This window comes from Micromonospora sp. BRA006-A (assembly GCF_033433935.1).
GTDB lineage: Bacteria > Actinomycetota > Actinomycetes > Mycobacteriales > Micromonosporaceae > Micromonospora > Micromonospora aurantiaca.
In genome coordinates, this window is the sequence record NZ_JANCLW010000001.1 from 5162056 (window position 1) to 5218211 (window position 56156).

The window sequence follows — 56156 nt, forward strand, 5'->3', positions numbered from 1 at the left end:
AGAAGGCCCTCGGCACGGAAACGGTTGGCTCGACACCACCGGACCTACCGAGGGCCTTCCCTCACCTCCAACACGACACGCCGCCCAACCCCACCACTTCTCAAACGCTCACTTAACGCATCCGGTAGACGAGGGGGCCCCGCTTAACACGGTGGGCCGGGCCGGGGTGGTGAGCGCGATCAACGCGGTGCCGGCGAGCGTGAGGCCGGGCAGACGCCGGTCCGCGCCGGTCACCTCGCGGCGGGACAGCGCGGTCACGGTCCAGGTGTGCGCGGCGACGGTGAGCGCGGCCGGCAGCGCCCGGACCACCCGTCCGCCGGACGCGCCGAGCAGCACGTCCAGCCCTCGGCAGGCGGCCATCACCGCCGGGCCGGCGGCGGTGTTCTTCGCCCGCAGGTCGTACCCCCAGATCGTGGCCGCGAGCGGCAGCGCGACGGCCGCCGCGCGACGCCCCCCTGCGGCGGTGGCGACGGCGAGCCCGGCGGCGGTCAGGCCGGACGCGACGCCGAGCGCCACCGACGGGCGCACCCGGCCGGACGGGATCGGGCGTTCCGGCCGTTCGACCGCGTCCAGCCGCCGGTCCGCCCAGTCGTTGGCGGCCATCCCGGCCCAGTAGAGCAGCACCGACGCGCCGGCCAGCGCCGGTGTACGCGGGCCGAGCGCACCGGCCGCTGCCGCGCCGGACAGCACGTCCCCCGGTACGGAGAGCGCGGCGGGCGCCCGCACCAACTCGGCCAGGTCGGCCAGGCGGGTCACGGCGTCACCCGGGCGTGCAGGCCGGCGGCGAAGTCCCGCAGCACCGTCCACTGATCACCGAGCGCGTGACCGGCCGCGCCGAGCGGATCCTTGAAGAAGAACGCCAGTTCGGTCAGCGGGCCCTCGCGTCCGGCCGCGTGGGCGGCGGCGGTGAGCCGGGCCAGGTCCAGCACGAGCGGCGCGGCCAGCGCCGAGTCGCAGCCGTGCCAGGTGAACTCCATCCGCATGCCGGTGCCCAGGAAACCGGCGAACGTGACCAGATCCCAGGCGGTCTTGAAGTCGCCGAGTTCCTCGACGTACTCGATCCGGGTGTGGCCCTGCGGCAGGTAGCCGAGCGTCTCGGCGAGCACCCGCTGTTTGCTGCCCACCTTCGCGGCGTTGGCGGCCGGGTCGGCGAGCGTGGCGCCGTCGCCGCCGCCGAGCAGGTTCGTGCCGGACCAGGAGCGCACGGCGAGATGCCGCATCGCGAACATCGGCGCGAGCACCGACTTGAGCAGCGTCTCGCCGGTCTTGCCGTCGTGCCCGGCGTACGGCAGTCCGCGTTCGGCGGCCAGCGCGGCCAGGGCCGGCAGCCGGGCGCCCGTCGACGGGGTGAAGTCCACGTACGGGCAGCCGGCGGTGAACGCCGCGTACGCGTACGCGGAACTGGGCGGCAGCACGTCGGCCGGTCCGGTCAGCGCGTCGCGCAGCGTGGCCAGGTCGTTGTGGGCCGGGTGCGGGGCGGGCGCCGGCTCGGTGGCGGCGACGTTCACCACCACCACCCGGTCCAGCCCGTGCCGGGCCCGGAACCCGGTCAGGTCGCGCACCACTGCGGCGATCCGCTCCCCCTGGTCGCCCTCGGCCGGAGCGGGCCGTAGCGCCGCCTCGACAGCGGTCAGGTCCGGCGCGACGGCGTCGGCCAGCCGGGCGGGCAGCACCCCGGCGGCGGCGAGCGCCTCGGCGCGTTTGGTCAGCGGGGTGGCGACCACGTCGTGGCCGCCGAAGACGAGATCGGCGAAGCCCGGCAGGGCGGGCCCGCGCAGGTCCGGCAGCTCGGTCACGCAGCCGGTCGGCGCGGTGAGCCCGGCCCGCAGGGCCAGCCCGCCGACCACGGCGGTGGTGGCGACCGAGCCGCGCGCACCCACCAGCCACACACCCGTACGCATTCGCGCTACCTCCCCAGGTAAGGCCGGTCCGCCGGTGCGGCCGGGGAATCCCGGTCCGGCCGCACCGGAGGGCCGTGCTGGTCGTGCCGCGGACACCGGCGGCACGCTCCCCGGAGCCGGCCTCGTCCCCGCCGCGGGGCGCAACCACGGCGGGCCCTCGCCGGCCGGCGCCGGTGAGTGTCGGGCGGACCCCGAGGGGCCCGCCTCGGATCAGGCGGAAGCTTCGGCCAGGGCGGGCTCCACCTCCGTCCAGGCGGCCCGCTCGGCGGAGCGGGTCACCGCGTCGAGCACGAGCTGGACCTGAAGCGCGTCGGCGAACGACGGGGCCGGGTCGGCGCCGGTGGCGACCGCCTCGACGAAGTCGCGCGCCTGGTGGGTGAAGGAGTGCTCGTAGCCGATGATGTGGCCGGGCGGCCACCACGCACCCAGGTACGGGTGGTCCGGCTCGGTCACCAGGATCCGGCTGAAGCCCTGCTCGGCGGTGGGGCGGGTGGCGTCCAGGAACTCCAGTTCGTTGAGGCGTTCCAGGTCGAACACGACGCTGCCGCGCGAGCCGTTGATCTCGACCCGCAGGGCGTTCTTGCGGCCGGTGGCGAACCGGGTCGCCTCGTACGTGGCCAGCGCTCCCCCGTCGAGCCGGGCCACGAACACCGCCGCGTCGTCAACAGTCACCGGGCCCATGGCACTGCCGTTGCCGTCGGCCTGCGCGGCCAGGCCGCTCGACCCGGCGACGAGCGGCCGCTGACGCACGAACGTCTCGGTCAGCGCGCTGACCCCGGTGACGAGCTGACCCGTGACGTACTGGGTCAGGTCGATGATGTGCGCGCCGATGTCACCGAGCGCGCCGGAGCCCGCCCTGTCCTTCTGCAACCGCCACACCAGCGGGAACTGCGGGTCGACGATCCAGTCCTGGAGGTAGGTCGCCCGGACGTGCCGGATCTCGCCGATCCGCCCGTCGGCCACCAGCTGCCGCATCAGGGCGACAGCCGGCACCCGCCGGTAGTTGAAGCCGCACATCGCGCGTACCCCGGACTCGCGCGCCCGGGCCGCGGCCTCGGTCATCTCGCGGGCCTCGGCGACGCTGTTGGCGAGCGGCTTCTCGCACAGCACGTGCTTGCCCGCGGCGAGCGCGGCGAGTGCGATCTCGCGGTGGCTGTCCCCCGGCGTGCAGATGTCGACCACGTCGATCTCGTCGGACTCGACGAGCCGCCGCCAGTCGGTGGTGTAGCCGTCCCAGCCGAGCCGGTCGGCGGCCTCGGCCACCTTCGGCTCGTCGCGGCCGCAGACGAGCGTCATCCGCACCCGCGCCGGCAGGTCGAACACCCGGTTCACGGTGCGCCACGCCTGGGAGTGCGCGGCGCCCATGAACGCGTAGCCGACCATGCCGACCCGCAGGATGCTGTCGTGACTGGACAAGGTGGGTCTCCCCCCGTGTGTCAGAACCCGAGCTTCAGGTAGTCGCTCGCGTTCTCCTTGGTGATCGTCTCGGAGGCGAGCACGATCTCCTTCGGTACCTGGAGTTCGACCAGGTCGGACATGCCCTTGCCCTGGCCGATCAGGCGGGCCAGGGAGATGGCCGAGGAGGCCATCGACGGGCTGTAGGTGACTGTGGCCTTGAGGACGGTGTTGTCGGCGGCGATGTCCTCCATGGCCTTCTTGGAGCCGGCGCCGCCGACCATGATGAATTCCTTGCGGTTGGCCTGGTTGACCGCCGCGAGCACGCCGATGCCCTGGTCGTCGTCGTGGTTCCAGACCGCGTCGATCTTCGGCAGCGCCTGGAACAGGCCGGTGGCGGCCTGTTGCCCGGAGTCCACTGTGAACTCCGCGGGCCGCCGGTTGGCGACCTTGAACCCGTACGAGGCGAGCGTGTCGGCGAACCCCTTCGACCGTTCCTGGGTCAGCTCCAGCGACTCGATGCCGGGGATCTCGCCGATCACCGGGTTGCTCACGCCCTTGGCCTTGAGCTGCTCGGCGATGTAGGTGGCGGCGGCCACCCCCATGCCGTAGTTGTCGCCCTTGATCTGCAGCCGGTAGGCCCGCGCGTCCGGGAAGGCCCGGTCCAGGTTCACCACGGGGATGCCGGCCTTCATCGCCTCCAGGCCGAACGCGTTGAGTTCCTTGCCGTCGTGCGGCAGCAGCACGATCACGTCGGGCTTCTGCGAGATCAGCGTGGACAGCGCCGCCCGCTGGGCCGCCGCGTCCGCGCCGGCCTCGACCGACTTCAGCTCCACGTCCTGGTACGCCCCGGCCTGCGCCTTGGCGTTGTTGGTGATGGCGGCGATCCAGCCGTGGTCGGCGGCCGGGGCGGAGAAGCCGATGCTCACCTTCTTGCCCGTCTCGGTGTTGGCGCCGGAACCGGCCGCCTTGGTCTGCGCCTCGGTCGGGTTCTGCTCGTTGCTGGTGCAGCCGGCGAGCAGCACCCCGGCGGAGACGGCGGCCCCGCCGAAGAGCAGCCGGCGGCGGGACAGGTCATGGCGCGGTGTTCTCATGACGCCTCCTGGGATGAGGTGGTGGGGTGGTTTCGGGTGTGGCGGGCCGGACCACCGTCGGTACGACGGCAGCCGGGATGTGCGCGTGGGGTCAGGTGGTGGTGGCCCGGTTGCGGGCGAGGAACTGGGTGAGGCTGCCGAACTGCACCTGCTGGACCAGGACGGCGGCGACGATGATGCCGCCCTTGACCATGTTCTGGGCCTCGGCGGAGAGGTTGTTGATGGCGAACAGGTTGGTGATGGTGGAGAAGATGATCACCCCGAGCAGGGAGCCGATGATCGTTCCCCGCCCGCCGCTGAGCAGCGTGCCGCCGATGATCGCGGCGGCGATCGCGTCCAGCTCGTAGAGGTTGGCCATCGCCGCCTGCGCGGAGGTGGCCTGCGCGGTCAGCATGACCGCGGCGATGCCGCAGCACAGGCCGGACAGCGCGTAGAGGAGCACCGTGTGCCGGCGGACGTTGATGCCGGCGAGCCGGGCCGCCTCCGGGTTGCCGCCGACCGCCACCGTACGGCGGCCGAACGTGGTCCGGTTCAGCAGCACCCACCCGGCCGCCACCACCGCCACCAGGATGTAGACGAGCAGCGGGATGCCGAGCACGTTCGTGCTGGCGATGCCGTTGATGAACGTGTTGCCCGACACCTGGGTCTGCTTGTCGGAGATCTCCGCCGCCAGCCCTCGCGCGGCGACGAGCATGGCGAGCGTGGCGATGAACGGCACCAGCCGCCCGTACGAGACGAGCAGCCCGTTCACCACGCCGACGGCGAGCCCGACGGTGAGCGCGGTGAAGATCATGCCGCCCGCGCCGTAGCTCTGCGTGGCCACTGTGGTGCACCAGACCCCCGCCAGCGCCACGATCGCGCCGACCGACAGGTCGATGCCGCCGCCGATGATCACGAAGGTCATGCCGACGGTGACCACGCCGACCACCGAGGCGAGCTTGAGGATGGTGAGCGTGTTGCCCCACACCCAGTTCGGGTCGCCGTAGAGGTCGGGGCGGGTCAGGATGCCGATGACCACCAGCACGACGAGCGTGGCGAGCAGGCCGAGGTTGCGCTTGGCGCCCTCCCCGCCGTCGCCGCGCCACCAGGAGAGCCGCGCCGGCGCGTCGACCTTCGCGGTCTCCGCCCGCTCCACCGGCGGCGACTGCGCGGGCAGCGAGGTGTCAGTGGCTTCGCTCATGCCGCCGCCCCGCTTCGCGCGGCGCCGGCACGAGACTCTCCGGCGCTGTGTCGATGATTCGCTCGCTGTCGCTCGCTCATGCCGGTGCGCCTTCCATGAGGGACCCCGCCATCACGAGGTCGAGCACGGTGTTCTCGTCCAGTTCGCCGGCCGGGGCCTCCCGGACCACCCGGCCCTCCCGCATCACCAGCACCCGGTCGGCCAGGCCCAGCACCTCGGGCACCTCGCTGGAGACCAGCAGCACCCCGACGCCACGGGCGGCCAGATCGCGGATCACCTGGTACAGCTCGGCGCGGGCGCCCACGTCCACGCCCCGCGTCGGTTCGTCGAGCAGCAACAGCCGGGTGTCACCGAGCAGCCACCGCCCGACCACCACCTTCTGCTGGTTGCCGCCGGACAGCGTGCGCACCGGCCGCCGTACGTCCCGGGGCCGCAGCTCCAGCGACGCGGCGATCCGGTCCGCCTCGGCGCGTTCCCGTCCGGTGTCGGTGAAGCCGAGGCGGGCGTACCGGCTGAACGTGGCGAGCGTGACGTTGCGGTAGATCGGTTCGCCGAGCAGCAGCGCCTGACTCTTGCGCTCCTCCGGCGCCATACCCATCCCGGCCCGTACCGCCGCGCCCACGCTCCCGGGGCGCAGCGTCCGGCCGTTCACCCGGACCGTACCGGCGTACGCCCGGCGCGCGCCGAAGATGGTCTCCAGCAGCTCCGACCGGCCCGAGCCGACCAGCCCGGCGATGCCGACGATCTCTCCCGCCCGGACCCCGAGCGAGACGTCGGCGAACTCGCCGGGCCGGGTCAGCCCGTCCACCCGCAACAGCTCCGCGCCACCCCCGTGGTCGGCCGGGCGCTGCGGGAAGACGTACTCGATGGTCCGCCCGGTCATCCGGGCGACCAGGTCGCGGGTCGGTGTCTCGCGGGCCGGCAGGCTCGCCGCCGTGGTCCGGCCGTCCTTGAGTACGGTGACCCGGTCGCCGATCTCGCGGATCTCCTCCAGCCGGTGCGAGATGTAGATGACCGCGATGCCCTGCGCGGTGAGTTCCCGGATGGTCCGGAACAGGTTCGCCACCTCGTCGTGGGCCAGCACCGCGCTCGGCTCGTCCATGATGATCAGCCGGGCCTCGTGGGACAGCGCCCGGGCCATGCTGACGATCTGCTTGCCGGCGGCGGGCAGGTGCCGCACCAGCCGCCCCGGCGGGATCTCCGGGTGGCCGAGCCGGGCCAGGATCTGCCGGGTACGCCGGGCCATGTGCCCCCGCCGGACGAAGCCGAACCGGCGCGGCTCGTGGCCGAGGAACGCGTTCTCCGCCACCGACAGGTCGTCTACCAGGTCGAGTTCCTGGTAGATGGTGGCGATGCCGGCGCGCATGGCGGCCTGCGGGTTGGCGAACGACGCCGGCTCGCCCCGCCAGAGCACCTCACCGGAGTCCGGCCGGTGCACCCCGGCCAGCACCTTGATGAGCGTGGACTTGCCGGCGCCGTTCTGCCCGAGCAGGCAGTGCACCTCACCGGCCCGCACCTCCAGTTGCACGCCGTCGAGCGCGCGTACCCCCGGGAACGTCTTGACGACGTCGGTGAGGCGCAGGACCACCTCGCCCGCGACGGCGTCGGCGGGCGCCTCGACCAGTGGCTTCCCGGTCATGCTGCCTCCCCGAATGCGAGGTCACTCGCCAGCACGGCCGCGCCGGCGACGCCGGCGCGCGGGCCCAGCTCGGACAGGACGACCGGCAGGTTGCCGGTGGCCAGCGGCAGCGAACGGCGGTAGACCACGCTGCGGATCTCGGCCAGCAGGATGTGCCCGAGCTGGGCGAGGCCGCCACCGATGACGATCATCGAGGGGTTGGTGAAGCTGACCAGCCCGGCCAGTACGCTGCCGACCCGCCGGCCGCCGTCGCGGATGAGCTGGATGCAGGTGACGTCCCCCTCGATCGCCCCCTGCGCCACGTCCAGCGCGGTCACCACGCCCCGGGCGGCCAGCCGTTCGGCCAGCGCCGGCGACACCTCGGTGCGGGCCGCCACGGTCGCCTCCCGGGCCAGCGCCGCGCCGCTGAACACCGCCTCCAGGCAGCCGAGGTTGCCGCAGGAACACATCGGACCGTTCGGGTCGACCTGGATGTGGCCGATGTCCCCGGCGCAGCCGTCGGTGCCCCGGTAGACCTCGCCGTGCAGGTAGATGCCGCAGCCGATGCCGGTGCCGATCTTGATGAACAGGAAGTCGTCGACCGAGTGGGCCACGCCGCCGTGCCGCTCGCCGATCGCCATGATGTTGACGTCGTTGTCGACCACCGCCGGGCAGCCGTGCTCACGGGTGAGCAGTTCGCGGACCGGGAACCGGTCCCAGCCGGGCATGATCGGCGGGGAGACCGGCACGCCGTCGCGGAAGCTGACCGGCCCCGGTACGCCGATGCCCACCGCGTCGAGCCGCTCGTACGCGCCGTCCACCTCGGCCTTGTGCAGCAGTTCGTTCACCCGCTGGAGCGTCACCTTGGGGCCGGAGCGGATGTCGGCGGCCTCGGTGTAGGCGGCCACCGTCTCCAGCCGGCCGTTCACCACCTCCACGTCGATCGAGCTGGCGCCCAGGTCGACGGCGGCGAAGCGCAGGTGCGGGCTCAGCTCGACGAGCGTGGAACGGCGCCCGCCCCGCGAGGCGGCCAGCCCGGCCTCGGCCACGTATCCGAGGGAGACCAGCCGTTCCAGCTCGGCGAGCAGGCGCGGACGGGGCATCTGGAGGCGGTCGCCGAGTTCGGCGCGAGACACCGCGCCCTCGTCCCGGAGCAGTCGCAGAAGCCGTACGTGCAGGGGGTCGACCGTCCGCACCGGCAGTCACCTCCGCATCGGAAGTCCGTCACATCGACGACGGCGTTGTGTGTTGTGTCCGACACAGTAGGAGCCTTCCGGGCCGCATGTCCATAGCTTCAGCACGTCTGATGCAAACTTTTGTCTATACGAGCAAAAGCGAGTTCCGGATCATGAAAACGCGACGCCCCGCCCGTGTGACTTCCGGGCGGGGCGTCGCGATCTCGGGTCAGCGGGAGGGCGCGCGGCCCTTCTTGCGCAGCTTGCGGTCGTCGCGCAGCTCCACGTAGGGCTCCTCGTCGGCCGGGTGCCCCGCCGCGATCGCGCGACTGCGCTCCAACTCGGCGTCGAACTCCGCACCCAGCAGGATCGCGACGTTGCTCAGCCACAACCACACCAGGAAGATGATCACGCCGGCCACCGCGCCGTACGTCTTGTTGTACGAGCCGAAGTTGCTGACGTAGAGCGCGAACAGGCCCGACACCACCAGCCAGAGCACCACCGCGAGCACGCCGCCGGGGCTGACCCAGCGGAAGCCGCCGTGCCGGGCGTTCGGCGAGGCCCAGTAGAGGATCGCGAACATCAGGCTCACCAGCACCAGCAGCACCGGCCACTTGGCGATGTTCCACACCGTCACGGCGGTCTCGCCCAGCCCGATCGCGTTCCCGGCCTGCTCGGCCAGCCCGCCGGTGAACACCACGATCACGGCGCTGATCAGAAGCATCACGCCGATCACCGCGGTCACGCCGAGGCGTACCGGCAGCGTCTTCCAGATCGGCCGCCCCTCCGGCACGTCGTAGATGCTGTTCGAGGCGCGCATGAACGCGGCGACGTAGCCGGACGCCGACCAGAACGCCGCCACCAGACCGACGATCGCCGCGATGCTCGCCAGCCCGCCCGACTGGCCCGCCTGGTCGATGGCGCTCTCGATGATGCGGCGGATGTTCTCCTCCGGCACCGCCTGCCCGACGGTGTCCCGCACCCCCTCGGTGGCCCGGTCGCCGAGCAGGCCGAGCACCGAGATCAGCACCAGGACGCCCGGGAAGATGGAGAGCACGCCGTAGTAGGTGAGCGCGGCGGCCCAGTCGGTCAGGCTGTCGTCCTGGAACTCCCGCACGGTCCGCTTGAGGGTCGCCATCCAGCCCGTCGCCGACAGGTCGGCCGGGCTGTCCGGCCCGTCGTCCGGGCCCACCGGTCCGGCATGCTTCCGCCCGTCGGGCCGGTCGTGCCCGGCGCGGGCGTCGTCACGCATGGCGGGGGCGTCCTCACGCCCGTCGCGGGTGTCCTCGTGGACGTCGTGGGCGTCGTCGCGGGCGGCCATGGCACCTCCTCGTCGTCATGTCGTCCCGCACGACATGCCCTGACGAGGGCAGCGATAACCACCGCACCCGCAAACCAGCCACTCGCGCCCCACTGCTCGCACCCTGCCGCCGCCTCTCCCGTCGGTACCTTCACCCCGCTCGCCGCCTTTGCTCCGCAGCCATGCGCGCGGCAGACACGCTCCGTAACCATGTGCGCCGATGGGTGCAGAGCAAAGGTGGCGGGGGCAGCGCTCCCACCGGCACCCCGCCACTCCCCCGCCCGAAATCCTGGCGAGCCGCCGCTCCGCCGCGACCACCAATCGCCACCATCTCGACGACCGTCACGACGAGTGGAACGTCATGAGTGTCAAACGGGACCGGAAGCACCCATGACGGTCCACTCACCGAGGGTCGGCCGACGGCGTGCGCGGAAGCGAGAGCGCAGGGCACGGACGGCGAAGGCCGGGGCGCTGAAGTGACGCGTGATCCGCCTTTTCGCTGCCACCACCTCGGGGAAGTGGAGATGATCGTGGAAACGCGAGCCGGCGAACACGCTCTGGGGCCATTTGCCCACCGGGTGAGCGCGGCGCGCGCGAGCGCGCACGACCCGGCGCGACGGGCGCCGCTCGCGCGAGCCGGCACGGGAGACGCACCCACCTGAGTGGACACGTTGTGTGACGACAAGCATCACGGGCACGCCCATTCTTCATCGTTGTAAGCGGTATCGGGAGAGAGCCACGAGAGACGGCCTCCCATCATCGCGAAACAGTTTCAAGAAATGTGTGGCGCGAATGAGCGACGCTCCATTCCGTCACTCATTGCAATCATGATCGGCAATGTTCCCAACATGCGCGCTATTCGCGTATCGTGCCCCCTCGTGCCGCCCGTTCGCCCCTCCGACGCGACTCCCCCCAAACCCCGGCCGCCGTCCGGCGGACGACCGGGGTCCGACGTGGACGCCGAGGTGGTGTCGCTGCCGCCGGACGACGGAAGCGTCCCCGGGCCCGAGTGGGCCGACGACGGGCCGGGCGAGACGCACCACCACAGCCGAGCAGCGCACCACACCCCGGACGAGAACGAAGCCCGCGACAAGGGCGAGAACGAGACCCGCGACAAGGGCGAGAGCCCGGACCAGACCCGGGACGCCCGTGAACTGGCCGCCCGGTTCGAGGAGGAGAAACCGGGACGGGTGCTCGCCGGCCCGATCGGGGTCCTCTTCACCGGCGTCACCGTCGCGGTCGGACTGCTGACGCTCTGGCAGGTCTTCTTCCCGCTGGCTCAGGGCAGCAAGTACTACCTCATCTTCTTCCTCGCAGGCGTCCTGCCGGTGGTGTTCCTCGCGTACCCCTCGGGGGTGCGGCTGCGACGTGCCAAGGCCGACGCGGGCGACGTGGACGACGTGGACGACCGGCGCGGTCCCACGCCCGTGGACTGGCTGCTGGCCCTCGCGGCGCTCGTCGTCTGCCTCTACCCGGTGCTGCCGATCACCATCGGCGCCGGTGGCGGCGGGTACGACGCCTTCCTCGACCGGCAGGGCCTGCTGGACCCGCTGGACGTGGCGTTCGGCACCGGACTGCTGCTCCTGCTGCTGGAGGCGTGCCGGCGTACCACCGGATGGATCCTGCCCGCGGTGTGCGTGCTGTTCCTCGGGTACGGCTACTACGGCGGCCTGCTGCCGCAGTCCTGGCCGGTGGCGCACGCGGGGCTCGACTTCGGGCAGCTCGTGGACGCGTTCTACAACTCCGACAGCGGCTTCTACGGCACCCCGCTGGACGTGGCCGCCTCGTACATCGTGCTGTTCACCATCTACGGCGCGGTGCTCGACCTGTCCGGCGCGGGCCGGTTCTTCGTGGAGCTGTCCGCCGCCGCGTTCCGTCGCTCGCGGACGGCCGCCGGGCGTACCGCAGTCGCCTCGGGTTTCCTGCTCGGCACGGTCTCCGGCTCCGGCGCCGCCACCACCGTCAGCATCGGTGCGGTGACCTGGCCGATTCTGCGCCGCGCCGGCTACCCGGCCGAGCGGGCGGGCGGCATGCTCGCCGCCGCCGGTGTGGGGGCGATCCTGTCGCCGCCGACGCTGGGCGCCGCCGCGTTCATCATCGCCGAGTACCTGGGCGTGTCCTACCTCCAGGTGCTCGGCTGGGCGACGGTGCCGACGATCCTCTACTACCTGGGCATCCTGCTCTCCGTCGAGATCGACGCCCGGCGCTCTGGCGTGCGCCCGGTGGTCATCGACACCGGCTCGGCGTGGCGGCTGCTGGCCCGTTTCGGCTACCACTTCCTCTCGCTTCTCGTGATCATCGTGGTGCTGGCGCTCGGCGCGTCGGCGATGCGGGCGGTCGTCATCGCGACCGTGATCGCGGCGGCGCTGTCCTTCCTGGACCGCCGGCACCGGCTCACGCCGGCCCGGCTGGTGGCGGCGCTGCGCGACGGCGTACGCGGGGTGCTCGCGGTGAGCGCCGTCTGCGCCGCGGCCGGCATCATCACCGCCACCACCACGAAGACCGGCCTCGGGCCGCAGGCCGCCGCGCTGCTGATCGACGGCGCGCAGGCGGTCAGCTCGGAGCCGGCGGTGGTGCTGGCCCTGACCGCGGTGCTCGCCGCCGTCGCGCTCAGCCTGCTCGGCCTCGCCGTGCCGGTCACCGCCTCGTTCGTCATCGGCTGGGTGATCATCGGCCCGGCGCTGCTGAACCTGGGCGTCGAAGCGCCGGCGGCGGCCATGTTCGTCTTCTACTTCGCGGTGCTGTCCGAGGTCTCGCCGCCGACCGCGCTCGCCGCTGTCGCCGCCGCCGCGGTCACCGGCGGCCGGCTGGTGCCGACCATGTGGCAGACCCTGCGGTACGCGCTGCCGGCGTACCTGATCCCGCTGGCCTTCGTCATCACGCCGACCGGCCTCGGGCTGCTCGGCATCGGCGGGCCCGGGCGGATCGTGACGGCCGGTCTGGTGTCGGCCCTGGGCGTCGCGGTGCTGGCGGTCGCGGCCGGCGGCTGGCTACCCGGTGTGGGCCCAGCCGGCGTGCCGGAGCGGATCGTCGGCGCGATCGCCGGGCTGGTGCTGCTCTGGCTGGAACCGCTGCCCATGGCGATCGGCGCGGCACTCGCCGCGCTCGCGGTCGCGGGCGTGTACGTCCGACGTGGCGCCGCCGGACACCCCGGCCGCCCGGCGGCTGAAGAATCCGTGGACCTTGGGGAGGAGAGAGAGTGGGACGGATCGACGCGAGGATAGTGGCGGGTGTCGGGGCACTGGTCCTGGTCGCCGCCGGTGCCGCCGGCTGCGGAGGCCGTCAGGACGGCGCGGCGAAGGACGACGCCGCCCGCGAGGTCAGCTGCAAGGTCACCAAGGACACCCGGGTCGGCATCGCCACCGGAAACGCCACCGGCGTCTACTACGTGGTCGGCAACGCGCTCGCCGGTGAGCTGAGCAAGACCACCGACGGGAAGCTCACCGGGACGGCCGCCGAGACCGGCGCCTCGGTGCAGAACGTCGAGCAGCTCGTCGCCGGCCAGTACGACGTGGCGTTCTCGCTGTTCGACACCGCTGTCAACGCGGTGCAGGGCAAGGGGAGCTTCAGCGCGCCGCAGCCGGTGAAGGCGCTGGCCCGGATCTACGACAACTACACGCAGGTGGTGGTCCGCGCCGACGCGGGGATCACGTCGGTGGCCGACATGAAGGGCAAGAAGATCTCCACCGGCTCGCCGAAGTCCGGTACCGAGGTCATCGCCAACCGGCTGCTCACCGCCGCCGGGCTGGACCCGGCCAAGGACATCCAGGCGCAGCGGCTGGACCTCACCAAGACCGTCGACGGCATGAAGGACGGCAGCATCGACGGCTTCTTCTGGTCCGGCGGCGTGCCGACCGGCGGCGTCACCGACCTGTTCACCACGTCCGGCGACAAGGTGAAGTTCGTCGACATCAGCCCGCTGCTGCCGAAGATGGCCGAGCTGAACCCGGCGTACCAGGCGGGCACCATCGGCAAGGACATCTACCGGACCCCGGCCGACGTGCCCACCATCGTGGTGCCGAACGTGCTGCTGGTGCGGGACGACCTGGACGCCGACGTGGCCTGCGCGATCACCCGGACGGTCTTTGACAAGAAGGACGCCCTGGCCCAGGCGAACCCGGCGGCGAAGGGCATCGAGCTGGGCAACGCCCGCAAGACCGACCCGGTGCCGCTGCACCGTGGCGCGGAGCGGGCGCTGAGCGACCTCGGCGCGAGCTGACCTGAACGGGCCGGGCCCGGACGTGCGTCCGGGCCCGGCCCACCGACCCGACCCGGAGACCCCCGTGCCGCTGCCCCACCCGGCTCGCGTACGCCGGCATCACCGCTCCGCGGACCGCACCGGACGCCTCCGCTCGGTCCGCGTCCAACTGCTGGCCCCGATCCTGGTGGCCACCGCCGGCCTGGTCGTGCTGGGGGCGGCGCAGACCGGCGCCGCGCTCGACGCGTCCGCCGACGCCGACCGGGCACGCGTGCTGGCCGGCACCGCCACCGCGACCGTACGGCTGGTGCACGAGCTGGAACGCGAACTGGCCGAGACGGCCGCGTTGCGCCAGCGCGGCGGTACGTCCGGCCGCCCGCTCGTGGACGCGCAGCGCCGGCGGGTGGACACGGCGGTGGAGCGCTACCGCTCGGCGCAGGGTGACGCGCGCCGGGCCGCCCCGGATCTGGGCGGGGTGCTCGACGACGTGGGCGGGCGCCTGGCGCAGCTCGCACCCACCCGGGACCTGGCGCTGGCCGGTGAGCGCGGCGACCCGGCGTACGTGTCGCTCGTGGAGTCGCTGCTCGCGGTCGCGGACGCGCTGCCCAGCCAGCTCCGCGACGCCGAGCTGGCCAACCAGGCGCGGGAGGTCGCAGCGGTGGCCGCCCAGGAGCACCTGTCCGCGCTGGAGCGCGACCTGCTGCGGGCGGTGTTCGTCCGGGGTGGACTGCAGAGTGGCGAACTGGCCCGGCTGGGCCGGCTGCGGGGTGCCCGGGAACAGCGGCAGGCCGAGTTCCTGCGGATCGCCTCCGCCCCGGCGAGCAGGGCCTGGTACCGCCTGGTCGACGGCACCGACGTGACCACTGCCCGCCGGATACGTGACGCCGTGCTCGACTCCGACGGCGCGCCGGGCACGGTGAAGACCGACGGCGACGCCTGGTACGTGGCGCAGAGCGGCGCGATCCGGCGGTACAACCTGCTCGGCCGGGATCTGACCGACGGGCTGGACCGGGACGCGGCGGACCTGGCCGGGGCGGCCCGGTTGCGTGCGGTGCTGACCGCCGGCGCGACGAGCACCGTCGCACTCGGCTCGCTCGTCACCGCCGTGTTGCTGGCGGTCCGTACGAGCCGCCGGTTGCGCCGGCTGCGGGTGGCCGCGCTGACCATGGCGAACCGGGAGTTGCCGGAACGGATCACCGCGATCGCGGCGGGCGAGCGGACCCCGGCGGAGGGCCCGGCGACCCGGATGACCGACGGGATCAGACGGGGCCGGGACGAGGTGGCGCAGGTCGCCGAGGCGTTCGACACGGTGAACCGGGCCGCGTTGCGGCTGGCCGGGCAGCAGGCCGAGTTGCGGCTGGACGTGACCCGGATGGCGGAGGCCCTGGCCCGGCGCATCCGGACGCTCATCACCCGGCAGCTACGGCTGCTCGACGACTTCGAGCGCGAGGAGACCGACCCGGACGCGCTTGCCCGGCTGTTCGCGCTGGACCACCTCGCCGCCCGGTTGCGCCGCAACGGCGAGAACCTACTGGTGCTCGCCGGCGGCGAGCCCGGACGCGGGCACGAGGGCGCGTTGCTGCTGGACGACGTGGTACGGGCGGCGGCCTCCGAGATCGAGGACTACCCGCGGGTGGAGATCGACGTGCCGACCGCGGCGGTGCACGGCACGGCGGCCGGCAACCTGGTGCACCTGCTGGCCGAGCTGCTGGAGAACGCCACCGTCTACTCGCCGCCGGAGGCCCGGGTGCTGGTGGACGGCCGGCGCACCGTCGACGGGCTGGTGCTGCGCGTGCACGACCAGGGCATCGGCATCAGCGAGAGCCGGCTGGCCGAGATCAACGAACGGCTCGCCGCGCCCGCCACGCTGTCCAGCGCGGCGGCGGGCAGCATGGGCCTGCACGTGGTGGCCCACCTGGCGGCCCGGCACGGGATCCGGGTGCAGTTGCACAACCCCGGTACCGGCACTGTGGCGCAGGTCGACGTACCGGAATCGGTCCTGACCCGGGTCGAGTCGGTGGCCTCCCGGCCGACGGCCGAGCGGCGACAGCGCGCCGCGGCCTGGTTCAAGTCCGGGCCGGCCGCCGGCCGCAGCCTCGTCACCAGCGCCACGACCGTCGGCCCGGTGCGCGGCGTCGCCGCCGTCCGCACGCCCGGTGGCGCGCTGCTGGCGCCGAGCGCGGCGCGGATCCGGCCGGTGAGCGTGCCGCCGACGCCCGTCCCGACCACCGCCGCCGGGCTGCCCCGGCGGCAGGTGGGCGGCCACCTGCCCGAGCCGATGCCGGACACCACCGCGCCGCCGCCGGCCACCGACCTGCTCGACCCCGAAGTGGTACGTGCCCGGCTGTCCGCCCTCGCCGAGGGGGTGGCCAGCGCGACCCGCCGTGCCCCGAACACCACACCCAACGGGAGAAGACCATGACCTCACCGTCCACCACCGGACTGGACTGGCTGCTGGCGAACTTCGCCGAGCAGGTGCCGGACGTCTCGCACGCGCTCGCGGTCTCCGAGGACGGGTTGCGGCTGGCGTCCTCGCCGGACCTCTCCCCCGACCAGGTCGACCAGCTCGCGGCGGTGATCAGCGGGCTGGCGAGCCTGACCGTGGGCGCGGCCCGGCTGATGTCCGCGGGCCGGGTACGCCAGCAGATCGTGGACATGGACGGCGGGGTGATGCTGGTGATGGCGGTGGGTGAGCGGGCGCTGCTCGGCGTGCTGGCCGCGCCCGGCTGCGACCTGGGCCAGATCGGCTACGAGACGGCGACTCTGGTGCAGCGGGTGGCGGAGGCGCTGGAACCGGCGGTCCGCCGGTGACCGGCCGCGCGCTGCGGCTGACCGCCGCGCTGATGTCGGCGGTGCTGGTGGCCGGGTGCGCGGCCGAGGACTCCGCGCCGGAGGCGTGGCACGGCGGGCGGATCTTCCTGGCCACCGGCAACACCACAGGCGTCTACTACCAGCTCGGCGGCGGGTACGCCGACCTGATCACCCGTCACCTGCCCGGGTACGAGGCGCGGGCCGAGCCGACCGGCGCGTCGGTGGAGAACATCACCCGGGTGGCGAGCGGCGACATGGAGATCGCGTTCAGCCTGGCCGACACGGCGGCGGACGCGGTCGACGGGCGCGGGGCGTTCGACAAGCAGCCGCAGCCGGTACGGGCGCTGGCCCGGGTCTACAGCAACTACACGCACGTGATCGTCCGCGCCGACGGCAAGATCCGCAGCTTCGCCGACCTGCGCGGCAAACGCATCTCCACCGGTTCGCCGAAGTCCGGCACCGACATCATCGCCGGGCGCCTGCTCACCGCCGGTGGCATCGACCCGAACCGGGACATCCAGCGGTTCAACCTGTCGCTGCCGGAGACGGTCAAGCGGATGCGGGCCAAGGGCCTGGACGCCATGTTCTTCTCCGGCGGTCTGCCCACCCCCGGTGTCAAGGATCTGCTCTCGTCCGCACCGGGCACGTTCCGGCTGCTGCCGATCGACGAGCTGATCGAGCCGTTGAGCGCCCGCTTCGGCGCCGTCTACACCACGGCGACGCTGCCGAAGGAGGTGTACGGGACACCCGAGCCGACGCCGACCATCACGGTGGCGAACGTGATCCTGGTGGGGGCGGACATGCCGGACCAACTGGCGTACGACCTGACCCGGGTGCTGTTCACCTGGCAGGGCGAGTTGATCCAGGTGCACCCGGAGGCGGCGAACTTCAACCGGTCCAGCGCCGCGGCGACCCGCCCGATCCCGTTGCATCCGGGCGCGCAGCGGTTCTACCGCACCGGCTGAGCGCGGGACCGCGCCGCCTCGACCGCGCCGGGGCGGGACCGCGCCTGCTCACGGCGTCCAGTCGCGCCGCAGCAGGCCGTAGATCACCATGTCTCCGAAGCCGTCGCCGTCGTACCCGCGCTCCCGCTGGGTGCCCTCGTGGACGAAACCGCATCTCTCGGCGGTACGCCGCATCGCCGTGTTGGCGGCGAGCGTCTCGATCTCCAGCCGGCGCAGGTTGCGGTTGCGGAAGCCGTACCGGCAGAGCAGCCGGATCACCTCGGTCCCGTATCCCTGGCCGCGCGCCTCGGGGAGCAGCGTGATGCCGAGGTGGGCGAGCCTGCTGAACGTGTCGATCCCCCACAGCACGCCAGTGCCGAGGAACGTCCCGTCGGCGACGGTCTCGGCCAGCAGTGTCACCGGGGCGCCGGCTGTCGGCTGCTCGGCGGCGGCCTTCTCCAGCCGGGCCCGGACCTGACCGACGTGGTACGGCAGGAACGGCTCGTCGTCGGTGATCAGGCGCAGTTCCGGATCGCTGTGCAGACGGAACAGGTCCGGCGCGTCGTCGGGGGTGGGCGGGCGAAGCCGGACGCGCTCGGTGGCGAACATGCCGCGACGCTAACGGCGGACGGGTGGGCCGACAACCGGATTCGACTCCCCTACCGACCGGTCGGTAGGGTGACGGTATGACCCCGCTCGTGCTCGCCTCCGCCCTGACCAAGACCTACGGGACCCGGGACGCCCTGCGCGCGCTCGACCTCACCGTGGCGGCCGGCAGCCGCTTCGTCGTGCTCGGCCACAACGGCGCGGGCAAGTCGACGCTGCTGGAGATCATCGCGACGCTGCGCACCCCGACATCCGGCTCGGTACGCGTCGGCGGCTTCGACACCGTCACGCAGGCGCGGGACGCTCGGCGCCTGATCGGCCTCGCGCCGCAGTCGAACGCCCTGGACCCGCTGGCCACCCCCACCGAGGTGCTCGACTTCCACGGCGTGGCGCTCGGGCTCGGCCGCCGTGAGCGGGCCCGCCGTACGCGGGAACTGGTCGACCTGTTCGGCCTGGGCGAGCACCGCGCGGCCCGGGTCGCCACGCTCTCCGGCGGCACCCGCCGCAAGCTCGACCTGGCCGTGGCGCTCGTCACCGAGCCCGCCGTGGTGATCCTGGACGAGCCGACCACCGGCCTGGACCCGCTCGCGCGCATCGACTTCTGGACCGAACTGACCCGCCTCAACCAGGCCGGCACGTCGCTGCTCATCTCGACCCAGGATCTGCACGAGGCGGACGTACTCGCCACCGAGATCGCGGTGCTCCGGGACGGCCGGGTGGTCGCCCAGGGCCCACCGGCGTCGCTGAAGCAGCGCGTCGGCGCCCGTACGCTCACGCTCGACCTGTCCGGCGCTGCCGCCGCTGCCGCCTTCGCCGCCGCGTCCGAGGCCGGGTTCCGCGCCGACCCCGACCGCCCGGACCGGGTACGCCTCAGCGTTCCCGACGACCCGCGCGCCCTGGCGAAGGCCCTGGTCGAGGCCGGCCACGCCGCCGCCGACATCACCCGGCTGCACCTCGCCGAGCCCTCCCTCGACGACGTCTTCGTCGCCCTCGCCGCCCGCTGAGGCGTGACCCCGCCGCACCCCGAAAGGCCCCGATCCGTGCTCCCGCTCGCCGTCACCCCACCCCGCCGCTCCCCGGCACCTGTCGTCCTCGCGGCGATCGGACGTTCCACGCGTGCCGTGCTCCGTACGCCCGCGCTGCTGGTCGCCCCGGTCGCCCAGTCGCTGTTCTTCCTGCTCGTCTACGCCGGGCAGCTCGACGCCGTCGGCAGCACCTACCTGGACGGGACGAGCTTCATCGCGTTCCTGCTGCCGCTGATCCTGCTCACCGGCGTCGCCACCGGCGCGGGTGCGGCCGGCACGCTGGTGCTGGGCGACCTCACCAGCGGATACCTCGACCGCCTCCGGCTCGCCCACGGCACCACGACACCGTTCCTCGTCGGCCCGGCCGTCGCCGCGCTGATCGCCGTCGTCCTCCAGATGGCGGTGACAGTGGCCGGTGCCACCGCGATCGGCTACCGGCCGGCGAGTTGGTCCGGCGTCGCCGGGATGCTGCTGCTGATGCTGGCCCTGGGCCTCGGTGTCGCGCTGCTGAGCATGGCACTCGCGCTCCGGTCGGGCTCGGCGTCGGCCACCAACCTGGTCACGCTCGCCGTGTTCGGCCTGTCGTTCTTCACCGGCGTGTTCGCGCCGGTCGACGAACTCGCCGGCTGGATGCGGGTGATAGCCGTGGTCAACCCGCTCACCTATATCGTCGACACCGCCCGCCAGCTCGGCGGCGACGCGGCGCTCACCGCGGCCCCGATCGGCGTGACGGCGATCGTCACCCTCGCCGTCGCCGGGACCGCGGCCTGCGCCCTCGCCCTCCACCACGCGAGGAAGAACCGATGAGCCCAGCCGACACCCGCACCCAGATCATGGACGCCTTCGCCGAGCAGCTCGCCGCGACCGGCTACCAGGGCATCTCCCTGGTCGGCGTGGGCCGCAGCGTCGGCATCCAGAAGCCGTCCATCTACCACCACTTCCCGGGCGGCAAAGAGGATCTCTACATCGCGGTGGCGGAGCGGTACATCCGGGACGTCGGCGCCCGGATCTCGGCGGCGCTGGCCGGCCCCGGCGACGTGCCGCACCGGCTGCACGCGCTCGCCACCGTCGCCGCCGGTCAGCACGGCGACGCCGTCACGTTCGAGCAGCGCATCTACGACACGCTGCCGCTCGTCTCCGCCGCGACCAGCGAGCAAGTCTCGGGCCTCTACGTCGCCCTGATGCTGGCGCCGGTGACCCGGTTCTTCGCCGACGCCCGGGCCGAGGGCGTCGTCACCGGCGAACCGGAGTTCCTGATGAACGCGTTCCTGCACCTGGCCCGCGCCGCCGACCTCACCGACGAGACCGGACCCGCCCGGATCGTCGCGCTCTTCCTCGACGGCGCCCGCCCACGTGCCTAAACTAAGGACTTAGCTAACCGAGGAGGTCGCGCAATGTCGGCTGAGGCTGTGCACTACAACATGCATGACGCCAAGACCCACCTGTCGCGCATCATCGAACGGGTGGAACGCGGCGAAGAGATCATCATCGACCGGGCGGGCACCCCCGTGGCGAAGGTCGTGCCGCTCGTGCGCCGCGCCAACCGCACGGCGGTCGGCTCCCTCGCCGGGCAGGTGGACCTCTCCGGTGACTGGGACTCGCCACAGACCAACGCCGAGATCGCCGCCGACTTCGGAATCGGCGCATGACCCTGCTGCTGGACACCCACGTCGCGCTCTGGGCCATCACCGGCGACGCCACCCTCGGTGTCGAGTTCCTCGACCGGCTACGCCACGACCCAGATGTCTTCCTCTCCCCGGTCAGCCTCTGGGAGATCACCATCAAGCAGCAGGCGGGGAAGCTCTCCGGCCCGCCCGATCTGGCCGAACGGGTACGCGACATGGGTTTCCGTGAACTACCGGTGACCCACGACCACGCCATCACCGCGGGCCGCCTGCCGCCGCATCACCGTGATCCCTTCGACCGCATGCTGGTGGCGCAGGCGATCACGGAGAACCTGACCCTGGCCACCCGCGACGCTTCCATCCCGCTCTACGACGTCGACGTCCTCAAGGTGTAGGTGTCAGGCGTCGGCGGGGGTGGTGGCGGCCCGCGCCGCCGCTACCAGCCGGGCGGTCTCGTCGGTCACCGCCTGGTCGTCGGTCGGCGTCCCCGGGTCGTAGCGGACCGTCCAGGTCAGGCCGTCGACCCCGGGCACCCGCCGGGCCGCGATCCGCCCGGAGCCGCCGGGCACCTCGTGGTGCGAGGTGTACGCCACCGAGCCGGTGACCCGGCCCCGGACCTGGTGCGGCAGGTCGCCCGGGTCGACGAGCAGGTACGTCTCGGGGAGGCCGTCCGCGACCACCAGGTAGCCGTCACGCTCGGCGACCGGCTCGGCCGGGGTGACGGTGAGTTCGCGGCCGGACCAGACCGCCTTGAGGATGTCGTGCCAGCCGAGGCGGTCCACCCGGCCGGGCAGCCAGAGCCCACGGTTGCTGGCGACCAGCACGCCGTCGTTGCCGCCCTCACCGGTGCCGGCGGCGGCCCAGGCGAGCACCCGCTCGTCGGCGGCCAGCGGCGGCCGGTCGGCCGAGGGCAGTTTCGGCCGGCGGTTGAACAGACCCATCACAAACCTCCGGCGGCCTGCTCGCGCAGGGCCCGTGCGTGCTGTTCCAGCGAGAGCAGTTCCCCGAACAGGGCGAAGTACTCGTCCTTGTTGCTCACCGGGTTGACTCGCTGGATCTTCGACTTCAGGTCGCGGATGCGGCCGGTGACCGAACTCCACTGGAGCCGAGCCATGGTGATCGAGACGTACCTCGGGTCGGGCTCGCCGTCGATGCGCAACGGCTCCACCGCCAGCTCACCGATCAGCGCCTGCCCGGCCAGGTCGTCGCAGGCGTCGCGGACCCGCTCGATCCAGACCGCGCCGCCGGTGGCGCCGGACGCCCCGCCGGCCGCCGCCACGGCGGCGCGTACCGCGAGGTGCACCGGGTGCTGGTAGTCGGTCGCCTCGACCGCGTCGAACATCGGGCCGGCCAGGACCGGCTCCTGCAACGCCAGCTTCAGCGCCTCCCGCTCCACCATGGAGCGCGGGCTGTCCACTGTGGGCGCGTTCGGGCGGGGGCGCCCGGCGGCGGGCGTACCGGGCCCAGGTTGCCCGTTCGCGGCTGCGAGCACCGCGCGCTGCACCGGCTCGATCTCCATGCCGAGGTCGCCGGCGAGTTTGCGCACGTACTCCGGGCGCTTCTCCCGGTCCTTGATCTTCGCCACGAGCGGCGCGGCGCGGCGCATGGCCTCGACCCGGCCGTCGACGGTGTCCAGGTCGAACCGGTTGATCACGTGCCGGAGCGCGAAGTCGACGAGCGGCTCGCGGCGGGCCACCAGGTCGCGTACGGCCAGGTCGCCCTTTGCCAGGCGCAGATCGCACGGGTCCATGTTGTCGGGGCTGACCGCGATGAAGGTACGCCCGACGAAGCGCTGGTCGTCCTCGAAGGCGCGCAGCGCGGCCTTCTGCCCGGCCGCGTCGCCGTCGAAGGTGAAGATGATCTCCCCGGCCCGCTCGTCGCTGTCGAACAGCACCCGGCGCAGCACCGAGATGTGGTCGCCGCCGAACGCGGTGCCGCAGGTCGCCACCGCCGTCGGCACGTCGGCCAGGTGGCAGGCCATCACGTCGGTGTAGCCCTCGACCACCACCACCTTGCCCTGCTTGGCGATCTCCCGCTTGGCCTGGTCGATGCCGTAGAGCACATGCGACTTCTTGTAGATCGGCGTCTCGGGGGTGTTCAGGTATTTCGGGCCGTCGTCGTCGTCGAAGAGCTTGCGGGCGCCGAAACCGATCACGTCGCCGGTGATGTCCCGGATCGGCCACATCAGGCGGCGGCGGAACCGGTCGATCAGCGAGCCGGAACGGGCCGGGCGGGACAGCCCGGCGGTGACCAGCTCGTCGTGGGTGAAGCCCTGCTGACGCAGGTGCTTGGTGAGCAGGTCCCACCCGTCGGGGGCGAAGCCGCAGCCGTACCGCTCGGCGGCGGCCCGGTCGAAGCCGCGCCCGGCGAGGAACTCGCGGGCCGGACGGGCGCCGGCGGTGGTGAGCTGGGCCCGGTAGAAGTCGACGGCGGCGGCGTGCGCGGCCACCAGCCGCTGCCGCTGCCCCTGCTGCGGGCGGGGACGCGGCGCGGACCTGTCGTCCTCGACGTAGCGCAACTGGATGCCGGCGCGGGCCGCCAGCCGCTCGACGGACTCGACGAAGCTGAGGTGCTCGGCGTCCATCAGGAACTTGATCGCGTCGCCGCCGACCCCGCAGCCGAAGCAGTAGAACACGTTGCGGGCGGGCGAGACGTTGAACGACGGGCTCTTCTCGTCGTGGAACGGGCAGAGCCCCTTGAGGTTGCCGCCGCCCGCCGACTTGAGCGTCACCACCTCGGAGATGACGTCCGCGATGGCGGTGCGCTCGCGGACCAGCGCGATGTCCTCGTCCCGGATCCGCCCCGCCATGACCGCCACCCCCTCGGCGTACATCCTGCCCTGCCCGACCGACGTTCCGGCGGCCGGGGGGACGGGCGTGTGGCCGGCCACGCCCGTCCCCCCGGCTCAGGCCGAGCGGGCCGCCGCGGGGTCGCCGATACGCGGGAACGGCTCGATGGAGAAGACCACCTCGACCGGCACCTCGAAGTACGCGGCGATGCGCAGCGCCAGGTGCAGGCTGGGCCGGAACTCGCCGCGTTCCAGGTAACCGACGGTCTGGTAGTGCACACCGAGCGCGTCGGCCAGTTGCCGGCGGGAGATGCCCCGTTCGGCGCGCAGCACCGCGATGCGGTTGTGCACGGTCTCGCTCATCGACGCCCTCTCATCCGACCCGCTGCATGGCCCGCTCCCGCCGGGCCGCGACCCGTGAGCCGGACTCCCGGCGGGCCATCCGGCGCAGCACCACCGGGGCCAGCACGAGCCCGAGCACCGCCCAGGCGCCGAGCACGCCGACCGTCTCCAGGTGCCGCCAGGAGCCGCCGAGTTCGACAGCGGCGAGGTCGCCGGGGAGCAGCGCCGAGCGCATGCCCAAGCCTAGCCAGTAGAGCGGGAAGACCTGGGCGACGCCCTGGAGCCAGCCGGGCAGGCCGTTGATCGGGTAGAAGATGCCGGACAGCGCGATGAGACCGAAGATCGGCATCACCACCAGGCCCATGTTGCGCGGGTTCTCCACCAGCGAGCCGATCACCGCGCCCAGCGGCAGCGTCGCCACCAGCCCGAGCGGCACCACCCAGGCCAGCGTCAGCCAGGCGCCGGGGTCGCCGAGCCGCAGCCCGTCGAGGAAGAACAGCCCGGGCGTGAGCTGGATGACCACGCCGATCAACGCGACCGCCGAGACCAGCACGATCTTGCCGACCAGGTAGCCGAGCATGCCGTCCGGGATGGCCTTGGCGCGCAGCAGCGTGCCGTCCTCCCGGTCGATGACGAGCTGGTTGGCCAGCCCGAGCAGGCCGCCGAAGAGCAGGCCCATGCCGAGCGCGCTGGGCAGCGTACGGGCGCCGAGGGAGAAGTCGGTGCCGGGGACCGTCGAGCCGCGCATCCAGAACACGGCGATCAGCAGCACCACCGTGGGGAAGAAGTAGGTCCAGAGGTCCTGGCCGTTTGTGAACGTCGCGCGCAGCTCGATAGCGCCGCGCCGCAGCCCGGCCCGGAGCGCGTTGGTGGTCGGGTTCATCGGTTCGCCTCCTGCTGCCACACCCGCTCGGCCCGGCCGGAACGGATGCCGGTCTCCTCCTCGTGCACCAGCGCCAGGTACGCGTCCTCCAGGCTGGCCCGGCGCACCTCCAGCTCGCGTATCCGGTCGCCGTGCTCGCGGAGCAGGTCGCGCAGGAACGCGGTGGCGTCGGGGGTGGCGTGCACGTACCGCTCGCCGTCGCGGGTCCAGCGCACCTCGGCGTCCCCCGCGACGCGCCGGGCGAGCTGGTCGGGCGACCCCTCGGCGATGATCCGGCCGCCGGCCAGGATGAGGATGCGGTCGGCCAGCTTCTCCGCCTCGGCCAGGTCGTGCGTGGTCAGCACGATGGTGGTCTCGTCCAGGTCGGCCAGGCGGTGCACCAGCTCGTGGAACTCGCGCCGGGCGGCCGGGTCGAAGCCGACGGTGGGCTCGTCCAGGAACAGCAGTTCCGGGCGGCCGACGATGCCGACGGCGACGTCGAGCCGGCGGCGCTGACCACCGGAGAGCCGGGACACCCGGCTGCCGGCGTGCGCGCTGAGGCCCACCGTCTCCAGCAGCTCGTCGACCGGCCACGGGCGCGGGATCCGGTCGGTGGCGTACGGCGCGTAGAAGTCGCCGAGGTGGGCGAGCAGTTCCCGCACCCGCCACTTGCCGTGGTCGCGCCAGGACTGGAGCACCACGCCGAGCCGTGCGCGCCACCGCTCGTCGCCCCGGGCCGGGTCGGTGCCGAGCACGCGCACCGTGCCGGCCGAGGGCAGCCGGAAGCCTTCGAGGATCTCGATGGTGGTGGTCTTGCCGGCGCCGTTGGGCCCGAGCAGCGCCACCACCTCGCCCCGCCGGGCGGTCAGGTCGACGCCGTGCAGCACGTCGACGGCGCCGTAGCGCATACGCAGATCCCGCACGTCGAGGACGAGATCCTCGTCGGGCGGTCGGGGGGACGCGACGGCCCCGGGAAGTTCGACCGCAGTCATGCCTCGGAATGTAGCATCACTACTACAAAACGAGGTACCCCCACTCAAGGCCGACGGCGATGGAACCAGCGCGTGACGGGGGCCGGCTCCTCCTCCTCGTACGACCGGGCCGCGTTCACCGCGGCGGCCAGGCCGGAGCGGCGGGGCCGGGGCCCGGCGCGCAGCATCGGATCGGCGGCCATCTCCCGGAGCACCGCGACGGCCAGGCCCAGCATCACCACGACGAACGGCAGCGCGACCAGGATGGTCGCCTGTTGCAGCGCGGCCAGCCCTCCGGCCAGCAGCAACGCCGCTGCGACCGCGCCGATCAGCACGCCCCAGAGCACCACCACCGCGCGATGTGGCCGCAGCGAGCCGCGCGAGCTGAGCGAGCCGAGCACCAGCGACGCCGAGTCCGCGCTGGTGACGAAGTAGAGACCGATCAGCACCATGGCGAGCACGCTCGTCAGCGTGGCCAGCGGCAGCGCGTCGAGCAGCCCGAACAGCGCCTGCTCGGACCCGGCGTCCACGTCCGCCACCAGATCGCGGGTGCCGGTGGTCTGCGTACGCAGGGCGGTCCCGCCCATCACCGCGAACCAGACGGTGCTCGCGCCGCTGGGTATCAGCAGCACCCCGATCAGGAACTGACGGACCGTGCGGCCGCGCGAGATGCGGGCGATGAACGTGCCCACGAACGGCGCCCAGGAGATCCACCACGCCCAGTAGAAGATCGTCCACGAGCCCAGCCAGGCCGGATCGGAGAACGCGCCGGTACGCGTCGACATGCGCACCAGGCCGCTCAGGTAGTCGCCGACCGAGGCCGGCAGCACCTCCAGCGTGTAGACGGTCGGACCGACGACGAACACGAACAGCATCAGCACGACGGCGATCAGCACGTTCGTGGTGGACAGCCACTTGACGCCCCGGTGCAGGCCGGAGAAGGCGGACACGACGAAGGCGAGCGTGAGGGCGCCGATGATCGTCAGCTCGACGGCCCGGCCGTCCGGCACGCCGGCCACCACGTCCAGGCCGGCCGCCACCTGGAGCGCGCCCAGCCCCAGACTGGTCGCGGAGCCGAACACGGTGGCGAAGACGGCGAGCAGGTCGATCGCGCGACCGAGCGGGCCGTCGGCCCGGGCGCCGAGCAGCGGCGCGAACGCGGACGAGATGCGGTTGCCCCGCCCCTTGCGGAAGGCCGAGTACGCCAGGGCCAGCGCCGCGATCGCGTAGATGCCCCACGGGTGCAGCGTCCAGTGGAAGAGCGTGTACTGCATGGCCGTCGCGGCGGCGGCGCCGGTCTGCGGCGCGACGCCGGAGGCGGGAGGCGGCGTCGCGTAGTGCTGGATCGGCTCGGCGACGGCGAAGAACACCAGGCCGATGCCCATGCCGGCGCTGAACATCATGGCGACCCAGGCCAGCGTGTCGAACTCCGGCTCGTCGTCGTCGGCGCCGAGCCGGATCCGGCCGAACCGGGAGGCGGCCACGACGACCGCCAGCACCAGGAACGCGTCCGCCGCGACCACGAAGAACCAGCCGAACGTGCCGATCGTCCAGCTCAGCCCGGCCGCACCGAACGACGCCAGGGAACCACGCGCGAACACGCCCCAGGCCACCACGGCCAGCACGCCGGCCACGCCGAGCCCGAGCACCACCCGGTCGGCCGGCTGCGTCCCGGCCCGCTCCCCCACGTCTTCCGCCATGGCCCCATCCTGGGCGGAGCGGACGCCGGGGTGGGACGAAACGCCCACCCCGTACCGGGTCAGGCGGCGGCGGTGGCCTCCTCGGCCTCGACCTCGGCGTTCCAGGCCGGCTTGGTGGACCGCCAGCCCTCGTCGTCCATGCCGCGCCGCCAGTAGCCGGAGATGGACAGGTCACCCCGCGGCACGCCGCGCTCCACGCGCAGCAGCCGCCGCAGCTCCTTCACCGCACCGGCCTCACCGTGCACGAACGCGTGCACCCGGCCGGGCGGGAACTCCAGCGCCCGGACCGCCTCGACCAGCGGCGCGCCGTACGGGCGCCCGTCGCGGTGCAGCCAGCGCACCTCGACCGCGTCCGCGCCCGCCAGGGGCAGCTCGTCGGCCGGGCCGCCGACCTCGACGTACACCTTCGCGGCCGCGCCCGCGGGCAGCCGCTCCAGGGCGGCGGCGATGGCCGGCAGCGCGCTCTCGTCGCCCGCCAGCAGATGCCAGTCGGCGGCCGGGTCCGGCGCGTACGCGCCGCCCGGCCCGGTGAACAGCACCCGGTCGCCGGGACGCAGCGCCGCCGCCCACGGCCCGGCCAGGCCCTCGTCGCCGTGGTGCACCACGTCCACCGTCATCTCACCCGCCGCGGCGTCCCAGGCCCGCACGGTGTACGCGCGCAGGCGCGGCCACTGCTCCGCCGGGAACTCCCGCTTGATCGTCGCCAGGTCGACCGGGTCCGGGTAGGTCACCCCGGCCGGCGGGAAGACGAACTTCACGTAGTGGTCGGTGTACGCCCCCACCGGCAGCCCGGCCAGCTCCGGACCGCCCAGCACGAGGCGGATCAGGTGCGGGGTGGGCCGCGTGGTCCGGACGACCGTGGCGGCGGTGAGCTTCTTCGGACGATCCGTCATGCCGCTTAGGCTAGCCTAAGCTCCGCACGGGCGATCCGGTCAGCTCGGCGACACCAGACGGGCGTGCCAGGCCAGCGCGGCCGGATCGGTGAGCGAGGCGACCTGGTCGATCACCACGCGCAGCCGCGCGGCGTCGTCCGCCGCCTCCCGCCACAGCGGCGCGAACACCGGGTCGAGCGCGTCCGGCGCCCGGTCCCGCAGCGCCGCGACCAGCCCGGCCAGCACGTCGCGCTGCCGCCCGTAGCGGTCCTCGGCGCCGGGGCGGCGCATCACGTACCGCAAAGCGATGCCCTTGAGCAGCGCACACTGCGCCCGGATCCGGCGCGGCACCACCAGGTCGGCCTCGTACCGGCGGTGCGGGCCGGGACCGTGGCGCTGCTCGGTGGCGGCCACCACACCGGCGACGAACCGGCCGGTGAGCACGCTCGTGGTGGCCTTCAACGCGGCGAGCGCGCGGTGGCTGCCGTCGTACGCGGCCAGCGGCGCGAGCACCGGATCGGCCAGCAGGTCGGCCAGCACCTCGCCCAGGTCCTCCGGCGCCTCACCCGAGTAGGTGGCGGCCACGTCGGCGCAGAGCGCCCGCCGTTCGTCCGCGTCGGCCAGCAGCGGGCGCAGGTCCACGTACCCGCCGTGGATGCCGTCCTCGACGTCGTGCACCGAGTACGCCACGTCGTCGGCCCAGTCCATCACCTGGGCCTCCAGGCAGCGCCGCGCGCCGGGCGGGGAACCCTCACGCAGCCAGTCGAAGACCTGGTGGTCGTCGGCGTACACGCCGAACTTGCGCTCACCGGGCCGGCGCGGCCACGGGTACTTGCTCACCGCGTCCAGCGCGGCCCGGGTCAGGTTCAGCCCTGCCGAACGCCCGTCCGGGGTGAACACCTTGGCCTCCAGCCGGGTGAGCACCCGCAGCGTCTGCGCGTTGCCCTCGAAACCGCCGCAGGCGGCGGCCAGCTCGTCCAGCGCGTACTCGCCGTTGTGCCCGAACGGCGGGTGACCCAGGTCGTGGGCCAGCCCGGCGGTGTCCACCACGTCCGGGTCGCAGCCCAGCCGGGCACCCATCTCGCGGGCGATCTGCGCGACCTCCAGCGAGTGGGTCAGCCGGGTACGCAGGAAGTCGTCCGTGCCGGCGGTGTGCACCTGCGTCTTCGCGGCGAGCCGGCGGAACGCCGCCGAGTGCAGCACGCGGGCCCGGTCCCGCTCGAACGGCGACCGGCCGTACCCGGTGTCCTTCGGCGCCTCGTCGACCAGCCGCGCCGCGTCGCCGCTCACTTCCCCCGGACTGGCAGGTGGTCGCGACTGCGGGGCTCGCAAAACCGGCTCACTCCTCGCGCTCCCGGAGAACGCAGAACTCGTTGCCCTCCGGGTCGGCGAGCACCGTCCACTCCACGTCCCCCTGGCCGATGTCGACGTGCCGGGCGCCCATGTCGACGAGACGCTCCACCTCGGCCTCCATGTCGGCCGGGCGCAGGTCGACGTGCAGCCGGTTCTTCCCCTCCTTCGGCCCGGAGACCGGGACGAAGACGAGACCGGGCGTCGTGTCGGGGGTCCGGCGGATCTCCACCTCGTCCGGCTTGTCGGTGATCACCTGATAGCCGAGGGCCTCCGCCCACCAACTGGCGAGCCGGGACGGGTCCCGGGCGTCGATGGTCAGGTTCTCCCAGACGGCGGTCATGCGGCCACCCCTCCTGATCGACACGTGGCGGAAGCTCAGGTTACGCCGAGGAGGCCGGAAAGGCGCGCTGGGCGACACGGGGCCGCCGGCGAGCACCGGCGGCCCCGCGCCGCCTCAGCGGGAGTCCGAACCCGTGGTGGTGATGGCCGCCCGGCCCGCCTCCAGCCGGGCCACCGGCACCCGGAACGGCGAGCAGGAGACGTAGTCCAGCCCGACCTCGTGGAAGAAGTGCACCGAGTCCGGGTCGCCCCCGTGCTCGCCGCAGACCCCGAGCTTCAGCCCCGGACGGGCCGCCCGGCCCTCCTCGGCGGCGATGCGCACCAGCCGGCCGACACCGTCGGTGTCGATCGACTCGAACGGCGAGATGCCGAAGATGCCCAGCTCCAGGTACCGCCAGAAGAACGCGCCCTCCACGTCGTCGCGGGAGAAGCCCCAGCCCATCTGGGTCAGGTCGTTGGTGCCGAAGGAGAAGAACTCGGCCGCCTCGGCGATCTGCCCGGCGGTCAGCGCCGCCCGGGGCACCTCGATCATCGTGCCGATCAGCACCTCGACGCCGCTGTCCCCGACCACCTCGGCGATGATCCGCTCGGCCTCGGCGCGTACCGTCTCCAGCTCCTGCACGGCCCCGACGAGCGGCACCATGATCTCCGGGCAGGCCTTGCCGCCGTCGCGGACGACCGCCACGGCGGCCTCGGCGATCGCGCGGACCTGCATGGCGAACAGGCCTGGGATGACCAGGCCGAGCCGGACGCCGCGCAGGCCCAGCATCGGGTTCTCCTCGTGCATCCGCCGCACGGCGGCGAGCAGCGCCTCCTCCTTCGCGACGTCCTCGCCGCGCTCCTGCGCGACCGCGACGTTCACCGCGAGCTGCTCCAGCGGAGGCAGGAACTCGTGCAGCGGCGGGTCGATCAGCCGCACGGTGACCGGCAGGCCGTCCATCTCCCGGAAGATCTCGATGAAGTCGGCCCGCTGCAACGGCAGCAGCGCCGCGAGCGCGTCCTCCCGCTCCCGCTCGCCGGAGGCCAGGATGAGCCGCTCGACCAGCTCGCGGCGGTCGCCGAGGAACATGTGCTCGGTGCGGCACAGGCCGATGCCCTCGGCGCCGAAGCGCCGGGCCCGGGCCGCGTCCGCACCGGTGTCGGCGTTCGTGCGGACCCGCAGCCGCCGCGCCGCGTCGGCGTGCGTCATGATCCGGTGTACGGAGCGGACCAGCGCGTCGTCGGTGTTCTCCGGGTCGAGTTCGCCCTCGAAGTACTGCACCACCTCGGACGGCATGACCGGCACCTCACCGAGGTAGACCTTGCCGGTGGTGCCGTCGATCGAGACCACGTCGCCCTCGTTCACCACGTGGTCGCCCACTGTGAACTTCTTCGCCGGCACGTTCACGTCCAGCTCGTCGGCGCCGGAGACGCAGGTCTTGCCCATGCCGCGGGCCACCACGGCGGCGTGACTGGTCTTGCCGCCCCGGGAGGTCAGGATGCCCTTGGCGGCGATCATGCCGTTGAGGTCGTCCGGGTTGGTCTCCCGGCGGACCAGGATCACCGACTCCCCCTCGGCGGCCAGCTCGACCGCACGGGCCGAGGTGAAGACGACCTTTCCGGACGCCGCACCCGGGGAGGCGCCGATGCCCTTGGCGACCGCCTCGAACTCGTGGTCGAGCTGGAAGCGCGGGAACATCAGCTGGGCGAGCTGCGCGCCGTTGACCCGGTGCAGCGCCTCGTCCAGGTCGATCAGGCCCTCGTCGACGAGCTGCCCGGCGATGACGAACGCGGCGGCGGCGGTGCGCTTGCCGACGCGGGTCTGCAGCATCCAGAGCTTGCCGCGCTCGATGGTGAACTCGATGTCGCAGAGGTCCTTGTAGTGCTCCTCCAGCCGGGCCATGATGCCGAGCAGCTGGTCGTAGGAGGTCTTGTCGAGCTGCTCCAGCTCCTGCAACGGCACCGTGTTGCGGATGCCGGCCACCACGTCCTCACCCTGGGCGTTGGCCAGGTAGTCGCCGTAGATGCCCTGCGCGCCGCTGCCCGGGTCGCGGGTGAACGCCACACCGGTACCGGAGTCCGGACCGAGGTTGCCGAAGACCATGGCCACCACGTTGACTGCGGTGCCCAGGTCGGCCGGGATGCGCTCCTGGCGGCGGTAGAGGATCGCCCGCTCCGCGTTCCACGAGTCGAAGACCGCGCGGATGGCGAGGTCGAGCTGCTCGCGCGGCTCCTGCGGGAACTCACGGCCGGTGTGCTTGGCGAAGATCTTCTTGTACGCGTCGACCAGCCCGCGCAGGTCGTCGGCGTCCAGATCGAGGTCGTTGTGCGTACCCTTGGCGCTCTTGATCTCGTCGAGCGCGTGCTCGAACTCCTCGCCCGGCACCTCGCAGACGGTCTTGCCGAACATCTGGATCAGTCGCCGGTAGGAGTCCCAGGCGAACCTGTCGTTCCCACCTGCCTGGTTGCTCAGGCCGATCACGCTGCGGTCGTTGAGACCGACGTTGAGGACGGTCTCCATCATGCCCGGCATGGAGAACTTGGCACCGGAGCGTACCGAGACCAGCAGCGGATCGTCCGGGTCGCCGAGGCGCCGGCCCATCTCGCGTTCCAGGGACTCCAGGTGCGCCTCGATCTGCGCGGCCAGGCCGTCCGGCTCGCGCCCCGTCGTCAGGTACGCCTTGCAGGCCTCCGTGGTGATCGTGAAGCCGGGCGGAACCGGCAGGCCGAGATTCGTCATCTCGGCCAGGTTGGCCCCCTTGCCGCCGAGCAGATCCTTGAGATCCTTGTTGCCCTCGGCGAAGTCGTAGACGTACTTCTGCTCGACCGGATCGTGCGCTGCCACCAGAGCCTCCCACGCGCGCCATTGACACTTAACGAAGGTTCAGTTCGGACATACCCCGGTAGTGACCACCGGCAATCCCGGCTCGTCAGCGTCGGTGGGCCGAAGGCTAGGCGAGTTTCGAGAAACCTGGGAGCGTTCGGTGACTTTCGGCACAACGGTCACCACAATCCGCGTTCGTACGGGTTTTTGGGAACGCTTCCACGAGCACGATCACGCAATTCCGATTCCCCTCGTACTCTTGACGTCACTGCATCTCGCGGAACCTGACCTTTGCCATATCCCGCGCGAATACACCCTCGGAGCCGTCGCCGTGCCGACAAACCCCGCCGCCCCGGAGACCGGGCCGGAGCCGTCCGACACCCCTCCCACCAGCCCTTCCGCCGACCTGCCGCCGCCGGATGCGGCCTCGCCCGGCGCGGCGGCGTACGCCCACGGCCTGCCGGGGGTGGCGGCGCCCGCCGACGGACTGCCCGGTGTGGCGGCGCCCGCCGACGGACTGCCCGGTGTGGCGGCGTCCTCCGCCGAGCTGGCCCGGGTCGCCGCGGGCCGGGCCGCCGGGGTGCTCGCCGGACCGGCGCCGATCAGGCTCGACGACGTGGTGCCGGCGCCCGAGCAGGTGCGCCCCGACCCGGCGGGTGACTTCACGCTGAGCGCGGACGCGGTGCTGAGGGTCAGCCCCGCCGGGCGGGACGTGGCCGAACAGCTCGCCGGCTGGCTGCGCCCGGCCACCGGCTTCCCGCTCCCGGTCACCGACACCACCGACGACGGCCCGCTGACGCTCACGCTGTCCGCGGCGGCTTCCACCGGGGCCGGCGGCTCCAGCCGGTCCGGCGGGTCCGGCGGGCCGGGCGGGTCGGGCGGGTCGGGCGACGTGCGGCTCGGGGACGAGGGCTACCGCCTCGACGTGACCGCCGACGGCGTGCGGATCACCGCCGCCGGCCCGGCCGGGTTGTTCCACGGCGCGCAGACGCTGCGCCAGCTGCTACCCGCGCCGATCGAGAACCCGGCCGTTGTCGCCGCGCGCTGGGCGATCCCCGGCGGCTCGATCGTCGACCGGCCGCGCTTCCCCTACCGCGGCGCCATGCTCGACGTCGCCCGCCACTTCTTCCCGGTCGAGGACGTACTGCGGGTGATCGACCATCTGGCCCGCTACAAGCTCAACCACCTGCACCTGCACCTCACCGACGACCAGGGCTGGCGGATCGCCGTCGACTCCTGGCCCCGGCTCGCCGAGGTCGGCGGCACCACAGCGGTCGGCGGCGGCCCGGGCGGCTGGTACACCCGCGACGACTACCGCCGCATCGTCGCGTACGCCGCCCGCCGCCATGTCACTGTGGTGCCCGAGATCGACCTGCCGGGCCACACCAACGCGGCGCTCGTCGCGTACCCCGAACTGGCGCCCGGCAAGCTCGCGCCGCCGCCGTACACCGGCACCGAGGTCGGGTTCAGCTTCGTCGACCCCGCCGACGAGCGGACGTACGCCTTCGTCGCGGACGTGGTCGGCGAGGTGGCCGCGCTGACGCCCGGGCCGTGGCTGCACCTGGGCGGCGACGAGGCGTTCAAGGTGCCGGCCGACAGCTACCGCGCGTTCGTGGCGCGGGCGCAGCGGCTGGTCGCCGCCACCGGCAAGACCGTCGTCGGCTGGCACCAGCTCGCCCCGGCCGAACACGTCGACGGGCGCGTCCTGCAGTGGTGGGGTACGAACGGCGACGACCCGGAGACCGCCGACGCGGTACGCCGCGGCGCCCGGCTGATCCTCTCCCCCGGCAACCACGCGTACCTGGACATGAAGTACGCCCCGGACACCCCGATCGGACACGACTGGGCCGGCCTGATCGACGTGCGCCGGGCATACGAGTGGGATCCGGCCACTCACGTGCGGGGCGTACCGGCCGAGGCGGTGCTGGGGGTGGAGGCCCCGCTGTGGACCGAGTCGGTCACCACGCTGGCCCAGGTCGAGTTCATGCTCTTTCCGCGCCTGCCCGCCGTCGCCGAGCTGGGCTGGTCACCCCGCGAGACGCACGACTGGTCCCGGTTCCGCAGCCGGCTCGCCGGCCACGGCCCGCGCTGGTCCACCGCCGGCATCACCTTCCACCAGTCCCCCGAGATCCCCTGGCCCTCCTCCACACCCCAGATCCCCACCCAGCCCACTCCCCACCCCTCCCCCACTACCCCCTGACCCCGCGGAGGCGCCCACCCGTGTCACCCCGTTGACGCCGCACACGGTCGATCATGAAGTTGACGGCGACAAACCGGACACAAAACGCCGTCAACTTCATGATCGACGCCTTCATCCCCGGGGCGACGTTCAGCCTCCCCCTCGCCGTCGCGCACTCCCTCCCGAGCGCCCCGAGCGCCCCGAGCCCGACATTGTTTGGGGTGGTGGGGGTCACCCGTGGGGTGGAATCGGGGGTGGGTGCGGGGCGTTGTACATGGCAGACCGCGCCGCAACCCGCCGACCGCCCGCCCCCTCGGGCCGGGAATCAGGCCGGGACGCCGGTCGTTACATCATCGGGCGGCCGAGCAGGCCGACAGCGCCTGTCGAGCCGGCCCCACCGCCGGGCACCCGGGAATGACCCCGGACCCCCGGTCGTTACATCCCTGAGCCGCCGGAGCAGGCCATCCCCCCTGGCCGCCCGAGCGAGCCACCGGCCCGACGCACATACCGGGCCACCTGATCTTCATTCGCGGCATCCCCCTTCGCCGCGTACCCCCGACAGAGAGGCAACTGATCATGGCTACCACTCTGCTGCGTAAGACCGTTCTGACCGCTGCTGGTGTCGTCGCCACCGCTGGTGGCATCGCCGGCCCCGCCATCGCCGCCCAGGCCACCCCGGCCGAGCGCGCCGCCCAGGTCGTCACCAGCGACCGTAAGCACGGCGAGCGGGAGCTGGACGTGCGCTACGAGGCGCAGCCCAACTTCTACTTCTGTGGCCCGGCCGCGGCCCGCAACGCGCTGAGCGTGCAGGGCAAGAACATCGACGTGCACGCGATGGCCGAGGAGATGGGCACCACCGAGGACGGCACCGACTCCATCAACGACATCACCCCGGTGCTGAACAAGGAGACCGGTAAGGACGTCTACAAGTCCACCGAGATCCCCGTGGACAAGGCCGGTGACAAGGTGGAGAAGCTGCGCGCCGACGTGGTCAAGACCGTCGACGACGGCCGGGCCGTGGTGGCGAACATCGCGGGCACCGCGACCGACACCGACGGCACCGCCCACTCGTTCGAGGGTGGCCACTACATCAGCGTGGTCGGCTACCGCGACGGCGGGAAGGTCGTGACGATCGCCGACTCGGCCAACCCGAACCAGGCCTCCTACCGCATGGACGTCGACGAGCTCGCCCGCTGGATCGCCAGCCGCGGCTACAGCTCCTGACCGAGTGACGATGACGAAGGGCCCGACCCCCCCGGGGGTCGGGCCCTTCGGCGTATCAGGGGTCAGCCGCCGGAGTCGTCCAGCTCGGCGCCGTCGGGCGGGGTGTCGTCGTCGCGGCTGGCCAGCCAGCCGTCGGGCAGGAAGACCTTGCCCGGGGAGTTGGTGCGGCCGCGCGGCTGGCCGAGGTTCTCCACCGGGAACGGTACGGCCGGGTCGAGCTTGCCGAGCAGATCGTCGAGCTGCGCCAAGCTCTCGATCATGGCGAGCGAGCGGCGCAGTTCGCTGCCGATCGGAAAGCCCTTCAGGTACCAGGCGACGTGCTTGCGGAAGTCGGTGCAGCCGTCCCGCTCGCCCCGGGCCGGGTTGCGCGCGCCCGCCACGAACTGCTCCACCAGCAGCTCGGCGTGCCGCCGCATGGTCACCGCCACCTCGCCGAGGCTCGGCAGCCGCCGCTCGGTGCTCCCGTTGAACGCGGCCTCCAGGTCGGCGAACAGCCACGGCCGGCCCAGGCAGCCGCGCCCGATCACCACGCCGTCGACGCCGGTGTGCGCGACCATCCGCAGCGCGTCGTCGGCCTCCCAGATGTCGCCGTTGCCGAGCACCGGCACGTCGAGCGCCGACTTGAGGGTGGCGATCGCGTCCCAGTCGGCGGTGCCGGAGTAGCGCTGCGCGGCCGTACGCCCGTGCAGGGCGACCGCCGCGACGCCCGCGTCCTGGGCCGCCAGCCCTGCCTCGACGTACGTCAGGTGGTCGTCGTCGATGCCCTTGCGCATCTTGACGGTGACCGGCACCCCGGCGGGTGACGCGGCGTCCACCGCGGCCTTGACCAGCCGGGCGAACAGCCGGCGGCGCCACGGCAGGGCCGAGCCGCCGCCCTTGCGGGTCACCTTGGGCACCGGGCAGCCGAAGTTGAGGTCGATGTGGTCGGCCAGGTCGCGCTCGACCACGATCCGTACGGCGGCGGCGGTGATCTCCGGGTCGGTGCCGTAGAGCTGGAGGCTGCGGGGGTGCTCCTCGGCACCGAAGGCGATCATGCGCAGCGTCTTCGGGTTCCGCTCGACGAGCGCACGGGTGGTGATCATCTCGCAGACGTAGATGCCGCCGCCCTGCTCACGGCAGAGCCGGCGGAAGCCGACGTTGGTGATCCCGGCCATCGGCGCGAGCACCACCGGCGGCCACACCCGGTGCGGGCCTATGGTCAACGCGGGCAGGGTCGGCGCAGTCACCGCACAAGTGTAAGGAAGGGCCCCTTATTAACGTCTCCGGTAGAGCAGGGGCCCCTTGTTAACAGGGGCACATATCACAGCCGACCAGCCCGGCGGGCGTTCTCCACAACCGGGGCGGCTGTCCACAGGCCGGGCGGACGGGCGGGAGGAGCAGCGGTCGAGCCCGCAGGCTGCCGGGCATGCGCGAACAGCCACCCGAACTCAGCGACCTGGCCGAGCGCCAGCAGCAGATCGTCACGCGGACGCAGCTGCTGGGCGTCGGATACGACGACATGTACCTGTACCGGCAGACCCGGCGCGGCCTGTGGCAGCGCGTGCTGCCGGCCACGTACGCGCTCGTCACCGGCACCCTCACCGACGAGCAACGACGCATCTCGGCGGCGCTCTACGCGGGCGCCGACGCGCAGCTCACCGGCCTGGCCGCCCTGATCTGGTACGGCTTCCGGCACAGCCCGCGCACTGCTGACGTACACCTGGTCCTGCCGCACCACGTGCGGCGCCGCTCGGCCGGTCACGCGGTGATCGCGCGGGCCCTGGAGCTTGATCCGCAGGCCCGGCGGACCGCGCTGTACCCGGTGTGCTCGCCGGCCCGGGCGGTGGTGGACGCCGCCCGCGACCTGCGCGGGCTGCGGCCGGTACGGGCGACGGTGGCCGAGGCCGTGCAGCGCGGTTTCACCGACCTGGACAGCCTGGACGCGGAGATCCGCCGGGCCCGGCGCAGCCGCACCGCGCTGATCCGGAAGGCGTTCGCCGAGATCACCGACGGGGTCCGCTCGGCGCCCGAGACGGAGCTGCGGGAGTGCCTGGGTAGCAGCCGCGTGCTCGGCGAGATCCTGTGGAACCCGCGGCTGTCGGCGGCCGACGGCGCCCGGCTGCCGACGCCGGACGGCTACCTCGCCGACTGCGCGGTGGCGCTGGAGGTCGACTCGCGGGAGTACCACCTCAGCCCGGCCGACTGGGCGCGGACGCTGGACCGGCACAACGAGCTGAGCCGGCACGGGGTGCTCATCCTGCACTTCACGCCGGCGCAGATCCGCCGGGAGCCGGGCCGCGTGCGGCGCACGGTGGAGGACGCGTACGCGGCGCGGCGCGGGATGGGTGCCGCGACCGGCGTACGGGCGGAGCCGATCTCCCCCGGATGAGGGGTGTTAAGAAGGGGCCCCTTCTCTACACGAGGCGTTAAGAAGGGGCCCTTCCTTACACACCTCAGCAGCCGGGGAGGCGCTCGATCAGGTAGCGCTCGACCTGGTCCAGCGAGACGCGCTCCTGGGCCATCGTGTCCCGGTTCCGGACCGTCACGGCGTTGTCGTCGAGCGTGTCGAAGTCGACTGTGACGCAGAACGGCGTGCCGATCTCGTCCTGCCGGCGGTAGCGGCGGCCGATCGCCTGCGAGTCGTCGAACTCGACCACCCAGCGCTTGCGCAGGTCGGTGGCGAGCTGCTTGGCCTTCGGCGACAGCGCCTCGTTGCGCGACAGCGGCAGCACGGCGACCTTGACCGGGGCCAGGCGCGGGTCGAACCGCATGACGGTGCGCTTGTCCACGCCGCCCTTGGTGTTCGGCGCCTCGTCCTCGTCGTACGCCTCGAGCAGGAACGCCAGCACCGCGCGGGTGAGGCCGGCGGCCGGCTCGATCACGTACGGCATCCAGCGCTCGCCCTTGCCCTGGTCGAAGTACGACAGGTCGACGCCGGAGTGCTTGCTGTGCGTGGACAGGTCGAAGTCGGTGCGGTTGGCGATGCCCTCCAGCTCGGCGAACTCGCTGCCGCCGAACCGGAACCGGTACTCGATGTCGACGGTGCGCTTCGAGTAGTGGGAGAGCTTCTCCTTGGGGTGCTCGTAGAAGCGCAGGTTCTCCTCGGACAGGCCCAGGTCGAGGTACCAGTTCCAGCGCTCGGAGAGCCAGTACTCGTGCCACTGCTCGTCGGTGCCCGGCTCGACGAAGAACTCCATCTCCATCTGCTCGAACTCACGGGTCCGGAAGATGAAGTTGCCGGGGGTGATCTCGTTGCGGAACGACTTGCCGGTCTGCGCGATGCCGAACGGCGGCTTCTTGCGGGCGACCGTCTCCACGTTCTTGTAGTTGACGAAGATGCCCTGGGCGGTCTCCGGGCGCAGGTAGTGCATGCCCTCGTCGCTCTCCACCGGGCCCAGGTAGGTCTTCATCAGGCCGTTGAACATCTTCGGCTCGGTGAAGGTGCCCTTGTTGCCGCAGTTGGGGCAGTTCAGCTCCGTCAGCGAGGTCAGCGGCTTGCCGTGCTTGGCCTCGTACGCCTCTTCCAGGTGGTCGGCCCGGAACCGCTTGTGGCAGGACTGGCACTCGGTGAGCGGGTCGACGAACTCGGCGATGTGGCCGCTGGCCTCCCAGACCTTGCGGGCCAGGATGACCGCCGAGTCGAGGCCGACGACGTCGTCGCGCTGCTGCACCATGGTCCGCCACCACTGCCGGCGGACGTTCTCCTTCAGCTCGACGCCGAGCGGACCGTAGTCCCACGCCGACCGGGTGCCCCCGTAGATCTCGCTGGAGGGAAAGACGAAGCCCCGGCGCTTGGCGAGGCTGGTGACGGCGTCGATACGGTCGGCTGGCATGTTTCCTCCTACGCCGGCTGGCGGTCGGCGCGGTTGAGATGGATGGAACCGGGCTGTTCGGGACAACGGTACGACCGTGTCCGTCCCGAGCCCAGCAGAATACCGGGGGCCGGTCAGCTCACCCCGCAGACCTCCACGCCGCCCGTCTGCTGGTCCGGCGCCAGCGTCACGGTCTGCGCCTCCCGGCGGCCGCCGGCGAGCGTGACGTCCACCGGGACGGTGAGCGTGTTGAGGTCGACCTCGCCGACCCGGTAGCCGGAGATCTGCGGCTCGGTGGCCACCCGCCGCTCGAACTCCCGCCGGGGTTCGCGTCGCCGGATGTCGTCGCAGAGCGTGTCGTACGCCTTGGACCACTCCCGGGCCACGAGCGCCTGGTAGTAGTCGTTCGTGACGGCCCGGCCCTGCTCGCCGATCGCCTGGGCGTTGCTCACGGCCAGGCCGACCACCGCCGCGCCGCCCCCACCGCAGCAGATCAGCACTGCGAGCGCGCCCGCGCCGAGGCCGAGCCAGAGCCGGGTCCGCCCGCCCTCGGTGGGCGGGGCGGCGAACGGCGGCGCGGCGCCGGGTCCCTGCGGCGGCGTGGGCACCCCGGGGTCCGCCGGCGGCGCGGGCGGAACTGACGACGGGGGTGGCGCGGCCGGTCCGGGAGCGGTCATACGCGCCAGGGTAGTGCCCCGGCACTCAGCGGTACGGGCCTGCGGCACGATCGCTGGCGACGACGACGATCTCCCCCTCCGGGGCGGCGCCGGCGAGCGTCTCGTACGCGGACGGCTCGTCCACCGATCGGGCGAGCAGCGGCACGGCGGTGACCTTGACGTCGAATCCGCCGAGCGCCCGGCGGTACGCACCGACCGACTCCCACTCGGTGACCAGGAGCCAGTGGGCCGGGTCGTCGAGCGCCCGCAGCAGTTCACCGCGCAGGTAGCCGGGGCGGGCGGCGAGCGCGGCCAGCGCGGCGTGCGCCGCACGGGTGAACTCGTCCACCGTTTCGGCTTCCACCACGAAGCGGTTGGTGACCAGCACGGGGTTCCTCCTCGTAGAGTTTGTGGCATGCAGCGTACGCAGAGTCCCGTGCTGTCCCGGTTGGCGCGGCTCAACCCGACGGCGGTGTTCCTGGCCGCGCTGGCCCTGGTGCTTGTCGGCCTGTTCGCGCCCGGCCCGGCGGGTGGCGTCCTGCTGCTCGTGCTGGCCGGCGGGCTGGTCTGGCTGATGTCGGTCACCTGGCCGGTGCAGGCCCCGGCGACCCGGATGCTCCGGCTGGTGATGCTGACCTTGTTGATCGCGGTGGCGCTGGCGAAGCTCATGGTGGGCTGACCCGGGAAGCCGAGCTGACCTGCGCTGACATGCAATCATGCGTTTTTGACAATAGTTTTCGTTGTCGCGGACAGTTGAGCCCATGACCGTTCGTGCACCTCGCCGCATCCTGACCGCCGCAACCACCGCCCTGCTCGCCGCCGCCGGCCTGACCGCCTGCGCGGACGGTACAGGCGGCGCGAGCGAGCCGGGCAGGGTCGACGTGGTGGCCGCGTTCTACCCGCTCCAGTTCCTGGCCGAGCGGATCGGCGGCGACACGGTCGCGGTCAGCAACCTGACCAAGCCCGGCGCCGAGCCGCACGACCTGGAACTCAACCCGCGGCAGGTCGGCCAGATCGTCGACGCCGACGTGGTCGTCTACCTCAGCGGCTTCCAGCCGGCGGTGGACGAGGCGGTGGAGCAGAACGGCGGCGACCGCGCGTTCGACGTGGCGGGCGTCACGCCGCTGCGGGACGCCGCCGCCGGTGGGCACGACCACGACCACGAGGGCGAGGGCGAGGCCGGGCACGCCGAGGAGGGCGGCGGCAAGGATCCGCACGTCTGGCTCGACCCGACCCGGCTGGCCACCATCGGCGACAAGCTCGCCGAGCGCCTCGGCAAGGCCGACCCGGACCACGCCGCCGACTACACCGCCCGCGCCGCCGCGCTGCGCGCCGAGCTGACGAAGCTCGACACCGAGTACGCCGACGGCCTGCGCACCTGCCAGCGCCGGGAGATCGTCACCAGCCACACCGCGTTCGGCTACCTGACCGAGCGCTACCGGCTGGAGCAGATCGGCATCAGCGGGCTCACCCCGGAGTCCGAGCCGTCCCCGAAGCGCCTCGCCGAGGTCGCCGAGGAGGCCCGGGAGCACCAGGCCGGCACGATCTTCTTCGAGACGCTCGTCAGCCCGAAGGTCGCCGAGACGATCGCGCGTGAGGTCGGGGCGAAGACGGCGGTCCTGGACCCGCTGGAGGGCCCGCCCGCCGACGGCGACTACCTCTCCGCGATGCGCACCAACCTGCAGACCCTGCGAACCGCCCTGGACTGCTCATGACCTCACCCGTGATCGAGATCGCGCACGCCACAGTCGGCTACGACGGCCGCCCGGTGCTGCGTGACGTCTCGCTGACAGTGACCGCTTCAGAGGTGGTCGCCGTGCTCGGCGCCAACGGCTCCGGCAAGTCGACGCTCGTACGCGCCGCGCTCGGCCTGGTGCCGCTCGGCGCCGGGTCGGTCGCCCTGTTCGGCACGCCGCAGCGCCGCTTCCGGCAGTGGCACCGCATCGGGTACGTGCCGCAGCGGCTCGGCGCGGGCAGCGGAGTGCCCGCCACCGTGCGCGAGGTGGTGGCGTCCGGGCGGCTGGCCCGCCGGGGCGTACTGCGTCCGGCCGGGCGGGCGGACCGGGAGGCGGTGGCGGCGGCGCTGGACGCGGTCGGGCTCGCCGGCCGGGCCGGCGACCCGGTGTCCACGCTCTCCGGCGGCCAGCAGCAGCGCACCCTGATCGCCCGCGCGCTGGCCGGCGGTCCGGAGCTGCTGGTGCTCGACGAGCCGACCGCCGGGGTGGACGCGGCCAGCCAGGAGGCGTTCGCCGGGGCGCTGCGCGCGTTCCGCGACGGCGGCGGCACGGTGCTGCTCGTCGCGCACGAGCTGGGCCCGCTGCGCCCGCTGATCAGCCGGGCCGTGGTGGTGCACCAGGGCGGGATCGCCCACGACGGCGCGGTGCCCGAACCGGCCGGCCACCACGCCGACCCGGACCACGAGCACGTGCACCCGCACTGCGACGAGGAGCCCGCCCGGCTCTGGACAGGCATCTGAGATGGATCTCTTCCAGTACGACTTCATGCTCCGCGCCCTGGTCGGCGCGTTGATCATCGGGCTGGCCGCCCCGGCGCTCGGCATCTACCTGGTGCAGCGGCGGCTGGCGTTGATCGGCGACGGGCTCGGGCACGTGGCGCTCACCGGCGTCGGCGCGGGACTGCTGCTCAACCGCTCCCCCGTGCTGGTGGCGGTGATCGCCGCGACGCTCGGCGCGGTGGTGATCGAGCTGGTCCGCGCGTACGGGCGCACCTCCGGTGACCTGGCGCTGGCGCTGCTGTTCTACGGCGGCATCGCCGGCGGTGTGATGCTGGTCGGACTCTCCGACGCCAGCAGCGGATCGCTCAACGCGTACCTGTTCGGGTCGCTGACCACCACCTCCCGCACCGACCTGATCACCATCGGCGTGCTCGGCGCGGTGCTGCTGGTGACCATGCTGGTGCTGCGTCCGGCGTTGTTCGCGGTGTGCCACGACGAGGAGTACGCCCGGGTGTCCGGCCTGCCGGTGCGGACGCTGAACCTGGTCATCGCGGTCGGTACCGCGGTCACGGTGACCATCGCGATGCGGGCGGTCGGGGTGCTGCTGATCAGCGCGCTGATGGTGGTGCCGGTGGCGACCGCGCAGCAGGTGACCCGGGGCTTCCGCTCCACCATGACGGCGGCCATGGCGCTGGGCCTGTTCGCCGCCGGCACCGGGGTCTGGGTGGCCGCCACCGCCGACACCGCACCCGGCGCGTCGGTGGTGCTCGTGGCGATCGGCTCGTTCCTGCTGGTCGCGCTCGCGGCGGCCGGTGCGCGGGCGCTACGGCGGCGGGTGCGGGCCGACCGGGCCACGCCGCCGCCCGAGCCGGTCGAGCACGAGGTGCTGCTGCGGTGAGGCCCTGCCCGCCGGCGCAGCTGGGATTGGTTACCGTTACAGGGTGACCGGCACGAACGGGTACGACGCCTTCGAGGGTGCGGGTGACCTGCTGCGCGCGCTCTCGGCCCCGATCCGGCTCGCGATCGTCAGCGAGCTGGCCGAGGGCGAACGCTGCGTGCACGAGCTGGTCGAGAAGCTCGGCGCGCCGCAGCCGCTGGTCTCCCAGCACCTGCGGGTGCTGCGCGGCGCCGGGGTGGTGCGCGGGTCGCGGCGCGGCCGGGAGATCGCGTACGCGCTGGTCGACGACCACGTCGCGCACATCGTGGCGGACGCCGTCAGTCACGCCGGTGAAGGGTCGCACTGAGCGGGAAATCGGCCAGGTGCCGACGCGCCCGCGCCGTGGGACGCTGTCCGGCGTGAAGATCTACGCCGACCGTTTTCCCACCGCTGTCCGCCAGTTCCTCACCGACCTGCTCGTGGTCGTCTGGGTGTACGCGGCGATCCGCTTCGCGCTGTGGCTGCACGACGTGGTCGAGAAGCTCGCCGTACCCGGGCAGAAGCTGGAGGGGGCCGGCGGTGGTCTCGCCGACAACCTGGCCGACGCCGGCGGCAAGGTCGGCCGGGTGCCGATCGTCGGCGACGAGCTGACCGCGCCGTTCACCCGCGCCGCCGACGCCGCCCGCGCGGTCGCCGAGGCGGGCCGCGATCAGCAGGAGCTGGTCGGGCAGCTCGCGCTCGGGCTGACCGTCGCGGTGCTGGTGTTCCCGCTGGGCCTGGTGCTGTTCGGCTGGCTGCCGCTGCGCCTGCGCTGGATGCGCCGGGCCGGCGCGGCCAAGGCCCTGGCCGGCGTCCCGGCCGGCCGGGATCTGCTGGCGCTGCGCGCGCTTGCGGGTCAGCCGCTGTCGAAGCTGACCCGGATCGCGCCCGACGTCGCCGAGTCGTGGCGGCGCGGCGACGACGCGACAGTCGACGCGCTCGCCGCGCTGGAGCTGCGCGAACTGGGGCTGCGCGGCGGCCGGTAAGGTGTGCCGGTGCTGTACTTCCTGATCGTCGTCGCCGTGTTGCTGCTGGCGTACGCGGCCGTGCTGGTGAGTTTCGTCCGCAAGGGCCGCAAGATCCCGCCGTCGGCGTACCTGGTGCTGGCCGGTCTCAACGGCCTGATCCTGGCCGGCGTCCTGGCCTGGGCGATCGCGCGCTGACCGCCGCGGCGGCCGTCCGGGCGGACGGCCGCCGGGGCGGTCCGGTCAGCCGGCCGGCGGGATGCGACGGCGGACGTCCTGCTCGGTGGACGGCCCCGGTTCCCAGCGGGCCACCCAAGGCAGGTCGGCGGGCGGGGTGACGACGCCCTCCTCCACCGAGGCGTACCGGCCGGCGACGATCCGCTTGGCGGCGGCCACGTCCACCGAGTCGGTGTTCGACCACAGCCCGGTGAACAGCTCGTCGACACGCAGCCGCGCCTGACGGCAGAACAGGTCGGCCAGCTCGACGTTCTCCGGGTGCGCGTCCCGCTCGGCGTAGGCCCGGACGCAGACCGCGCTCATCGCGAACAGCTCCGCGCCGACGTCCACCACCCGGCCGAGGAACGCCTGCTTGCGCTCCATCTTCCCCTGCCAGCGGGACATCGCGTAGAACGTCGACCGGGCCAGCTTGCGGGAGGTCCGCTCGACGTGGCGCAGGTGCCCGGCCAGCGGCCCGAACTCCTGGTACGCCCCGGGCGTCTGCCCCTTGCCGACGGCGAGCGTGGGCAGCCACTTCGCGTAGAAGGCGCCGGCCCGCGCCCCCGCCTTGGCCTTGCGGCCCAGCCCCGCGTCGGGATCGATGATGTCGCCGGCGACGGACAGGTGCGCGTCGACCGCCTCGCGGGCGATCAGCAGGTGCATGATCTCGGTGGAGCCCTCGAAGATCCGGTTGATCCGCAGGTCGCGCAGGAGCTGCTCGACGGCGGCCGGCCGTTCCCCGCGAGCGGCGAGCGAGTCGGCCGTCTCGTAGCCGCGGCCGCCGCGGATCTGGATCAGCTCGTCGGCGATCCGCCAGGCCATCTCGCTGGCGTAGAGCTTGACCAGCGCCGCCTCGATCCGGATGTCGTTGCGGTCGTCGTCGGCGAGCATGCAGGACAGGTCGAGCATCGACTCCATGCCGTACGTGGTGGCGGCGATGAAGGACAGCTTCTTCGCCACCGCCTCGTGCTCGCCCACCGGGCGGCCCCACTGGACCCGGTCCGCCGCCCACTCGCGGGCCACGTTGAGCGCCCACTTGCCGGCGCCCACACACATGGCCGGGAGCGAGAGCCGGCCGGTGTTCAACGTGGTCAACGCGATCTTCAGGCCCTTGCCCTCACCGCCGATCACGTTCTCCTTCGGCACGAACACGTCGTGGAACCGGGTGAGGCTGTTCTCCAGGCCGCGCAGCCCGACGAAGGAGTTGCGCCGCTCCACGGTGATGCCGTCGCTGTCGCCCTCCACCACGAACGCGGTGATGCCGCCGCGCCGCCCCTCGCCGGCCGGCACCCGCGCCATCACCACGAGCAGCGTGGCGAGCGTGCCGTTCGTGGCCCAGAGCTTCACCCCGTTGAGCCGGTAGCCGGTGCCGTCCGCCGTCGGCTCGGCGGTGGTGGCGAGCCGGGCCGGGTCGGAGCCGACGTCCGGTTCGGTGAGCAGGAACGCGGAGACCTCACCGGCGGCGAGCCGGGGCAGGAACCGGTCCTTCTGCTCGGGCGTGCCGAACATCTTCAGCGGCTGCGGCACGCCGATCGACTGGTGCGCGGAGAGCAGCGCGCTGACCGCCGGGTTCACCGAGCCGACGAGCATCAGCGCCCGGCAGTAGTGCAGGTTGCTCAGCCCGAGCCCGCCGTACTTCCGGTCGATCTTCATGCCGAACGTGCCGAGCCCGGCCAGGCCGTGGAACACCTCGTCGGGGATGCGCGCGTCCCGCTCGATCGCCTCACCGTCCACCTCGGACGTGAGGTACGCGCGCAGCGCGCCGAGGAACTCGTCCGCGCGGGCCACCTCGGCCGGGTCGGGGCGGGGCCACGGGTCGATCAGGTCGAGCCGGAACCGGCCGAGGAACAGTTCCTTGCCGAAGCTGGGCCGGTCCCAGGCCGACTCGCGGGCCGCCTCGGCGACCTGGCGGGCCTCCTTCTCGGACACCTGGCCCGCCTCGGTGGGCAGCGGCCCCGCGCCGTCTGGTGACTCGGGCCGGCTGTTCTGTGTCGTGGTCACGGCTGCCTCCTCGTCGGTCCGGCTGCGTCGACGCGTGCGACGAAAACGACGCTACCCCCGGGTGTTACCCAGGGGTAGCGCCGCGTGCACGTCCGATTTGGCGGACGGTCAGTCGCCGGTGAGCGTCTGCGGGTCGTCGTCCTCGTCGTCGATGTCGTCCTCACCCCAGTTGCGGCGGCTGAACGGCAGGATCGCCCAGAAGATCAGGAACCACAGGCCGGTGAGCCCGCTGAGCAGGAACGCGATCGGCCGGTCCAGCACGAAGTCGGTGATCAGCAGGACCGAGCTGACCATCGCGATCAGCATGAAGAACAGGCCGCCGGTGGCCATCCGGTGGGCGAACCGGACCAGTTCCGGCTTGCGTCCCTGCCGGAACAGCGCCCGGTGGAACGCGACCGGGGAAATGATCATCGCGGTGGCCGCGGCGGCGGACAGCAGCGCCACGATGTAGATGTCGCGCTGGAACTCCGTGGTCCGGTCGAACCCGGCGCTGAACGGCAGCGTCAGCAGAAAGGCGAAGAGGATCTGCACGCCGGTCTGCGCGACCCGCAGCTCCTGCAACAGGTCGGCGAAGTTGCGCTGCCAGCGCTGCTTCTCGGATTCCTTCGACACTCGCGGACCTCCCCGGGAGACGGCACAGCCGGCGGGTGAACGCCCACCGGCAGGACCGCCTGTGCCCCGTACGGGTGATCACGAAACCGGTTCAGGAACCGCGGCGGATCCGGCCCGCGTACCGTGCCTCCAGCTCGGCGTTGTGCTCGTCGCCGCCGGTGATGTTCGCGGACAGGTAGACCGGCGGGCGCTCCCCCGCCGCGACCAGCCGGGCCACCACCTCGGCGACGATCTGCTGGGCGAGCAACGCCGCGGTGATCGAGGAGACCGCGCCGACCGCGCCGCCACCCGGCAGCGGCAGCGTGGCGTCGCCGTACGGGGCTCCGTTGTCCAGCACCACGTCGGCGAAGTCGGCGAGCTTGCGGCCGGACGGGTGCCGCGAGGTCATCCGGGCCGAGTGCTGCGCCGAGGTGATCGCCACCAGCCCGTGCCCGCGTTCCTTCACGATGGACGCGAACTCGACCATCGCGCCGTTCACGCCCGAGTTCGAGGCCAGCACGAACACGTCCTGCGGCCGGATCGGCGCCAGCTCGTAGAGGCGGTGCGCCACCGCCGGGTCGCGTTCCAGTTTCGGGCCGAGCACGTCGGCCGGGTCGCCGCCGATCAGCACCAGGTCACGCAGCGCGATCCGGTTGGTGGGCACCAGCCCGCCGGCCCGGCCGGCGATCTCCATGGCCAGCGCCTCGGAGTGCCCGGTGCCGAACGCGTGCACCACACCGTCGGCGCGCAGCGCCGCCGCGATCAGGTCGGCCGCGTCGGCCACGTTGCGCCGCTGCTCGGCGGCGACCCGGCCGATCGTCTCGGTCACCACCGCCAGGTACGCCTCGGCGCTCACCGTCATGCCTCCTCCGTTCCTGTGCACCGGGCGAGGATCGCCTCGGCCAGCGGGCCGGGCGCCTCGTCCGGGATCCAGTGGCTGACGCCGGACAGCTCCACGAACCGGTAGTCACCGGTGACGCGCGCGGCGCACGCCTGCGCTGCGGTCCGGCCGATCGCCACGTCCTTGTCGCTCCAGACGAACGTCGTGGGCACCCCGACCGGGGCGACCGCCTTCATGTCCGCCCCGGTCATCGCGCGATACCAGTTCAGCGCCGCCGTCAACGCGCCCGGCTCACGCATCGGCTCGGCGTAGCGCGCCACCGTACCTGCGTCGCCCACGCCGCTCAGCAGCTTGCGCAGCGTGGCGCCGTTCCACGCCAGCAGCACCTTCTCCGCCGTACCGGGCTTGCGGAACAACGCGATGTAGGCGGACTTGACCTTCTGCCGGGGGTCGGTGGCGAGCGCGTGGCCCATCGCCGCCGGATGCGGCACCGACACCGCGGTCAGCGTCCGCACCCGGTCCGGGTGCGCCGCCGCCAGGCCCCACGCCACGATCGCGCCCCAGTCGTGGCCCACCACGTGGGCGCGAGTCACCCCGAGCGCGTCCAGCACGGCCGCCGCGTCGGCCACCAGCTCCGGAATCCGGTACGCCCCGACGTCCGCCGGACGCGCGCCGGGCGAGTAGCCGCGCTGGTCGAGCGCGTACGTGCGCAGCCCGGCGGCGTGCAGCGCGGGCGTGACCGCGTCCCACTCGCCGGAGTGCTGCGGGAAGCCGTGCAGCAGCAGGACCGGGTCACCGTCCTCGGGGCCACCGGCGCGTACCTCGAACGTCAGTCCCCGCGCATCCACCAGCATGATCGCCACCATACCGACACTCGCCCTGCTGGGCCCCGGGCCGTGGTCGGTGCTAGCGTCTGCGACGAGACAACTTCACATCCGACAGGGGAGCGCACAGCGCTGAGAGTGCGGGCCGGTGCCCGCAGACCCTCGAACCTGATCTGGGTAATGCCAGCGCAGGGAGTTCGGTCGACCTCCAGCCGCGTCGCCGTCCGGTGACCACCGGGCGCGGCGTGCGTCTTCTCCTGGTTCACCTCGACGAACTGGGAGCCAACCGTGAACCACACCGACAGCAACCGCTGGCGTACCGTCGACATCGTCGTCGCCTCGGTCATCGCCGTCGCCTTCGGCGTCGTCTTCTGGGCCTGGGGCCTGCTCTGGAGCGCCACCGACGCGGCGTTCGCGTTCTTCCCGCCGGCGCAGGCCGTGCTCTACGGCGTGTGGCTGATCCCGGCGGTGCTCGCCGGCCTGATCATCCGCAAGCCGGGCGCCGCCCTGTACTGCGAGACGGTCGCCGCGATCATCTCCGCCCTGCTGGGCAGCCAGTGGGCGAGCATCGTGATCCTTCAGGGCCTGATGCAGGGCATCGGCGCCGAGCTGGCCTTCGCCGCGTTCCGGTACCGCTCGTTCCGACTGCCGGTGGCGGTGCTGGCCGGTGCGCTGACCGGTCTCGGCGCGGCGATCTTCGACTTCGTCTACTGGAACAAGGCGTTCGACTTCGCCTCCTACCGCCTCCCGTACGCGCTGATCACGATCGTCAGCGCCACGATCGTCGCCGGTCTCGGCGCGCACGTCCTCACCCGCGCGCTGGCGAACACCGGCGTCCTGGACCGCTTCCCCGCCGGCCGCGACCGAGCCCTGGTCTGACGCCTCCATCGTGTCGATCATGAAGTTGGCGGCCGTTTCGGCACCCGTCATCGCCGTCAACCTCATGATCGACGGAGAAGAGGGGGTGGGTGGGCGGTGAGCGGGGTGGTGCTGCGGGGGTTCGGGTGGCGGCACGGGGGACGGAAACGCTGGGCTCTGCGCGGGGTGGATCTGCGCGTGGAGAGCGGCGAGCGGGTGCTGCTGCTCGGACCCTCCGGGGCCGGCAAGAGCACGTTGCTGGCCGCGCTGGCCGGGCTGCTGCCGGAGGATTCCGGCGAGCAGGAGGGCACCGTCGAGATCGACGGGCTGGACCCGCGCAAGGCCCGCGAGCGCGTCGGCATCGTCTTCCAGGACCCGCAGACCCAGCTCGTCATGGCCCGCTCCGGCGACGACGTGGCGTTCGGGCTGGAGAACCGTGGCGTACCCGCCGGGGAGATCTGGCCCCGCGTCGACGAGGCGCTGCACCGGGTCGGCTTCCCGTACGACAGGGACCGCCCCACCGCCGCGCTCAGCGGCGGCGAGCAGCAGCGGCTGGCGCTGGCCGGCACGCTCGCGCTGCGCCCCGGGCTGCTCCTGCTCGACGAGCCCACCGCCAATCTCGACCCGGCCGGTGCCACCCTGATCCGCCGGGCCGTCGCCAACGCGCTCGACCCGGGCACCACGATGGTCATGGTCGAGCACCGGGTCACCGAGGCGCTGCCGCTGGTCGACCGCGTCGTGGTGCTGGAACCCGGCGGCGGGATCCGCGCCGACGGGCCACCCGACGCGGTCTTCGCCGCGCACGGCGACGCGCTGGCCGCCGCCGGGGTGTGGGTACCCGGCCACGTCGCGCCACCCCGCCACGCCACCACGCCGCCCGGCGACGCGCTGCTCACCGCGGAGCGGCTCGGCCTGCCACCCCGGCTGAAACCCACCGATCTTCGGGTACGCGCCGGCGAGGCGCTCGCCGTCCTCGGCCCCAACGGGGCCGGGAAGTCCACACTGGCGCTGCTCCTGGGCGGCCTGCTGAAACCCGGCACGGGCACCGTCACCGCGTCGGCGGAACTCGCCGGGCGGGACGCGCGCACTCCCCCGCACCGCTGGCGGGCACCCGCGCTGGTCCGCCGGATCGGTTCGGTGTTCCAGGACCCGGAGCACCAGTTCGTCACCGCCACTGTGCGCGACGAGCTGGCGCTCGGCCCGCGCCGCACCGGCCGGCCCGAGCCGGCGGTGACCGCCACCGTCGACGAGCTGTTGCACCGGTTGCGACTGGACCGGCTGGCGGGCGCCAACCCGTACACCCTCTCGGGTGGGGAGGCGCGGCGGCTGAGCGTGGCGACGGCCCTGGCCACCGCGCCCCGCCTGCTGATCTGCGACGAACCCACGTTCGGCCAGGACCGGCGGACCTGGCTGGAGCTGGTCGACCTGCTCGCCGAGCTGCGCGACGCCGGGCACGGTGTGGTCACGGTGACCCACGACGAGGACTTCGTCGCCGCGCTGGCCGACCGGAAGCTCACCCTGCACCGCTCCCCCGACGGAGTGGTCGCGTGATCGGCCTCGAACCGGTCGCCGCACCCGGCGCACCGCTGGCCCGGCGCAACCCGGTGGCGAAGCTGGCCGCCGCTGTGGTCTTCACGCTCATCCTGGTGGCGACGCTCGACCCGGTGGCCCCGGCCATCGCCATCGCCGTCGAACTCGCGGTGCTGCCGCTGTTCGGGGTCCGCTACCGGGTGCTGGCCCGCCGGGCCTGGCCACTGCTCGCCGGTGCCGTCGGCATCCTCGTCACGCTTGTGCTCTTCGCGGCCGACCGCTCCGGCCGGGTGCTGCTCGAGGCCGGTCCGGTCCTGGTCACCGAGGGCGTCCTCGTCACCGCGCTGGGCCTGGTGCTGCGGATGCTGGCCGTGGCGCTGCCCGGCATCGTCGTGTTCGCTACCACCGACCCGACCGACCTGGCCGACGCGTTGATCCAGAACGCGAAGACGCCCGCCCGGTTCGCCATCGGGGCGCTCGCCGCGTTCCGGATGGTGCCGCTGCTGGAACAGGAGTGGCGGATGATCAGCATGGCCCGCCGGGCCCGCGGCGTGGACGCGGGCCGCAACCCGGCGGCGAAGCTGCGGCTGTTCGCGTCCACCGCGTTCACGCTGCTGGTGGGCGCGATCCGGCGGGGTACCCGGCTGGCGGTGGCGATGGACGCGCGGGGCTTCGACGCGGCTACGCCGCGCACCGTGGCCCGCCCGCAGCGCTTCACCCGGGCCGACGCCCTGCTCGTGGCGGGCGCCGCGCTGCTGGCGAGCGGGGCCCTGGCCACAAGCATCGCCCTGGGCACCTTCCGCCCCTTGATCGGCTGACCCCGAGCCCGGTCCCCGCCCCACCCTCACCCCGCCCACCCTCGCCCCGTTGATCATGAAGTTGACGGCACCGGTTGCCCGTTTTGTCGCCGCCAACCTCATGATCAACCACGACCGGGCGAGATCTTGGTACGAAATGGCCCCTATGGGGGCCGAAATCTTCCAAGATCTCTGCGGGGTGAGTGGCGAGGCCGGGTAGGAGGCGCCGGACCCGGGCAGGCCCGGGATGAGGGTCTGCCCGGGTGAGCGACCGGCTGGGACGGGTCTGTCCGTCAGCTTCGGCGGAAGGCGTAGAACCGGGTCTGGCCGGCGCGCTGGCTACGGCCACTGAACCGGGCCTGCCGCCCTGCCGGCGGGCCCGATCTCGGCGGCGTCGCCGACGCGCCGGGCACAACCGGCGCCTCCGGGAGCGCCACCGACCCCGCAGCCACGGCGGACACCCCCGCGCCAATGGCGGGCGGCACCGTCGACGCGGTCGCGGTGGACGGCACCGCCGACGCGGTCGCGGTGGGCGGCACCGCCGACGCGGTCGCGGTGGACGGCACCGCCTCCAGAGACACGGTGGGCGACAGCGGCTCCGTCGGGAGCGCCACCGTGGGCGGCGCCACGGTGAGCGCGTCGAGCTTCGGCGGGATCACCTGCGGCACGGACTGCTTGCGGGACTTCTTCGGATTGCGCTTCGCGGGCATTCGCGGGCCTCCTGTCGTGCGGGCGCGCCGACCGGGACGCGCCGAGCGAGGGGCTCCGATGCGTTCCGATCACGACAGACACCGCGACCGACGGTGGCGGGGAAGGAATGCGGACGCCCGGAGCAGGACGGGTCCACGGCACTGGCGGCGGTGGACCGGGCTCGGAGGTGGGGCGTCACTTACGCATGCGGCAACGCTATCCCGCCGCCCGGAGACCCGCACCCGATTTACCGGGAGAGAACGCGAACGCGCCCACGCGAGACGCACTGCCACGCGCCGATCACGCCCTGTCGACGTCTCCGCCCGCTCCCCCGGCGACCGCGATACGGTCGCAGCACGGCAGCACGATCGAGAGGTGGCGGTACGCATGGCAGAGCAGGCGACGGCGCAGATCGGGGTCACCGGTCTGGCGGTGATGGGCCGCAACCTGGCCCGGAACCTGGCCCGCAACGGCTTCGCCGTGGCGGTGCACAACCGGTCGCCGGAACGTACCCGCAGCCTGGTCGCTGAGCACGGCGGCGAGGGCACGTTCGTGCCCTCGGAGTCGCTCGCGGACTTCGTCGGCTCGCTGGAGCGGCCCCGCGCGGTGATCGTGATGGTGAAGGCCGGCGCGCCCACCGACGCGGTGATCGACGAGCTGATCCCGCTGCTGGAGGAGGGCGACATCGTCGTCGACTGCGGCAACGCGCACTTCGCCGACACCCGCCGCCGGGAGGAGGCGCTGCGCGCGCACGGGCTGCACTTCGTCGGCACCGGTGTCTCCGGCGGTGAGGAGGGCGCACTGCTCGGCCCGAGCATCATGCCCGGCGGGTCGGCCGAGTCGTACCGCAAGCTGGGGCCGATCTTCGAGAGGATCGCCGCGCAGGTGGACGGTGAGCCCTGCTGCCGGCACATCGGGCCGGACGGCGCGGGCCACTTCGTGAAGATGGTGCACAACGGCATCGAGTACGCCGACATGCAGCTCATCGCCGAGGCGTACGACCTGTTGCGGGCCGGTCTGTCGGCGAGCCCGGCGGAGATCGCGGAGATCTTCCGGGAGTGGAACGGCGGCGAGCTGGGGTCGTTCCTCATCGAGATCACCGCCGACGTGCTCGGCCACACCGACGCGGCCACCGGCCGGCCGTTCGTGGACATCGTGCTCGACCAGGCCGAGCAGAAGGGCACCGGCCGCTGGACCGTGCAGAGCGCGCTGGACCTCGGCATCCCGATCACCGGCATCGCCGAGGCCACGTTCGCCCGGTCGCTGTCCGGTCACGCCGGCCAGCGCGAGGCCGCCCGCCGGGTGTTCGCCGACGCGGGCGACAAGTGGCAGGTGGACGACCGGGACGCGTTCGTCGAGGACGTGCGCCGCGCGCTGCTGGCCAGCAAGATCGTCGCGTACGCGCAGGGCTTCGACCACATCCGGGCCGGCAGCCGGGAGTACGACTGGGACATCGACCTGGGCGGTACGGCCACGATCTGGCGGGGCGGCTGCATCATCCGGGCCGGTTTCCTGGACCGGATCCGGGAGGCGTACGACGCGGAGCCGGACCTGTCGACGCTGCTCGTCGCGCCGTGGTTCGCCGAGCGGGTCAGCGCCGGCGTACCGGCCTGGCGACGGGTGGTGGCCGACGCGGCCCGGGCGGGCGTGCCGGCCCCGGCCTTCGGGTCGTCGCTGGCCTACTTCGACGCGCTGCGGGCGCAGCGCCTGCCGGCCGCGCTGATCCAGGGCCTGCGGGACGACTTCGGGGCGCACACCTACCACCGGGTGGACCGGGCCGGCTCGTTCCACACGCTCTGGGCGGGCGACCGCTCCGAAGTGGAGGCGTGAGCCGCACCGGCAGCCCGGCCGGACACCTCACCAGGCCCGCTGACCGTCCGGGTCGGGCGCCCAGCCGGCGGCCGGCTCGCCCGCCGCCAGCTCACCGATCTCACCGGAGCGGACGGCGGGGGTGTGCCCGAGGTCGGCGCACCACCGCTGGGCGACGTCGGCGCACAGCGCGGCGACGGCGTCCCGGCGGGCCGGCTCCACCAGGTCGGCGGCGGCCAGGGCAGCAGTCATCTCGTACCGGAGATCGCGCATCCTCCACCCCCGTGGCGGGCGCGCACCCGGCGGCGCGCCCTGCGCCGATCGTAGAGCGCGACGCCCCGCGCCCGGCGGGAAAGCCGGATGCGGGGCGTCGCTGTCGGGCCGGATGCCGGCCGCAGCCACCAGGGCCGGGTGTCGCGGTCAGAAGAACCGGCGACGCTTGGCCTTCTGCGGCCGGACCAGGTCGGCGCCCTTGGTCAGCAGACGGCTCACCCCGGACGGGCCGCGACGGGCCTCCAGGGTGTGGCTGAGCCGGCGCGCGCCGGCCGCCGCCAGCGGCACGGCGACCGCCATGAACGCCCACTGCGCGATCCGCTTCTGAATCATGTGGTTCACCTCCGCGTTTGCTGTCTACCGGTATCGGTACCCAGCGCGGCGCGCCGGTAAGCGTGACGTCAGGCGCCCGGGGCGACCGGGTTGGGGAGGGCGCCGCCGAAGCGGCGGTCGCGCTGGGCGTACAGCTCGCAGGCGTACCAGAGGTGACGGCGGTCGAAGTCGGGCCAGAGCGTGTCCAGGTAGACCAGTTCGGCGTACGCGGTCTGCCAGAGCAGGAAGTTGGAGATGCGCTGCTCGCCGGAAGGGCGCAGGAACAGGTCGACCTCGGGCACCTCGGGGTGGTAGAGGTACCGCGC

General features: G+C 72.9%; 54 protein-coding genes, 1 pseudogene and 1 riboswitch (1 of these 56 running past the window's edge). Of the genes and pseudogenes, 24 read left to right on the forward strand and 31 right to left on the reverse strand.

Going from position 1 to position 56156, the window contains the following annotated elements:
* Positions 1 to 111: 111 nt before the first annotated feature.
* The 8 genes and pseudogenes from NMK34_RS23375 to NMK34_RS23410 all read right to left on the reverse strand — a co-directional run.
* Positions 112 to 756 (reverse strand): annotated as a pseudogene (locus NMK34_RS23375) (SCO3242 family prenyltransferase); the annotation flags it as partial.
* Positions 753 to 1901, reverse strand: a complete 1149-nt coding sequence (locus NMK34_RS23380) for an inositol-3-phosphate synthase (RefSeq protein ID WP_318335224.1) — start codon at positions 1899 to 1901, stop codon at positions 753 to 755. The gene NMK34_RS23380 and the pseudogene NMK34_RS23375, both read right to left, overlap by 4 nt.
* Positions 1902 to 2111: 210 nt before the next feature.
* Positions 2112 to 3284: a Gfo/Idh/MocA family protein gene (locus NMK34_RS23385; RefSeq protein WP_412098964.1), complete on the reverse strand. Its 1173-nt coding sequence runs from the start codon at positions 3282 to 3284 to the stop codon at positions 2112 to 2114.
* A 53-nt stretch (positions 3285 to 3337) separates the two neighbouring features.
* A complete protein-coding gene (locus NMK34_RS23390; RefSeq protein WP_121684095.1) occupies positions 3338 to 4390 on the reverse strand; it encodes a substrate-binding domain-containing protein in 1053 nt (350 codons plus the stop codon).
* 91 nt (positions 4391 to 4481) lie between these two features.
* Complete coding sequence (locus NMK34_RS23395; RefSeq protein ID WP_318335226.1) at positions 4482 to 5570, reverse strand: ABC transporter permease; 1089 nt, start codon at positions 5568 to 5570, stop codon at positions 4482 to 4484.
* A 76-nt stretch (positions 5571 to 5646) separates the two neighbouring features.
* On the reverse strand, positions 5647 to 7209 hold the full coding sequence (locus NMK34_RS23400) for a sugar ABC transporter ATP-binding protein (RefSeq protein ID WP_318335227.1): 1563 nt from the start codon (positions 7207 to 7209) through the stop codon (positions 5647 to 5649).
* On the reverse strand, positions 7206 to 8384 hold the full coding sequence (locus NMK34_RS23405) for an ROK family protein (protein ID WP_318335228.1): 1179 nt from the start codon (positions 8382 to 8384) through the stop codon (positions 7206 to 7208). Before NMK34_RS23405 ends, NMK34_RS23400 begins: the two co-directional genes overlap by 4 nt.
* Positions 8385 to 8592: 208 nt before the next feature.
* Complete coding sequence (locus tag NMK34_RS23410; RefSeq protein WP_318335229.1) at positions 8593 to 9684, reverse strand: YihY/virulence factor BrkB family protein; 1092 nt, start codon at positions 9682 to 9684, stop codon at positions 8593 to 8595.
* 932 nt (positions 9685 to 10616) lie between these two features.
* On the opposite strand from NMK34_RS23410, the gene NMK34_RS23415 reads away from it, so the two are divergent.
* From NMK34_RS23415 to NMK34_RS23435, 5 genes are all read left to right on the forward strand, one after another.
* Positions 10617 to 12887, forward strand: a complete 2271-nt coding sequence (locus NMK34_RS23415) for a TRAP transporter fused permease subunit (protein ID WP_318335230.1) — start codon at positions 10617 to 10619, stop codon at positions 12885 to 12887.
* Positions 12863 to 13882 carry a TAXI family TRAP transporter solute-binding subunit gene (locus NMK34_RS23420; protein WP_318335231.1) on the forward strand — a complete coding sequence of 340 codons (1020 nt, stop codon included), beginning with the start codon at positions 12863 to 12865 and terminating at the stop codon, positions 13880 to 13882. The genes NMK34_RS23415 and NMK34_RS23420 overlap by 25 nt, the downstream gene beginning before the upstream one ends.
* 64 nt (positions 13883 to 13946) lie before the next feature.
* A complete protein-coding gene (locus tag NMK34_RS23425; RefSeq protein ID WP_318335232.1) occupies positions 13947 to 16283 on the forward strand; it encodes a sensor histidine kinase in 2337 nt (778 codons plus the stop codon).
* On the forward strand, positions 16280 to 16672 hold the full coding sequence (locus tag NMK34_RS23430) for a roadblock/LC7 domain-containing protein (protein WP_194802308.1): 393 nt from the start codon (positions 16280 to 16282) through the stop codon (positions 16670 to 16672). The genes NMK34_RS23425 and NMK34_RS23430 overlap by 4 nt, the downstream gene beginning before the upstream one ends.
* Complete coding sequence (locus NMK34_RS23435; RefSeq protein ID WP_135241544.1) at positions 16669 to 17637, forward strand: TAXI family TRAP transporter solute-binding subunit; 969 nt, start codon at positions 16669 to 16671, stop codon at positions 17635 to 17637. The genes NMK34_RS23430 and NMK34_RS23435 overlap by 4 nt, the downstream gene beginning before the upstream one ends.
* A gap of 48 nt (positions 17638 to 17685) precedes the next feature.
* Here the strand turns inward: NMK34_RS23435 and NMK34_RS23440 are convergent, their stop codons facing one another.
* Positions 17686 to 18225: a GNAT family protein gene (locus tag NMK34_RS23440; protein ID WP_318335233.1), complete on the reverse strand. Its 540-nt coding sequence runs from the start codon at positions 18223 to 18225 to the stop codon at positions 17686 to 17688.
* A 77-nt stretch (positions 18226 to 18302) separates the two neighbouring features.
* Between NMK34_RS23440 and NMK34_RS23445 the strand changes: the two genes are divergently transcribed.
* Genes NMK34_RS23445 through NMK34_RS23465 form a run of 5 tightly spaced genes read left to right on the forward strand, consistent with a single transcriptional unit; the run spans position 18303 to position 21267 of the window.
* Complete coding sequence (locus NMK34_RS23445) at positions 18303 to 19226, forward strand: ABC transporter ATP-binding protein (RefSeq protein ID WP_318335234.1); 924 nt, start codon at positions 18303 to 18305, stop codon at positions 19224 to 19226.
* A 36-nt stretch (positions 19227 to 19262) separates the two neighbouring features.
* The gene (locus tag NMK34_RS23450) at positions 19263 to 20054 is read left to right on the forward strand and encodes an ABC transporter permease (protein ID WP_318335235.1); all 792 of its coding nucleotides are present in this window, start codon (positions 19263 to 19265) and stop codon (positions 20052 to 20054) included.
* Complete coding sequence (locus NMK34_RS23455) at positions 20051 to 20608, forward strand: TetR/AcrR family transcriptional regulator (protein ID WP_318335236.1); 558 nt, start codon at positions 20051 to 20053, stop codon at positions 20606 to 20608. Before NMK34_RS23450 ends, NMK34_RS23455 begins: the two co-directional genes overlap by 4 nt.
* Before the next feature lie 33 nt (positions 20609 to 20641).
* Complete coding sequence (locus NMK34_RS23460) at positions 20642 to 20896, forward strand: type II toxin-antitoxin system Phd/YefM family antitoxin (RefSeq protein WP_013287924.1); 255 nt, start codon at positions 20642 to 20644, stop codon at positions 20894 to 20896.
* Entirely contained in the window at positions 20893 to 21267 is a 375-nt protein-coding gene (locus tag NMK34_RS23465) for a type II toxin-antitoxin system VapC family toxin (RefSeq protein WP_194802315.1), read from the forward strand. Before NMK34_RS23460 ends, NMK34_RS23465 begins: the two co-directional genes overlap by 4 nt.
* A 3-nt stretch (positions 21268 to 21270) precedes the next feature.
* On the opposite strand, the gene NMK34_RS23470 is transcribed toward NMK34_RS23465, so the two are convergent.
* From NMK34_RS23470 to ppdK, 10 genes are all read right to left on the reverse strand, one after another.
* The gene (locus NMK34_RS23470; protein ID WP_318335237.1) at positions 21271 to 21813 is read right to left on the reverse strand and encodes a hypothetical protein; all 543 of its coding nucleotides are present in this window, start codon (positions 21811 to 21813) and stop codon (positions 21271 to 21273) included.
* Complete coding sequence (gene dnaG / locus NMK34_RS23475) at positions 21813 to 23705, reverse strand: DNA primase (protein WP_318335238.1); 1893 nt, start codon at positions 23703 to 23705, stop codon at positions 21813 to 21815. Before dnaG ends, NMK34_RS23470 begins: the two co-directional genes overlap by 1 nt.
* Positions 23706 to 23777: 72 nt before the next feature.
* The gene (locus NMK34_RS23480; RefSeq protein WP_013287928.1) at positions 23778 to 24023 is read right to left on the reverse strand and encodes a helix-turn-helix transcriptional regulator; all 246 of its coding nucleotides are present in this window, start codon (positions 24021 to 24023) and stop codon (positions 23778 to 23780) included.
* Positions 24024 to 24033: 10 nt separating this feature from the next.
* A complete protein-coding gene (locus NMK34_RS23485; RefSeq protein ID WP_018787372.1) occupies positions 24034 to 24885 on the reverse strand; it encodes an ABC transporter permease in 852 nt (283 codons plus the stop codon).
* Complete coding sequence (locus tag NMK34_RS23490; protein WP_318335239.1) at positions 24882 to 25856, reverse strand: ABC transporter ATP-binding protein; 975 nt, start codon at positions 25854 to 25856, stop codon at positions 24882 to 24884. Before NMK34_RS23490 ends, NMK34_RS23485 begins: the two co-directional genes overlap by 4 nt.
* Before the next feature lie 44 nt (positions 25857 to 25900).
* Complete coding sequence (locus NMK34_RS23495) at positions 25901 to 27535, reverse strand: BCCT family transporter (RefSeq protein WP_318335240.1); 1635 nt, start codon at positions 27533 to 27535, stop codon at positions 25901 to 25903.
* Between the two features lie 59 nt (positions 27536 to 27594).
* Complete coding sequence (locus NMK34_RS23500) at positions 27595 to 28428, reverse strand: siderophore-interacting protein (protein ID WP_318335241.1); 834 nt, start codon at positions 28426 to 28428, stop codon at positions 27595 to 27597.
* A 39-nt stretch (positions 28429 to 28467) separates the two neighbouring features.
* Complete coding sequence (locus tag NMK34_RS23505; protein ID WP_318335242.1) at positions 28468 to 29697, reverse strand: deoxyguanosinetriphosphate triphosphohydrolase; 1230 nt, start codon at positions 29695 to 29697, stop codon at positions 28468 to 28470.
* Positions 29698 to 29746: 49 nt separating this feature from the next.
* Positions 29747 to 30100 (reverse strand): VOC family protein, encoded by a 354-nt coding sequence (locus NMK34_RS23510; RefSeq protein ID WP_318335243.1) that lies wholly within the window; start codon positions 30098 to 30100, stop codon positions 29747 to 29749.
* Between the two features lie 114 nt (positions 30101 to 30214).
* Positions 30215 to 32923 carry a pyruvate, phosphate dikinase gene (gene ppdK, locus NMK34_RS23515; RefSeq protein WP_318335244.1) on the reverse strand — a complete coding sequence of 903 codons (2709 nt, stop codon included), beginning with the start codon at positions 32921 to 32923 and terminating at the stop codon, positions 30215 to 30217.
* Between the two features lie 475 nt (positions 32924 to 33398).
* Between ppdK and NMK34_RS23520 the strand changes: the two genes are divergently transcribed.
* Together NMK34_RS23520 and NMK34_RS23525 are read left to right on the forward strand one after the other, a co-directional pair.
* The gene (locus tag NMK34_RS23520) at positions 33399 to 35102 is read left to right on the forward strand and encodes a beta-N-acetylhexosaminidase (protein ID WP_412098965.1); all 1704 of its coding nucleotides are present in this window, start codon (positions 33399 to 33401) and stop codon (positions 35100 to 35102) included.
* 555 nt (positions 35103 to 35657) lie between these two features.
* Positions 35658 to 36305 (forward strand): C39 family peptidase, encoded by a 648-nt coding sequence (locus NMK34_RS23525; protein ID WP_318335245.1) that lies wholly within the window; start codon positions 35658 to 35660, stop codon positions 36303 to 36305.
* Between the two features lie 62 nt (positions 36306 to 36367).
* Here the strand turns inward: NMK34_RS23525 and dusB are convergent, their stop codons facing one another.
* On the reverse strand, positions 36368 to 37531 hold the full coding sequence (dusB, locus tag NMK34_RS23530; RefSeq protein WP_318335246.1) for a tRNA dihydrouridine synthase DusB: 1164 nt from the start codon (positions 37529 to 37531) through the stop codon (positions 36368 to 36370).
* 179 nt (positions 37532 to 37710) lie between these two features.
* Between dusB and NMK34_RS23535 the strand changes: the two genes are divergently transcribed.
* Entirely contained in the window at positions 37711 to 38673 is a 963-nt protein-coding gene (locus tag NMK34_RS23535; protein WP_318335247.1) for a type IV toxin-antitoxin system AbiEi family antitoxin domain-containing protein, read from the forward strand.
* A gap of 64 nt (positions 38674 to 38737) precedes the next feature.
* On the opposite strand, the gene NMK34_RS23540 is transcribed toward NMK34_RS23535, so the two are convergent.
* The 3 genes from NMK34_RS23540 to NMK34_RS23550 form a co-directional block, all read right to left on the reverse strand.
* A complete protein-coding gene (locus tag NMK34_RS23540) occupies positions 38738 to 40117 on the reverse strand; it encodes a glycine--tRNA ligase (protein ID WP_013475540.1) in 1380 nt (459 codons plus the stop codon).
* Positions 40118 to 40230: 113 nt separating this feature from the next.
* Entirely contained in the window at positions 40231 to 40704 is a 474-nt protein-coding gene (locus NMK34_RS23545) for a hypothetical protein (protein WP_318336408.1), read from the reverse strand.
* 94 nt (positions 40705 to 40798) lie between these two features.
* Positions 40799 to 41140 carry an antibiotic biosynthesis monooxygenase family protein gene (locus NMK34_RS23550; protein ID WP_318335248.1) on the reverse strand — a complete coding sequence of 114 codons (342 nt, stop codon included), beginning with the start codon at positions 41138 to 41140 and terminating at the stop codon, positions 40799 to 40801.
* Positions 41141 to 41167: 27 nt separating this feature from the next.
* Between NMK34_RS23550 and NMK34_RS23555 the strand changes: the two genes are divergently transcribed.
* The 7 genes from NMK34_RS23555 to NMK34_RS23585 all read left to right on the forward strand — a co-directional run bounded on the left by NMK34_RS23555 (position 41168) and on the right by NMK34_RS23585 (position 45286).
* Positions 41168 to 41431, forward strand: coding sequence for a DUF6703 family protein (locus tag NMK34_RS23555; protein WP_120568528.1), 264 nt, complete (start codon positions 41168 to 41170; stop codon positions 41429 to 41431).
* A gap of 82 nt (positions 41432 to 41513) precedes the next feature.
* Positions 41514 to 42467 carry a metal ABC transporter substrate-binding protein gene (locus tag NMK34_RS23560; protein WP_318335249.1) on the forward strand — a complete coding sequence of 318 codons (954 nt, stop codon included), beginning with the start codon at positions 41514 to 41516 and terminating at the stop codon, positions 42465 to 42467.
* Positions 42464 to 43228, forward strand: a complete 765-nt coding sequence (locus NMK34_RS23565; RefSeq protein WP_318335250.1) for a metal ABC transporter ATP-binding protein — start codon at positions 42464 to 42466, stop codon at positions 43226 to 43228. Before NMK34_RS23560 ends, NMK34_RS23565 begins: the two co-directional genes overlap by 4 nt.
* 1 nt (position 43229) lies before the next feature.
* A complete protein-coding gene (locus tag NMK34_RS23570) occupies positions 43230 to 44105 on the forward strand; it encodes a metal ABC transporter permease (RefSeq protein ID WP_318335251.1) in 876 nt (291 codons plus the stop codon).
* A gap of 43 nt (positions 44106 to 44148) precedes the next feature.
* Complete coding sequence (locus tag NMK34_RS23575; protein ID WP_013287947.1) at positions 44149 to 44451, forward strand: ArsR/SmtB family transcription factor; 303 nt, start codon at positions 44149 to 44151, stop codon at positions 44449 to 44451.
* Between the two features lie 52 nt (positions 44452 to 44503).
* Positions 44504 to 45109: a hypothetical protein gene (locus tag NMK34_RS23580; protein ID WP_318335252.1), complete on the forward strand. Its 606-nt coding sequence runs from the start codon at positions 44504 to 44506 to the stop codon at positions 45107 to 45109.
* A gap of 9 nt (positions 45110 to 45118) precedes the next feature.
* Positions 45119 to 45286, forward strand: a complete 168-nt coding sequence (locus NMK34_RS23585; protein ID WP_318335253.1) for a hypothetical protein — start codon at positions 45119 to 45121, stop codon at positions 45284 to 45286.
* Between the two features lie 45 nt (positions 45287 to 45331).
* Here NMK34_RS23585 and NMK34_RS23590 read toward each other — a convergent pair whose 3' ends face one another.
* The 4 genes from NMK34_RS23590 to NMK34_RS23605 all read right to left on the reverse strand — a co-directional run bounded on the left by NMK34_RS23590 (position 45332) and on the right by NMK34_RS23605 (position 49591).
* Complete coding sequence (locus NMK34_RS23590) at positions 45332 to 47305, reverse strand: acyl-CoA dehydrogenase family protein (protein ID WP_318335254.1); 1974 nt, start codon at positions 47303 to 47305, stop codon at positions 45332 to 45334.
* 108 nt (positions 47306 to 47413) lie between these two features.
* A complete protein-coding gene (locus NMK34_RS23595; RefSeq protein ID WP_318335255.1) occupies positions 47414 to 47917 on the reverse strand; it encodes a DUF6328 family protein in 504 nt (167 codons plus the stop codon).
* Positions 47918 to 48008: 91 nt separating this feature from the next.
* On the reverse strand, positions 48009 to 48758 hold the full coding sequence (locus NMK34_RS23600) for an SIS domain-containing protein (RefSeq protein ID WP_318335256.1): 750 nt from the start codon (positions 48756 to 48758) through the stop codon (positions 48009 to 48011).
* Positions 48755 to 49591, reverse strand: coding sequence for an alpha/beta hydrolase (locus tag NMK34_RS23605; RefSeq protein ID WP_318335257.1), 837 nt, complete (start codon positions 49589 to 49591; stop codon positions 48755 to 48757). Before NMK34_RS23605 ends, NMK34_RS23600 begins: the two co-directional genes overlap by 4 nt.
* 76 nt (positions 49592 to 49667) lie before the next feature.
* Positions 49668 to 49774: riboswitch (TPP riboswitch) on the forward strand.
* A 75-nt stretch (positions 49775 to 49849) separates the two neighbouring features.
* Between NMK34_RS23605 and NMK34_RS23610 the strand changes: the two genes are divergently transcribed.
* The 3 genes from NMK34_RS23610 to NMK34_RS23620 all read left to right on the forward strand — a co-directional run bounded on the left by NMK34_RS23610 (position 49850) and on the right by NMK34_RS23620 (position 52767).
* Positions 49850 to 50440, forward strand: a complete 591-nt coding sequence (locus NMK34_RS23610; RefSeq protein WP_013475532.1) for an ECF transporter S component — start codon at positions 49850 to 49852, stop codon at positions 50438 to 50440.
* Positions 50441 to 50536: 96 nt separating this feature from the next.
* Positions 50537 to 51970 carry an ABC transporter ATP-binding protein gene (locus NMK34_RS23615; RefSeq protein ID WP_318335258.1) on the forward strand — a complete coding sequence of 478 codons (1434 nt, stop codon included), beginning with the start codon at positions 50537 to 50539 and terminating at the stop codon, positions 51968 to 51970.
* A complete protein-coding gene (locus NMK34_RS23620) occupies positions 51967 to 52767 on the forward strand; it encodes an energy-coupling factor transporter transmembrane component T (protein WP_318335259.1) in 801 nt (266 codons plus the stop codon). The genes NMK34_RS23615 and NMK34_RS23620 overlap by 4 nt, the downstream gene beginning before the upstream one ends.
* A 272-nt stretch (positions 52768 to 53039) precedes the next feature.
* On the opposite strand, the gene NMK34_RS23625 is transcribed toward NMK34_RS23620, so the two are convergent.
* Complete coding sequence (locus tag NMK34_RS23625; protein WP_318335260.1) at positions 53040 to 53456, reverse strand: hypothetical protein; 417 nt, start codon at positions 53454 to 53456, stop codon at positions 53040 to 53042.
* 367 nt (positions 53457 to 53823) lie between these two features.
* Here NMK34_RS23625 and gndA point away from each other — a divergent pair, with 367 nt between their 5' ends.
* A complete protein-coding gene (gene gndA, locus NMK34_RS23630; RefSeq protein ID WP_318335261.1) occupies positions 53824 to 55266 on the forward strand; it encodes an NADP-dependent phosphogluconate dehydrogenase in 1443 nt (480 codons plus the stop codon).
* Positions 55267 to 55293: 27 nt separating this feature from the next.
* Here gndA and NMK34_RS23635 read toward each other — a convergent pair whose 3' ends face one another.
* The 3 genes from NMK34_RS23635 to NMK34_RS23645 all read right to left on the reverse strand — a co-directional run.
* Positions 55294 to 55518: a thioredoxin reductase gene (locus NMK34_RS23635; protein WP_128138750.1), complete on the reverse strand. Its 225-nt coding sequence runs from the start codon at positions 55516 to 55518 to the stop codon at positions 55294 to 55296.
* 147 nt (positions 55519 to 55665) lie between these two features.
* Entirely contained in the window at positions 55666 to 55851 is a 186-nt protein-coding gene (locus NMK34_RS23640; protein ID WP_194802342.1) for a hypothetical protein, read from the reverse strand.
* A gap of 68 nt (positions 55852 to 55919) precedes the next feature.
* Positions 55920 to 56156 carry the 3' portion of an isoprenyl transferase gene (locus NMK34_RS23645; RefSeq protein ID WP_030274649.1) on the reverse strand. 540 nt of this gene lie beyond the right edge of the window, so 237 of the gene's 777 nt are visible here — the last part of the coding sequence; its start codon lies off the right edge, out of view; its stop codon occupies positions 55920 to 55922.

Excerpts from the sequence above, each read along its gene's own strand:
- NMK34_RS23380 (WP_318335224.1), bottom strand. The coding sequence starts at position 1,901 with ATGCGTACGGGTGTGTGGCTGGTGGGTGCGCGCGGCTCGGTCGCCACC.
- NMK34_RS23385 (WP_412098964.1), bottom strand. The coding sequence starts at position 3,284 with ATGGTCGGCTACGCGTTCATGGGCGCCGCGCACTCCCAGGCGTGGCGC.
- NMK34_RS23390 (WP_121684095.1), bottom strand. The coding sequence starts at position 4,390 with ATGAGAACACCGCGCCATGACCTGTCCCGCCGCCGGCTGCTCTTCGGC.
- NMK34_RS23395 (WP_318335226.1), bottom strand. The coding sequence starts at position 5,570 with ATGAGCGAAGCCACTGACACCTCGCTGCCCGCGCAGTCGCCGCCGGTG.
- NMK34_RS23400 (WP_318335227.1), bottom strand. The coding sequence starts at position 7,209 with ATGACCGGGAAGCCACTGGTCGAGGCGCCCGCCGACGCCGTCGCGGGC.
- NMK34_RS23410 (WP_318335229.1), bottom strand. The coding sequence starts at position 9,684 with ATGGCCGCCCGCGACGACGCCCACGACGTCCACGAGGACACCCGCGAC.
- NMK34_RS23430 (WP_194802308.1), top strand. The coding sequence starts at position 16,280 with ATGACCTCACCGTCCACCACCGGACTGGACTGGCTGCTGGCGAACTTC.
- NMK34_RS23440 (WP_318335233.1), bottom strand. The coding sequence starts at position 18,225 with ATGTTCGCCACCGAGCGCGTCCGGCTTCGCCCGCCCACCCCCGACGAC.
- NMK34_RS23445 (WP_318335234.1), top strand. The coding sequence starts at position 18,303 with ATGACCCCGCTCGTGCTCGCCTCCGCCCTGACCAAGACCTACGGGACC.
- NMK34_RS23455 (WP_318335236.1), top strand. The coding sequence starts at position 20,051 with ATGAGCCCAGCCGACACCCGCACCCAGATCATGGACGCCTTCGCCGAG.
- NMK34_RS23460 (WP_013287924.1), top strand. The coding sequence starts at position 20,642 with ATGTCGGCTGAGGCTGTGCACTACAACATGCATGACGCCAAGACCCAC.
- NMK34_RS23465 (WP_194802315.1), top strand. The coding sequence starts at position 20,893 with ATGACCCTGCTGCTGGACACCCACGTCGCGCTCTGGGCCATCACCGGC.
- NMK34_RS23470 (WP_318335237.1), bottom strand. The coding sequence starts at position 21,813 with ATGGGTCTGTTCAACCGCCGGCCGAAACTGCCCTCGGCCGACCGGCCG.
- dnaG (WP_318335238.1), bottom strand. The coding sequence starts at position 23,705 with ATGTACGCCGAGGGGGTGGCGGTCATGGCGGGGCGGATCCGGGACGAG.
- NMK34_RS23480 (WP_013287928.1), bottom strand. The coding sequence starts at position 24,023 with ATGAGCGAGACCGTGCACAACCGCATCGCGGTGCTGCGCGCCGAACGG.
- NMK34_RS23485 (WP_018787372.1), bottom strand. The coding sequence starts at position 24,885 with ATGAACCCGACCACCAACGCGCTCCGGGCCGGGCTGCGGCGCGGCGCT.
- NMK34_RS23490 (WP_318335239.1), bottom strand. The coding sequence starts at position 25,856 with ATGACTGCGGTCGAACTTCCCGGGGCCGTCGCGTCCCCCCGACCGCCC.
- NMK34_RS23495 (WP_318335240.1), bottom strand. The coding sequence starts at position 27,535 with ATGGCGGAAGACGTGGGGGAGCGGGCCGGGACGCAGCCGGCCGACCGG.
- NMK34_RS23500 (WP_318335241.1), bottom strand. The coding sequence starts at position 28,428 with ATGACGGATCGTCCGAAGAAGCTCACCGCCGCCACGGTCGTCCGGACC.
- NMK34_RS23510 (WP_318335243.1), bottom strand. The coding sequence starts at position 30,100 with ATGACCGCCGTCTGGGAGAACCTGACCATCGACGCCCGGGACCCGTCC.
- NMK34_RS23525 (WP_318335245.1), top strand. The coding sequence starts at position 35,658 with ATGGCTACCACTCTGCTGCGTAAGACCGTTCTGACCGCTGCTGGTGTC.
- NMK34_RS23535 (WP_318335247.1), top strand. The coding sequence starts at position 37,711 with ATGCGCGAACAGCCACCCGAACTCAGCGACCTGGCCGAGCGCCAGCAG.
- NMK34_RS23540 (WP_013475540.1), bottom strand. The coding sequence starts at position 40,117 with ATGCCAGCCGACCGTATCGACGCCGTCACCAGCCTCGCCAAGCGCCGG.
- NMK34_RS23555 (WP_120568528.1), top strand. The coding sequence starts at position 41,168 with ATGCAGCGTACGCAGAGTCCCGTGCTGTCCCGGTTGGCGCGGCTCAAC.
- NMK34_RS23560 (WP_318335249.1), top strand. The coding sequence starts at position 41,514 with ATGACCGTTCGTGCACCTCGCCGCATCCTGACCGCCGCAACCACCGCC.
- NMK34_RS23565 (WP_318335250.1), top strand. The coding sequence starts at position 42,464 with ATGACCTCACCCGTGATCGAGATCGCGCACGCCACAGTCGGCTACGAC.
- NMK34_RS23570 (WP_318335251.1), top strand. The coding sequence starts at position 43,230 with ATGGATCTCTTCCAGTACGACTTCATGCTCCGCGCCCTGGTCGGCGCG.
- NMK34_RS23600 (WP_318335256.1), bottom strand. The coding sequence starts at position 48,758 with ATGACGGTGAGCGCCGAGGCGTACCTGGCGGTGGTGACCGAGACGATC.
- NMK34_RS23605 (WP_318335257.1), bottom strand. The coding sequence starts at position 49,591 with ATGCTGGTGGATGCGCGGGGACTGACGTTCGAGGTACGCGCCGGTGGC.
- NMK34_RS23625 (WP_318335260.1), bottom strand. The coding sequence starts at position 53,456 with ATGCCCGCGAAGCGCAATCCGAAGAAGTCCCGCAAGCAGTCCGTGCCG.
- gndA (WP_318335261.1), top strand. The coding sequence starts at position 53,824 with ATGGCAGAGCAGGCGACGGCGCAGATCGGGGTCACCGGTCTGGCGGTG.
- NMK34_RS23635 (WP_128138750.1), bottom strand. The coding sequence starts at position 55,518 with ATGCGCGATCTCCGGTACGAGATGACTGCTGCCCTGGCCGCCGCCGAC.
- NMK34_RS23640 (WP_194802342.1), bottom strand. The coding sequence starts at position 55,851 with ATGATTCAGAAGCGGATCGCGCAGTGGGCGTTCATGGCGGTCGCCGTG.